General features: G+C 39.7%; 66 protein-coding genes and 1 tRNA gene (1 of these 67 running past the window's edge). 51 read left to right on the top strand and 16 right to left on the bottom strand.

Features of this window, described 5'->3' with window-relative positions; all coding sequences use genetic code 11:
• The 40 genes from AACV00_RS09115 to AACV00_RS08920 form a co-directional block, all read left to right on the top strand.
• Positions 1–344, top strand: the 3' end of a protein-coding gene (locus AACV00_RS09115; RefSeq protein WP_036895394.1) for a helix-turn-helix domain-containing protein. Its footprint begins 508 nt before the window's first position; only the last 344 of its 852 coding nucleotides appear in the window; its start codon lies off the left edge, out of view; the stop codon is at positions 342–344.
• Complete coding sequence (locus AACV00_RS09110; protein ID WP_006533543.1) at positions 337–930, top strand: ATP-binding protein; 594 nt, start codon at positions 337–339, stop codon at positions 928–930. The genes AACV00_RS09115 and AACV00_RS09110 overlap by 8 nt, the downstream gene beginning before the upstream one ends.
• A complete protein-coding gene (locus AACV00_RS09105) occupies positions 923–2,296 on the top strand; it encodes a replicative DNA helicase (RefSeq protein ID WP_004250539.1) in 1,374 nt (457 codons plus the stop codon). The genes AACV00_RS09110 and AACV00_RS09105 overlap by 8 nt, the downstream gene beginning before the upstream one ends.
• Positions 2,297–2,315: 19 nt before the next feature.
• Positions 2,316–2,492 carry a hypothetical protein gene (locus tag AACV00_RS09100; RefSeq protein ID WP_049213710.1) on the top strand — a complete coding sequence of 59 codons (177 nt, stop codon included), beginning with the start codon at positions 2,316–2,318 and terminating at the stop codon, positions 2,490–2,492.
• Positions 2,493–2,494: 2 nt separating this feature from the next.
• A complete protein-coding gene (locus AACV00_RS09095; RefSeq protein WP_134736508.1) occupies positions 2,495–2,728 on the top strand; it encodes a hypothetical protein in 234 nt (77 codons plus the stop codon).
• 3 nt (positions 2,729–2,731) lie between these two features.
• Complete coding sequence (locus AACV00_RS09090) at positions 2,732–3,070, top strand: hypothetical protein (protein ID WP_087726625.1); 339 nt, start codon at positions 2,732–2,734, stop codon at positions 3,068–3,070.
• A gap of 115 nt (positions 3,071–3,185) precedes the next feature.
• Entirely contained in the window at positions 3,186–3,821 is a 636-nt protein-coding gene (locus AACV00_RS09085) for a hypothetical protein (protein WP_087726624.1), read from the top strand.
• Positions 3,808–4,911 (top strand): ImmA/IrrE family metallo-endopeptidase, encoded by a 1,104-nt coding sequence (locus AACV00_RS09080; protein ID WP_161680257.1) that lies wholly within the window; start codon positions 3,808–3,810, stop codon positions 4,909–4,911. The genes AACV00_RS09085 and AACV00_RS09080 overlap by 14 nt, the downstream gene beginning before the upstream one ends.
• Positions 4,912–4,982: 71 nt before the next feature.
• The gene (locus tag AACV00_RS09075) at positions 4,983–5,576 is read left to right on the top strand and encodes a DUF1367 family protein (RefSeq protein WP_087726622.1); all 594 of its coding nucleotides are present in this window, start codon (positions 4,983–4,985) and stop codon (positions 5,574–5,576) included.
• Positions 5,577–5,587: 11 nt separating this feature from the next.
• Positions 5,588–5,899 (top strand): Ref family recombination enhancement nuclease, encoded by a 312-nt coding sequence (locus AACV00_RS09070; RefSeq protein ID WP_087726621.1) that lies wholly within the window; start codon positions 5,588–5,590, stop codon positions 5,897–5,899.
• Positions 5,887–6,420 (top strand): antiterminator Q family protein, encoded by a 534-nt coding sequence (locus tag AACV00_RS09065; protein WP_087726620.1) that lies wholly within the window; start codon positions 5,887–5,889, stop codon positions 6,418–6,420. Before AACV00_RS09070 ends, AACV00_RS09065 begins: the two co-directional genes overlap by 13 nt.
• Before the next feature lie 162 nt (positions 6,421–6,582).
• The gene (locus tag AACV00_RS09060) at positions 6,583–6,780 is read left to right on the top strand and encodes a TrmB family transcriptional regulator (protein ID WP_087726619.1); all 198 of its coding nucleotides are present in this window, start codon (positions 6,583–6,585) and stop codon (positions 6,778–6,780) included.
• 142 nt (positions 6,781–6,922) lie between these two features.
• On the top strand, positions 6,923–7,969 hold the full coding sequence (locus tag AACV00_RS09055) for a DNA-methyltransferase (protein ID WP_184865627.1): 1,047 nt from the start codon (positions 6,923–6,925) through the stop codon (positions 7,967–7,969).
• 270 nt (positions 7,970–8,239) lie between these two features.
• Entirely contained in the window at positions 8,240–8,509 is a 270-nt protein-coding gene (locus AACV00_RS09050; protein ID WP_004250558.1) for a hypothetical protein, read from the top strand.
• The gene (locus AACV00_RS09045; RefSeq protein ID WP_004250560.1) at positions 8,509–8,979 is read left to right on the top strand and encodes a lysozyme; all 471 of its coding nucleotides are present in this window, start codon (positions 8,509–8,511) and stop codon (positions 8,977–8,979) included. The genes AACV00_RS09050 and AACV00_RS09045 overlap by 1 nt, the downstream gene beginning before the upstream one ends.
• A 142-nt stretch (positions 8,980–9,121) precedes the next feature.
• Complete coding sequence (locus AACV00_RS09040) at positions 9,122–9,583, top strand: lysis protein (protein WP_004250565.1); 462 nt, start codon at positions 9,122–9,124, stop codon at positions 9,581–9,583.
• A gap of 489 nt (positions 9,584–10,072) precedes the next feature.
• Positions 10,073–11,092, top strand: coding sequence for a terminase small subunit (locus AACV00_RS09035; RefSeq protein WP_110144465.1), 1,020 nt, complete (start codon positions 10,073–10,075; stop codon positions 11,090–11,092).
• Between the two features lie 198 nt (positions 11,093–11,290).
• Complete coding sequence (gene terL / locus AACV00_RS09030) at positions 11,291–12,688, top strand: phage terminase large subunit (RefSeq protein WP_109023904.1); 1,398 nt, start codon at positions 11,291–11,293, stop codon at positions 12,686–12,688.
• 3 nt (positions 12,689–12,691) lie between these two features.
• Positions 12,692–14,194, top strand: a complete 1,503-nt coding sequence (locus tag AACV00_RS09025) for a phage portal protein (RefSeq protein WP_088206688.1) — start codon at positions 12,692–12,694, stop codon at positions 14,192–14,194.
• A 37-nt stretch (positions 14,195–14,231) separates the two neighbouring features.
• Positions 14,232–14,945 (top strand): phage head morphogenesis protein, encoded by a 714-nt coding sequence (locus AACV00_RS09020; RefSeq protein WP_049197370.1) that lies wholly within the window; start codon positions 14,232–14,234, stop codon positions 14,943–14,945.
• Positions 14,942–16,201 (top strand): DUF2213 domain-containing protein, encoded by a 1,260-nt coding sequence (locus tag AACV00_RS09015; RefSeq protein WP_087726615.1) that lies wholly within the window; start codon positions 14,942–14,944, stop codon positions 16,199–16,201. The genes AACV00_RS09020 and AACV00_RS09015 overlap by 4 nt, the downstream gene beginning before the upstream one ends.
• A complete protein-coding gene (locus tag AACV00_RS09010) occupies positions 16,201–16,698 on the top strand; it encodes a structural cement protein Gp24 (RefSeq protein ID WP_049209851.1) in 498 nt (165 codons plus the stop codon). Before AACV00_RS09015 ends, AACV00_RS09010 begins: the two co-directional genes overlap by 1 nt.
• Positions 16,698–17,765, top strand: a complete 1,068-nt coding sequence (locus AACV00_RS09005) for a major capsid family protein (RefSeq protein WP_004250578.1) — start codon at positions 16,698–16,700, stop codon at positions 17,763–17,765. Before AACV00_RS09010 ends, AACV00_RS09005 begins: the two co-directional genes overlap by 1 nt.
• Positions 17,766–17,834: 69 nt before the next feature.
• Entirely contained in the window at positions 17,835–18,176 is a 342-nt protein-coding gene (locus tag AACV00_RS09000) for a hypothetical protein (protein WP_109023906.1), read from the top strand.
• Between the two features lie 2 nt (positions 18,177–18,178).
• Positions 18,179–18,610 (top strand): DUF4054 domain-containing protein, encoded by a 432-nt coding sequence (locus tag AACV00_RS08995; protein WP_082151820.1) that lies wholly within the window; start codon positions 18,179–18,181, stop codon positions 18,608–18,610.
• A complete protein-coding gene (locus AACV00_RS08990; protein WP_049256452.1) occupies positions 18,610–19,068 on the top strand; it encodes a hypothetical protein in 459 nt (152 codons plus the stop codon). Before AACV00_RS08995 ends, AACV00_RS08990 begins: the two co-directional genes overlap by 1 nt.
• Positions 19,068–19,439: a phage collar protein gene (locus AACV00_RS08985; RefSeq protein WP_020945484.1), complete on the top strand. Its 372-nt coding sequence runs from the start codon at positions 19,068–19,070 to the stop codon at positions 19,437–19,439. Before AACV00_RS08990 ends, AACV00_RS08985 begins: the two co-directional genes overlap by 1 nt.
• Entirely contained in the window at positions 19,426–19,941 is a 516-nt protein-coding gene (locus AACV00_RS08980) for a phage gateway protein (RefSeq protein ID WP_109910684.1), read from the top strand. The genes AACV00_RS08985 and AACV00_RS08980 overlap by 14 nt, the downstream gene beginning before the upstream one ends.
• An 8-nt stretch (positions 19,942–19,949) precedes the next feature.
• Positions 19,950–21,437 carry a DUF3383 domain-containing protein gene (locus AACV00_RS08975; RefSeq protein ID WP_109927582.1) on the top strand — a complete coding sequence of 496 codons (1,488 nt, stop codon included), beginning with the start codon at positions 19,950–19,952 and terminating at the stop codon, positions 21,435–21,437.
• Between the two features lie 10 nt (positions 21,438–21,447).
• A complete protein-coding gene (locus AACV00_RS08970; protein WP_004250586.1) occupies positions 21,448–21,900 on the top strand; it encodes a phage tail fiber protein in 453 nt (150 codons plus the stop codon).
• 40 nt (positions 21,901–21,940) lie between these two features.
• The gene (locus AACV00_RS08965) at positions 21,941–22,399 is read left to right on the top strand and encodes a hypothetical protein (RefSeq protein ID WP_004250588.1); all 459 of its coding nucleotides are present in this window, start codon (positions 21,941–21,943) and stop codon (positions 22,397–22,399) included.
• An 83-nt stretch (positions 22,400–22,482) separates the two neighbouring features.
• On the top strand, positions 22,483–24,834 hold the full coding sequence (locus AACV00_RS08960) for a hypothetical protein (RefSeq protein ID WP_109880716.1): 2,352 nt from the start codon (positions 22,483–22,485) through the stop codon (positions 24,832–24,834).
• Complete coding sequence (locus tag AACV00_RS08955) at positions 24,831–25,358, top strand: phage baseplate protein (RefSeq protein ID WP_020945488.1); 528 nt, start codon at positions 24,831–24,833, stop codon at positions 25,356–25,358. Before AACV00_RS08960 ends, AACV00_RS08955 begins: the two co-directional genes overlap by 4 nt.
• Complete coding sequence (locus AACV00_RS08950) at positions 25,358–25,675, top strand: phage baseplate plug family protein (protein ID WP_004250595.1); 318 nt, start codon at positions 25,358–25,360, stop codon at positions 25,673–25,675. The genes AACV00_RS08955 and AACV00_RS08950 overlap by 1 nt, the downstream gene beginning before the upstream one ends.
• A complete protein-coding gene (locus AACV00_RS08945) occupies positions 25,641–26,456 on the top strand; it encodes a baseplate hub protein (RefSeq protein ID WP_161680255.1) in 816 nt (271 codons plus the stop codon). Before AACV00_RS08950 ends, AACV00_RS08945 begins: the two co-directional genes overlap by 35 nt.
• 2 nt (positions 26,457–26,458) lie before the next feature.
• Positions 26,459–27,151 (top strand): Gp138 family membrane-puncturing spike protein, encoded by a 693-nt coding sequence (locus AACV00_RS08940; protein WP_161680253.1) that lies wholly within the window; start codon positions 26,459–26,461, stop codon positions 27,149–27,151.
• Positions 27,148–27,492, top strand: a complete 345-nt coding sequence (locus AACV00_RS08935) for a hypothetical protein (RefSeq protein WP_004250600.1) — start codon at positions 27,148–27,150, stop codon at positions 27,490–27,492. Before AACV00_RS08940 ends, AACV00_RS08935 begins: the two co-directional genes overlap by 4 nt.
• On the top strand, positions 27,485–28,672 hold the full coding sequence (locus AACV00_RS08930) for a baseplate J/gp47 family protein (RefSeq protein ID WP_109023912.1): 1,188 nt from the start codon (positions 27,485–27,487) through the stop codon (positions 28,670–28,672). The genes AACV00_RS08935 and AACV00_RS08930 overlap by 8 nt, the downstream gene beginning before the upstream one ends.
• On the top strand, positions 28,669–29,325 hold the full coding sequence (locus tag AACV00_RS08925; RefSeq protein ID WP_004250603.1) for a DUF2612 domain-containing protein: 657 nt from the start codon (positions 28,669–28,671) through the stop codon (positions 29,323–29,325). Before AACV00_RS08930 ends, AACV00_RS08925 begins: the two co-directional genes overlap by 4 nt.
• Positions 29,326–29,330: 5 nt before the next feature.
• Positions 29,331–30,722: a hypothetical protein gene (locus AACV00_RS08920; RefSeq protein WP_237584921.1), complete on the top strand. Its 1,392-nt coding sequence runs from the start codon at positions 29,331–29,333 to the stop codon at positions 30,720–30,722.
• 22 nt (positions 30,723–30,744) lie between these two features.
• On the opposite strand, the gene AACV00_RS08915 is transcribed toward AACV00_RS08920, so the two are convergent.
• The 6 genes from AACV00_RS08915 to AACV00_RS08890 all read right to left on the bottom strand — a co-directional run bounded on the left by AACV00_RS08915 (position 30,745) and on the right by AACV00_RS08890 (position 34,887).
• The gene (locus tag AACV00_RS08915; protein WP_080047859.1) at positions 30,745–31,536 is read right to left on the bottom strand and encodes a glycosyltransferase family 32 protein; all 792 of its coding nucleotides are present in this window, start codon (positions 31,534–31,536) and stop codon (positions 30,745–30,747) included.
• A 70-nt stretch (positions 31,537–31,606) separates the two neighbouring features.
• Entirely contained in the window at positions 31,607–32,176 is a 570-nt protein-coding gene (locus AACV00_RS08910) for a serine acetyltransferase (RefSeq protein ID WP_080047858.1), read from the bottom strand.
• 58 nt (positions 32,177–32,234) lie between these two features.
• Positions 32,235–32,486 (bottom strand): hypothetical protein, encoded by a 252-nt coding sequence (locus tag AACV00_RS08905; RefSeq protein WP_161680251.1) that lies wholly within the window; start codon positions 32,484–32,486, stop codon positions 32,235–32,237.
• Positions 32,487–32,700: 214 nt separating this feature from the next.
• A tRNA-Pro gene (locus AACV00_RS08900) sits at positions 32,701–32,777 on the bottom strand.
• Between the two features lie 125 nt (positions 32,778–32,902).
• A complete protein-coding gene (gene yejM, locus AACV00_RS08895) occupies positions 32,903–34,636 on the bottom strand; it encodes an LPS biosynthesis-modulating metalloenzyme YejM (RefSeq protein WP_017628394.1) in 1,734 nt (577 codons plus the stop codon).
• 23 nt (positions 34,637–34,659) lie between these two features.
• Positions 34,660–34,887: a YejL family protein gene (locus tag AACV00_RS08890; RefSeq protein WP_004247042.1), complete on the bottom strand. Its 228-nt coding sequence runs from the start codon at positions 34,885–34,887 to the stop codon at positions 34,660–34,662.
• Positions 34,888–35,050: 163 nt separating this feature from the next.
• Between AACV00_RS08890 and yejK the strand changes: the two genes are divergently transcribed.
• The gene (yejK, locus tag AACV00_RS08885) at positions 35,051–36,055 is read left to right on the top strand and encodes a nucleoid-associated protein YejK (RefSeq protein ID WP_017628393.1); all 1,005 of its coding nucleotides are present in this window, start codon (positions 35,051–35,053) and stop codon (positions 36,053–36,055) included.
• Positions 36,056–36,138: 83 nt separating this feature from the next.
• Here the strand turns inward: yejK and rplY are convergent, their stop codons facing one another.
• Together rplY and AACV00_RS08875 are read right to left on the bottom strand one after the other, a co-directional pair.
• A complete protein-coding gene (gene rplY / locus AACV00_RS08880) occupies positions 36,139–36,423 on the bottom strand; it encodes a 50S ribosomal protein L25 (RefSeq protein ID WP_004247799.1) in 285 nt (94 codons plus the stop codon).
• A 140-nt stretch (positions 36,424–36,563) separates the two neighbouring features.
• Positions 36,564–38,327 (bottom strand): DEAD/DEAH box helicase, encoded by a 1,764-nt coding sequence (locus AACV00_RS08875; protein WP_004251887.1) that lies wholly within the window; start codon positions 38,325–38,327, stop codon positions 36,564–36,566.
• Positions 38,328–38,521: 194 nt separating this feature from the next.
• Here AACV00_RS08875 and rsuA point away from each other — a divergent pair, with 194 nt between their 5' ends.
• The 3 genes from rsuA (at position 38,522) to AACV00_RS08860 (ending at position 41,309) form a co-directional block, all read left to right on the top strand.
• Positions 38,522–39,226, top strand: a complete 705-nt coding sequence (rsuA, locus tag AACV00_RS08870; protein ID WP_161680249.1) for a 16S rRNA pseudouridine(516) synthase RsuA — start codon at positions 38,522–38,524, stop codon at positions 39,224–39,226.
• Between the two features lie 35 nt (positions 39,227–39,261).
• Entirely contained in the window at positions 39,262–40,446 is a 1,185-nt protein-coding gene (locus AACV00_RS08865) for a Bcr/CflA family multidrug efflux MFS transporter (RefSeq protein WP_004247802.1), read from the top strand.
• A gap of 515 nt (positions 40,447–40,961) precedes the next feature.
• Entirely contained in the window at positions 40,962–41,309 is a 348-nt protein-coding gene (locus AACV00_RS08860) for a YejG family protein (RefSeq protein WP_004247049.1), read from the top strand.
• A gap of 185 nt (positions 41,310–41,494) precedes the next feature.
• Here the strand turns inward: AACV00_RS08860 and mepS are convergent, their stop codons facing one another.
• Positions 41,495–42,109, bottom strand: a complete 615-nt coding sequence (gene mepS / locus AACV00_RS08855) for a bifunctional murein DD-endopeptidase/murein LD-carboxypeptidase (RefSeq protein WP_004247050.1) — start codon at positions 42,107–42,109, stop codon at positions 41,495–41,497.
• Between the two features lie 348 nt (positions 42,110–42,457).
• Positions 42,458–43,180: a phosphatase PAP2 family protein gene (locus AACV00_RS08850; RefSeq protein ID WP_017827322.1), complete on the bottom strand. Its 723-nt coding sequence runs from the start codon at positions 43,178–43,180 to the stop codon at positions 42,458–42,460.
• A gap of 346 nt (positions 43,181–43,526) precedes the next feature.
• Between AACV00_RS08850 and AACV00_RS08845 the strand changes: the two genes are divergently transcribed.
• Together AACV00_RS08845 and AACV00_RS08840 are read left to right on the top strand one after the other, a co-directional pair.
• Positions 43,527–43,838, top strand: coding sequence for a hypothetical protein (locus AACV00_RS08845; RefSeq protein WP_004247804.1), 312 nt, complete (start codon positions 43,527–43,529; stop codon positions 43,836–43,838).
• Positions 43,839–44,102: 264 nt separating this feature from the next.
• Positions 44,103–44,429: a hypothetical protein gene (locus tag AACV00_RS08840; protein ID WP_004247806.1), complete on the top strand. Its 327-nt coding sequence runs from the start codon at positions 44,103–44,105 to the stop codon at positions 44,427–44,429.
• Positions 44,430–44,563: 134 nt separating this feature from the next.
• Here the strand turns inward: AACV00_RS08840 and yeiP are convergent, their stop codons facing one another.
• The 5 genes from yeiP to AACV00_RS08815 all read right to left on the bottom strand — a co-directional run bounded on the left by yeiP (position 44,564) and on the right by AACV00_RS08815 (position 49,388).
• Positions 44,564–45,136 carry an elongation factor P-like protein YeiP gene (yeiP, locus tag AACV00_RS08835; RefSeq protein WP_004247807.1) on the bottom strand — a complete coding sequence of 191 codons (573 nt, stop codon included), beginning with the start codon at positions 45,134–45,136 and terminating at the stop codon, positions 44,564–44,566.
• A gap of 134 nt (positions 45,137–45,270) precedes the next feature.
• The gene (gene mtr / locus AACV00_RS08830; RefSeq protein WP_036971495.1) at positions 45,271–46,512 is read right to left on the bottom strand and encodes a tryptophan permease; all 1,242 of its coding nucleotides are present in this window, start codon (positions 46,510–46,512) and stop codon (positions 45,271–45,273) included.
• A 297-nt stretch (positions 46,513–46,809) separates the two neighbouring features.
• Entirely contained in the window at positions 46,810–47,226 is a 417-nt protein-coding gene (locus AACV00_RS08825) for a nucleotide triphosphate diphosphatase NUDT15 (protein ID WP_004247058.1), read from the bottom strand.
• An 84-nt stretch (positions 47,227–47,310) separates the two neighbouring features.
• A complete protein-coding gene (nfo, locus tag AACV00_RS08820; protein WP_004251877.1) occupies positions 47,311–48,156 on the bottom strand; it encodes a deoxyribonuclease IV in 846 nt (281 codons plus the stop codon).
• A 146-nt stretch (positions 48,157–48,302) separates the two neighbouring features.
• Complete coding sequence (locus tag AACV00_RS08815; protein WP_202608920.1) at positions 48,303–49,388, bottom strand: YeiH family protein; 1,086 nt, start codon at positions 49,386–49,388, stop codon at positions 48,303–48,305.
• 184 nt (positions 49,389–49,572) lie between these two features.
• Between AACV00_RS08815 and yieE the strand changes: the two genes are divergently transcribed.
• From yieE to AACV00_RS08790, 5 genes are all read left to right on the top strand, one after another.
• Entirely contained in the window at positions 49,573–50,463 is an 891-nt protein-coding gene (gene yieE, locus AACV00_RS08810) for a DNA-binding transcriptional regulator YeiE (protein ID WP_004247811.1), read from the top strand.
• A gap of 122 nt (positions 50,464–50,585) precedes the next feature.
• Positions 50,586–52,073: an amino acid permease gene (locus AACV00_RS08805; RefSeq protein WP_004247812.1), complete on the top strand. Its 1,488-nt coding sequence runs from the start codon at positions 50,586–50,588 to the stop codon at positions 52,071–52,073.
• Positions 52,074–52,853: 780 nt separating this feature from the next.
• Positions 52,854–54,860: a ligand-gated channel protein gene (locus tag AACV00_RS08800; protein ID WP_004247813.1), complete on the top strand. Its 2,007-nt coding sequence runs from the start codon at positions 52,854–52,856 to the stop codon at positions 54,858–54,860.
• A gap of 751 nt (positions 54,861–55,611) precedes the next feature.
• Positions 55,612–55,821, top strand: a complete 210-nt coding sequence (locus tag AACV00_RS08795; RefSeq protein WP_017628390.1) for a hypothetical protein — start codon at positions 55,612–55,614, stop codon at positions 55,819–55,821.
• A complete protein-coding gene (locus AACV00_RS08790) occupies positions 55,811–57,190 on the top strand; it encodes an APC family permease (protein WP_004247065.1) in 1,380 nt (459 codons plus the stop codon). Before AACV00_RS08795 ends, AACV00_RS08790 begins: the two co-directional genes overlap by 11 nt.
• Before the next feature lie 120 nt (positions 57,191–57,310).
• Here the strand turns inward: AACV00_RS08790 and tnpA are convergent.
• Positions 57,311–57,671 (bottom strand): IS200/IS605 family transposase (tnpA, locus tag AACV00_RS08785; RefSeq protein WP_161737335.1); only part of this gene is annotated, 361 nt, incomplete at its 5' end.

The following is a 57,671-nucleotide window of genomic DNA, read 5'->3' as shown; positions in this document are numbered from 1 at the left end:
ATCCACAAGAATTACTCGAGGGGAAAAAATCGAAAAATAAATTCGATCCGAAATTGGCTAAACCGTCAAATGTGAGTGATGAGGTTTGGCAGGATTGGATTAACTTCAGGAAAGAAATTAAAAAACCGCTGACAGAAACCATGTGCAAGCAACAAGCAAAAAAATTATCGCTTTGCACCGATGCCAACGCTGTGATTTGTAATTCAATTGCCAATGGTTGGCAGGGGCTCTTTCCTGAAAGATCCGTAGTACAAACTCAAAAAGTAAATTCTCACACTGGGTTTAGCGAAAAAGATTACCAGTCTCAAGATCCGCATTGGTTTGTGGGAGGTGGAAATGTCTGAACAAAATTTACTAACTGCGGTGAATATTCCACCTCGCTTTGCTAATGCGACATTTGAATCATTTGTAGCCTCAACGCCAACAGCAAAACATAATTTAAAAATTTGTCAGCAGTACGTTGAAACTTGGGGTGACCGAAAAAACGCAGGAGAGGGGCTTGTACTGTGTGGAACACCCGGAACTGGTAAAACACACCTTGCAGTATCAATCGCCCGTCAGATTGCCGGAGAATTGCAAGAAACGGTATTCATTACCACAGCCTCACGTATCATTCGCGCTTTTCGAAGAACATGGGCTGGAAATTCAGAATTCAGTGAACTTGATGTACTTGAAAAATATTGCACGCCTGATTTGTTAATTATTGATGAAATTGGTGTCCAGTATGGCACTGATTCTGAACGTAATATCCTATTTGAGGTGATTAATGATCGCTACGAAGATTTGTTACCTACGATTTTGGTAAGCAACCTACCTGTTGTTGACTTACAAAAAATGCTCGGTGAACGAGTTGTGGACAGATTATTACAGGGGGGAACGGTATTAACGTTTAACTGGCCAACATATCGTAGAGGTAATCATCATGCATGAAAAAGAATTAGAACATGCGGTGATTAGTGGTTTGTTAGCTGGTGGTGCTAGTCAAGATGCATATGAGGTATTAGCCACATTACCTGAAGAAGCCTTTAGTTCTAGATATTTTCGTAATGTCTACAAAGAAATTAAAAAACAAGCGCTAGCAAGTTCTTTAATAGATCCCTTTTTTATTGCTGATGCGCTAGGTGAAAAAGGCGATTTAGCAAATTTACTTGAGCTATCTAAAACACCTATTTGGACAGCAAATTTAAAAGGCTATGCCTCAAAAGTTTATAGTTATTATCGTGTTAGAGAAGTAATTCAATTAATTTCCAAGTATCAAAATGATATTACTACTGCAAATAATCATGAACAAGCTGAAGAATTTATTCATCAATTTGCAACCCAAATTGGCCAGCTGACAATTGGTAATCAGAACCTACTTCCTGTGCATTTAAATACACTACTTGAAGGATATGTAGATGTTTTAGAACGCAGAAACAAAGGGGAAGATGCTGTTGGGATGATAAAAAGTGGTATTGAAGCTTTAGATGACAAAATTGGAGGCTTTAATCCAACAGACTTAGTTTTTATTGGCGGTCGTCCGGGGATGGGAAAAACAGAGCTTGCACTAACGATGACTGAGGGAATGACCAGAGATGGAGGCGGTGCATTATTCTTCTCGATGGAAATGTCCAATCAGCAAATTACTGAGCGTCTAGTTGCAGGTTCTGCTCAACTACCAATATCAACATTGAGACATCGTGGGCGATTGGATGATGAAGGATGGGGGCGTTTAAGTTCAGCACTAGGCCATTTAATGGATAGAGATATTCATATCATCGATGCGAGTAATCTAACTATTGAACAAATATGTGCAATCAGTGAAAACCACAAACGTAAATATCCAAATTTGAAAGGAATTTTTGTTGATTATTTAGGGTTAATTAAAAAACCTAAAGCAGAACGTAATGATTTAGCAATTGCGAAAATATCTGCATCTTTAAAAGGATTAGCAAAGAGGTTACACACGCCAACTATTGCGTTAAGCCAGCTATCTCGTGATGTTGATAAAAGACCTATTAATCAACGCCGTCCTGTTTCTGCTGATTTACGCGATTCTGGTAGCTTAGAGCAAGACGCTGACTTAATTTTATTTACCTATAGGGAGGCCGTATATAACCCCAATAGCCCTGCGAAAAATTATGCCGAGATCATTATTGATAAATTTAGACACGGAGAAACCGGCACAGTCTATCAAGAATTTAAGAATGGCCACTATCTGCCTACCGACCAAATTACAGCGTCAGAAGTGTCCAAAATGCAACAACAATCACAGCAAAACGATAAAAGACGTCGTTACGCAGAAAAAGCATTTTAGTTAAAACAGAGGCAAGACCATGACAATTAAAGACTCTCTTACTCACGAATCTCTCGTTCGTGATAATCACCCTATATTACCCGACGATGGGTTAGACCATACACAGTGTCATATTGACCGTCTCCATGCGTCAGCAAGAGCGAGAACAAAAGCACCTTATCAACCTAAGGTTAAACCACAAAAAACGACGAGGTAATTATGTCTAGGCGTTCTTATTTGCCTGATGATTTACCTCACAACCGAGCTTTGTGGCCAGAAGAATATCGCGAGTTAGAACAGCTTGATTTATTAGCTAGTCGATTAATTAGACAGCTTAACAATCAAAAAATACATAGAACGCGAGTGCTGGTGGAAATTGAAAAGTCGCCTGAGGTACATCGGGAGTTTTTTAGAGATAGGTTGAATTATTGGCGTGAGGTAATGAGGGTATAAGTAATGGCAAAAACAGTAGCAGAACGTAAAGCAGAACAACGTAAACGGCAGAAAGAATTAGGTGTAACCAAAATTGAATTACTTGTAGATAATCAAGAATTGGAAATGTTAAAGCGTAATTGTGTATTACGCATGCCTGGTCGAGAACCGTATGACGTTGTTGAATACTTACAAATGCTTATTCGTAAAGATGATGCTGAGTATAAAAGGCAAGCCGAGAAGTTATCTAAGCAAAAGTGTAAACGATGTGGTGAGCAATTACCTGTTCAACAATGCTGTTTGTCTGGTGATTCACAATGTTGGGTAACCAAAGGATATCATGAGGTAAAATTGAGTATATAAATACATTAAGAATACTGGTTGTCAAATGTTAATATACCCGAAGTTTTTTGGTTGACAAAAACACGAAAATGCGAAAATATATATCTGACATTTCACAATATAGGATTTAATACGAATGGAAGATAGAAGTCTTGCCCCTTGTTGGGATATTCAACCCTCTTTAGAAGAAAAACCAGTTACTTATTTATTGAAATCTATTGCTGGTGTACTAACTGAATTGCCTAAACATGAACATAAATTAGATTGTAATTGGATCAATGGTGTTCGTGCTTATGGGTGGGTCAAAAATCATATTCAAGATACTGCAGAAGAAGGCATTATACCAGAATTAAAAATGGTATATGACAAACTGGATTTTGTCTTTGCAATTAATAATATACCGATTCAGTTTTCAAAGGATTGTATTAGTGAACCAAAGAAAAAACATCGTTTAGTTCGAAATAAAGCAGAATTTAAACAATTAACATTATTTGGTGGTGATGATTCAGAAGCTGAAGAAGATCTCATTTGGCGTGTTCTTGCTGAGCCATTTTATATTGAAGATACGGATGATTATCCTCAGTGGGATGTAGCTTTAGTTGGGATTAATCAATATGGCGCATGTATTAGTGAGATTAGATACCATGAGGCAGTTTCTGTTCCATTAATGGATAATTCAGAAGCGAGACCTGAAGCGACTGACATTAGTGATGCACCACTTAAACGTCGTAACGCACCAGATGAAACTGTGAAAAAAGATGGAACTGTTTGATTTTAAATCAGGCTATAGAGGGGATAAGTTACGTCTTGCTAGGATGGCGAGGGGGTTGTCGTGTGAAGAGTTAGCGACAGCTTTAGGTAAAAGTAAACAATATATTAGTAAATTAGAGAAAGGATTTAAACCATCAGAAGAGCTAACTGATGAGATTGCAAGGCATTTGAATATATTGCCTAATTTTCTATTTAGTGAGCGTAGCTACCCAATAGAAGATGAACAATGTCATTTTAGAAGTAAAAAATCGAGAACTAAAACTTTAACTAATAGCATATTAGCTAGGGCTGAAATCTTGAGTTCTTTATTATCTGCTCTTGAAGATGAAATTGAATATCCTGAACTAAATATTCCGGATATTTCAGATCGAGCAATGAGTACATTAGATGATATTGAACGAATAGCTGAGAGTTGTCGTCGTTATTGGGGGATTGGTTTAGGACCAATAACATCTATGGTTAAATTCGTTGAGAATTTAGGCATTATTATCGCACATGTGTCCGATGTTGATGACAGAGTTGATGCTTTTACTGTAAATAGTAAGAGGCCAATAATAATTCGTAACGATGCTAAAAGTTCTGTATGTCGATTTAGATCCGATGTTGGACATGAATTGGGTCATATTGTTTTACACGATGGAATTATTACTGGAGATAACTTAACTGAGAGTCAAGCAAATCAGTTTTCTAGTGCTTTTATGGTTCCAAGAGTTTCTTTCATGAAAGAATTTCCTAAAATGAAAGGGCGTTATTTAGATTGGAGTGCTTTAGTTGAGTTTAAATTACGCTGGAGAGTAAGCCTAAGAATGATAATTTATAGAGCTTCAGCTTTAGGGTTAATTACAAAAGACCAAGCAAGACAAGGATATATGTATCTTAATACAAAAGGATATACTGCAATTGAGCCTGGAGATAATTCTATCCAAGTTGAAGAACCAACATTACTTACTAGAAGTATTGAAATGTTAGACGACCTATCATGGAATAACATTCTTGTTAAAACAGGGATTACAAGAGAGTTAGTACGAGAATTGTTTTGTGTTAATAAACCAATTAGCGATAAAACTTCTTTTATTTATTCGGTTAGCTAATTCCTATATAATCATACCATTGGTCTGAACACCCAATCCTAAATATTTGCTGTGTCAACTGAGAGTCAAGTATGGCACAGCATAGCTTTATCAAAATGTCTAACGATACTCTTGTACCAGCTAACCCTGTTACGAGAGATTTTCTGCATTCAAAAATCAAGTGTGGCGATGTGCTTTCAGCGAATTTTAAGAAAGCTCGTAACCCTCGATTTCATCGTAAATACTTCGCATTACTCAACTTAGGCTATGAATATTGGGAACCAGTTGGCGGTACCATTTCACCTGAAGAAAAAGAGCTTGTGCGTGGTTACATCACATTCCTTTCATATTACACGGATAATGCTGACGCGCTCTTATCCGCATCCGATATCTATCTAGAAGACGTTGCACAAAAACGTGCGCAAAATATCTCAGCAACAAAGTCATTTGATGCTTTTCGCTATTGGGTTGTAGAACAAGCCGGTTATTACGACACGTTTGAAATGCCAGACGGTAGTTTACGTCGTGTCGCTAAATCAATTAGTTTTGCAAATATGGATGACCTAGCATTTAGCGAACTCTACAAAGCCACACTCGATGTGCTTTGGAATTTTATCCTTCGTAAGCAATTCCCCACTCAAAAAGCTGTAGAAAATACAGTATCTCAATTATTAAGTTTCACATAGAGGCAAGACCAATGATCAAATCAAAGACCAAAGAAGAAAGACAGTGGCTATCAGATGTAGCCGAGCTGGGTTGTATTTGTTGTCGCAATATGGGGTTTGGAGCCAGTTTAGCGGAAATTCATCATGTTAGAACGGGGCAGGGAATGGCACAACGGGCTAGTCATACAGATGTTTTACCACTATGCCCTCCACATCATAGGGCATGTTATGAAACCGGCTTTCATGCATCACCTAAATCATGGCAAGAAATTCATGGTAGCGAGATTGAGTTATTAGAACAGACTAAGCAAGAAGTAATGGAGTTACGAGCATGTCGAGTATAAAGAGTATATCTGATGGGTTAAAACTTGATGATGATCAGGTTGCATGGATCCAGCCTTGGTTATCAAAATTTGGAGCATGGGTATATTCAGGGAGGATAGAAAAAAGGCAAAGCAGTATTATTGCTGAATTTATGGCGACAGTAGAAAGGCGTGATTATCCTGAGCGAGAAATGTGTAATGACGATGACGGGATGTTGATCGCTAAAGTGGTCGATAAAATTTATCACATAGACAGAATAGCGTTTACGCTCTTATTACTGCGTTATGCCTTTGGTAGCTCAGATCGCGCTATTGCTCGTTATTACCACAATATAGCGAAACCGCGCCAAATGATTAGACGCAATAGAACGATAGAATATAGAAAACCTTCTATGTCTACATGTAGAAGAGAAATTGAGGACATAATTAGTTCAGCTGAATATTTAATTTACCCACATTTAAAAGATGCATTTAAAAAACGAGAAAAAGAGTGGAAAAGTAAAAATAATAGTAAGAACGTGTTGACTTCTTTGAGCCAATGATCCACTATTTAAGTATAAGTTGCCGTTTTTATACAGTGACCAACTAACCCAGCCTAAGCGCTGGGTTTTTTTGTATCTAAAACAGATAAGAGTTGCTGTTTCCTTTGTTCAGAGTTACATGTGTGTTCACGACCAATAACTGACCAAAGGTATTAAAATATCATGTTAAAACATAGTGATATGACAGAAGAGGCAAGACTTGTTTTTGAAGTTGTTCCGCACACGATGGAAGTTACAGCTGGCGAAGTTGCACAATTTACTTATTTAACTGAGCCACGTTGTCAATTGATATTAACGCAGTTGGCGATGGCGGGACTAATCAAAGAAAACATCAAAGAAAACACATTTCAAAATATCTAATACTGTGAAAATGGGCGACTGTAAAAGTGTTGGTAGCACCTTTACAGTCATTCACCCGTTCTGGTAGATCACGGACAAACTAAAGCCCACTGCTTATGTGCACAAAGCATAGTGAGCTTATCAAAAAAGGTTCTCCTGATCTATGAAAAATACTGTGAATTTAAACAGTGTGAATTTAGTCAATGATGACTCACTCAGCTATATAAAAACACTTCCCGATAATTGTATTGACTTAATCGCAACTGACCCGCCTTACTTTCAGGTGAAGTCTTGTAGTTGGGATAATCAGTGGGGAAACGTAACATCATATTTATCTTGGCTTGATGAAATGCTTGCGGAATTTTGGCGAGTATTAAAGCCTAACGGTAGCCTTTATATCTTTTGCGGTTCGAAACTAGCGTCAGATACAGAATTACTCGTTCGTGAAAGATTTAATATTCTAAGTCACATTATATGGGCTAAACCATCAGGACCTTGGCGCAGGGCATGTAAAGCTGATTTACGTAGTTTCTTTCCAAGCACTGAAAGAATTTTATTTGCTGAACATTATCAAAGTCCATACAAGGGCAAAAGTAGTGCTTATCTTCAGCAATGCAAAGCGCTTAAAGAAAATGTATTTAAGCCTTTAATTGAGTATTTTAAATCTGCACGTGAATCGTTAGGAATAACAGCAAAAGAAATAAAACAGGCCACAGGTAAACAAATGGCTTCACACTGGTTTAGTTACAGCCAATGGCAACTACCGAGTGAGTCTGACTACAAAAAACTGCAGGAGCTGTTTCATCGCGTAGCAAGTGAAAAGTTTAGTAGTAATCCTTTAAATCGTGATCATACTGATTTGATAGAGGTGCAGGCTTCTCTTAGTCGAGAGTACCAAGAGCTTGCTGAACAATATCAATTATTGCGCCGTCCTTTTTCTGTCACCGTTGATGTTCCTTACACCGATGTGTGGACGTATCCACCTGTGCAATATTACGCAGGTAAACATCCTTGTGAAAAACCAGCTGAAATGATGGAACACATTATTCGCTCAAGCAGTCGCGAAGGTGATCTGGTTGCTGATTTTTTTATGGGGTCGGGTGCAACACTAAAGTCCGCATTAAAGTTAAATCGTCGAGTTCTTGGAGTTGAACTTGAGAAAGAGCGATTTGAACAAACAAGAGAGGAAATAAATAACATGAAGTCATAAAGCGGATTAGCCGTATTTTACATGCTGATGTCATGATTCAGCCCCGAGTGTCTCCTAGTAAAGAGCCAGCTTTGCATCTGGTAAGGGTTAATAAGAAAAGAAGCACCGGTAACGAAGCATGAAAGCCAATCGTGCACTGGTTAGATCCCTCAGGGAGCAGAGCCGAACTGGGGTTATAAACTCAAGGGCATGAGCGTGGCCACTACGAGAGTGTGGTGAAATTTCATTTCCCATAACACAAACAACTCGGACACTCCGTAGGGGGTGTATATGCGCATGGACAAATTAACCAATGCTACCTACGGAACGGCTGGCTTAACTGCCTTTTTTGCAAGTCTCTCATTGTATGAATGGGGCTTTGTAATAGGGATGGGATTTAGCATGCTTCTTGGATTAGCAACTTATCTGATGACACGGAGAGAACAGCGAAAACGAACAGCATTATTTGCTGAATTGGTTCATCGAAATTGTTCTAGTGATCCGCGAGAAATCGAAAAAATAGTCGGTGAGATGCTGACTAAAGCTAAAAAGGACATCTAATGAACCTAAAACAAAAAGTGACAGCTGTTGCGAGTGCTGGCGCTGTAAGTATTGCACTAACAGTGATTGGCTATTTTGAGGGCGTGCGTTATGAACCTTACCGTGATGTTGCTGGAGTTCTGACGGTTTGTTATGGCCATACTGGAAACGACATCATTCAAGGTAAGACCTATACACAACAAGAGTGTGATGAATTACTGCAGAAAGACTTTATCAGGACGCAACAGCAAGTTGATATCCTGGTTAAAGTACCAGTCGATGATAAAACAAAAGCTTCTCTATATTCCTTTGCTTTTAATGTCGGTACCACGGCTTTTGCACGTTCTACATTGCTTAAGAAATTAAATGCTGGTGATCAGAATGGCGCTTGTGAAGAAATGAAAAGCTGGGTTTATGCTGGTGGAAAGGTGTGGCGAGGGTTGGTCAGTCGTAGAGAGGCGGAGTCAGCGTTATGCAATGGAAGTCTTTAATCATCATCGTCGGTTTTATTCTTACATTACTCATCTCGGTCGCTAGTGGCATTTATCTCTCAATTGATAATTCATGTATTAACGATAAAGCAAGCTTAGACAAACGCTGTCAGATTGCTCTCTCACATCATCGGTACTAATTATGAAACACTGGAAACTTTACATTGTCGTTGTGATGGTGGGGATTGTTGCTGGTGGTTGTGCGCTGATTAATGCACAAGCGAAAAGAATTAACACACTGACAGAAAACAACAAAGAACTGACTACCGCACTCGAAGAGCAGAAGGATATCAATATTGACTATCAAGCACGCATAGAGCGACTAAATCAACTTGATACAAGGCACACACAGGAGCTTGTTAATGCAAAGAATGAAATTAGTCGCTTGCGTGATATTAGTGAGCGTAATCCTGAACGGGTGTACATCCGAGCCAGTTGTCCGAAAGACGAAACCAATTCAACCTCCGGCATGGATGATGCAACCACCGCCAGACCTACTGACTCCGCTGTCAGAAATTATTGGCTACTCAGAGAGCGAATTGCAGAGTCAGAACAGATGATTAAAGGGTTGCAGGATTATATCAAACAAGAATGCATGGAATAAAAAAAGCCCAGCATGGGGGCTGGGCAATACTAGCAAGATATCAATTAAAGTGTAGCGATAGCTACTTAGTATAGCTTAAGTAGGTATATATACCAGATTGATTATTCCTATTTATCTCCCACTTAAATAAACAGCACAATATAAAAATAACCCTGTGAGTTTGATTTCACAGGGTGGCTGAATTTAAGCAAAAAATAAATACTCATTAATCATACTGCTATTTTTATTTCGTGCCAATAGAAGAAGGCGTAGCGTTGTCGCCGTCTCTTATGTTAGCCATGACCTGTTTTATTCTCAGCAGATAGCGCATAGTGAGAGTCAAAAACAATGAATACCGCCATTTTGTTATTTTTCGGTCATTATCAGCAACGTCAGCTGTAGGTAGAAGAAAGGGCGTGACAACCGGAGAGACGAGTACAATTCATAAGAGTCAATCACAAAGCCTATTTTAACGAATGGGCTTTTTAATAGGCTAAGGAGATAAACACAATGGCAAAACCGGATTGGGGGATGCTACAACAACAGTTCCTCGCCGAACATGCTATAACAGGAATATCCCCTAAAGAGTGGTGTGAATCGCAAGGACTGAAATACTCAACAGCACGACGATATATCAAAATATCCCGTGCGCAGAATGCGCAAAAAACTGCGCACAAGAAATTGCGCACTGCGCAGAAAAAAGAATGCGCAAAAGAGCCAATGTGCAAGAGTGATATACCCACTGCGCAGAGTAATGGATCAAGTAATGCGCATGATGATGAAAACACCTTTAGTCTGCGCAATTACGGGCTAACTGAACAACAGATTAAATTTGTTAGTGAATACCTTATCGACTTAAATCGAACAGGAGCATATAAGCGAGCCGGTTATAAAGGCGAAGGAAATACAGCTTATGTCAATGCTACTCGTATGCTAAGAAATGCTAAGGTTTCACGAGCAATCACTGACGCATTAGCAGAACGGGAACGCAGAACAGAGATAACCCAAGATGCCGTATTAAAAATATGGTGGGATATCGCAACGGCAGACGTTAACGAGCTGACCGAATATCGACGCTTATGTTGCCGTCATTGCTGGGGCTTTGGTTTCAATTACCAGTGGCGTGATTCAATAGAGTTTGAAGATGCTACTAAAAAAGCGCTCACAGCCAATAAACCGCCTCCACAAGATGTGGGTGGTTACGGTTACGATGAAACATTAGATCCAAATCCTGATTGCCCGCGCTGTAACGGTGCTGGTATTGGTCGTGCGTATTTTCATGATACACGTGATTTAACAGGGCCAGCTCGTCGAGTGTTTGCTGGTGTGAAAGAAGGGAAGTTTGGTGTTGAGGTGATTACTCGTAATCAAGATGAAGCGCTTAAGATGGTTGCACAGCATTTAGGTATGCTAAAGAACAAGACGGAATTAACGGGTGTCGATGGTGGTCCTATTCAAACAACAGGAATAGATTTAAGTCACTTAAGCTTCGAGCAACTTCTTCAATTGAGAAAAAAGGGTGAAAAGTAGTTCTATTTAACATAATGGTTCTAATGCGCCCTTTCACTTTTGCACTCAACTAAAAACACAACCAAAACCGCTAAAAGTAACAATCTTCTTTCTGTTTTAATGCTGTTTTATTGTTAATCAATTGTTATCAAAAACATGAAGATCATTTCGTGCCAATTACGGCATGAAAGGGTTATTTTTGTCACTTTAGGTATCTCTATGGATGTCAATTTCGACTTGTTTGATGAAGAAGTCAGGAGAGAGATAGCTAGACGTAGTTTGCACGAATTTATTCAGTATATAAACCCTGAATACATCACAAGCCATTTTTCTCAGACGGTATGTGATGCGCTCGACCAGTTCTTGATTGATATGATGGCAGGTAAGCGCCCTAAATTAATATTAGGGGCACCGCCACAACACGGTAAGTCTGATATTGTTTCTCGCTATCTTCCCGCTTATTTCTTTGGAAAATACCCTAACATGCGTGTGGGTGCGCTGTCTTATTCCTCAGATTTAGCCGGTGATATGAATACCGATGTTCAGCGCATTATGATGTCCGATGAATATCGCGTGCTATTTCCTAAAAGTTGGTTAGGCAATAAGCCTGAAAACGGCATTGCAGTTAAACGTAATTCTGACGAGTTCGGTATCGCTAATCACAAAGGCAGTTATGTTTGTGCCGGGGTAGGTGGCCCATTAACGGGTAAGAAAGTTGACCTCGGCATTATTGATGACCCGATAAAGAACTCGAAAGAGGCACTTAGCCCAACTGTTAAAAAATCAATTTGGAACTGGTACGTTTCGACCTTTAAGACCCGTTTATCAAAAAATAGCGGTGAAATTATCATGGCCACTCGATGGGCAACTGATGATTTGTCTGGTCAATTAAAAGAAAAAGCGCCTGAAACCAAGGTGCTTGCATTCCCTGCCATTAATGAGAAAGGAGAAGCGTTGGTACCAGAGTTACACCCAATCGACAAACTCCTTGAGACAAAAGCAATCCTCGGTGATTACTTTTGGTCTGCCATGTACCAACAATCACCTAAGCCCGGTGATGGTCAAATCTTCCACGAAGAATTTGCTCAGTACTATCTACCGAAAGACCTACCTGAAAAATTCGATAAGGTTATCCATAGTTGGGATATGACCTTTAAAGACAGTGACGGTACTGACTATGTGGTGGGGCAGGTATGGGGCAAGAAAGACGCAAACGCTTATCTACTGTATCAAATTCGAAAACGCATGAGTTTTACTGAAACCTTAAAGTCAGTGAAATGGTTAGCCGAAAAATTCCCTGAAGGACGACGTAAGCTGGTGGAAGACAAAGCCAATGGCCCTGCTGTTATTGATTCTCTCAAATCAACCGTATCAGGGCTAACACCTGTTGAGCCAGATGGTAGCAAAGTTGCTCGTGCTCATGCGTGTACTGCTGAGTGGGAAGCTGGCAACGTGTGGCTACCACACAAAAGCATTGCACCTTGGATTGTTGAAACAGTAGAAGAGATCACTACATTTCCGTTCTCTAGCAATGACGACACAGTAGATGCCATGACGCAAGCATTACGCGATTTATATCAGAAGAAAAAAGGTAGTTTCTTCACAACTAGGAGATGAACTATGTGGTGGCCGTTTAAGAGGCGAAAAACAGAACCACTCGCACCGGTTAAACGGTCAGCATTTACAACTGACTTATATCCTGCACTGGCGCGAGAACAGGGCTTTTATGGGATTAATTTACCCCAACCCACAATTGCAGGTGTTGCGATGGATAGCATTGATAGCTATGTGCCCTCATTTAAAGGTGAGCAGGTTTACGGTGTGCCTGAGTCACAGGCTTCATGGTATGCCTCACAAATGTTTATCGGCAACAATATGTGTGCGGTTATCGCTAAACACTGGCTGGTGGATAAAGCCTGCAATATGCCAGCTCGTGATGCGATACGTCAGGGATATGATATTGATTGTGATAACGATGATGATCGCGCTATCAGTAAAAAGCTCCGTAAACGTGATAAAAAATACCGTATTACACACCAACTGAAAGAGCTGGTTCATTTTGGGAGAGTATACGGCGGTCGCTTAGCATTATTCGTTGTGGAGACATCAAACCCGAAAGAGTGGTACGAAAACCCGTTTAATATCGATGGTGTGACTAAAGGGATGTATAAAGGTATTAAACAGATTGATCCACAATGGGTAACGGCCGATTTAACGGATTCCAATGTTCAAGATCCTGCCAGCATGGATTTCTACGAGCCGACCTATTATGTGATTGGTGGGCGTAAGTATCACAAGTCTCACTTTATTAAGTTTGTGCCGTTTCCTGTACCTAACGTGCTTAAGCCAATGTACAACTACTTTGGCGTATCAGTGCCAGAACGTATTTATGAGCGTGTCTACGCTTCAGAACGTACCGCCAATGAAGCACCACAACTGGCAATGACTAAGCGTTTGCTTACGATGGGGATTGCAGATCCAGAAAGCGCTGATAAGGATATTATTCGCGAAAATATGCTTTATTTTATGGAGATGCGCGATAACTATGGTGTGCAAATGACGGGCAGTGAAGATACGGTTCAACAGTTCGACACCTCATTAGCGGATTTAGACGCCACGATTATGACGCAATATCAGCTGGTGGCATCGGCTTCCAATGTACCGGCAACAAAGCTATTAGGCACTACACCGAAAGGCTTTAACTCAACGGGGGAATACGAAGAAGCCAATTACCGCGAAGAGCTTGAAAGTATCCAATCAAACGACCTTGAAGAGCTATTGCAGCGCCATTACGACATGCTAATGCGTAGCGATGGTTTACCTGTGACAGAAATCTCTATCACATGGGCGCCACTTGATAGCCCGACGGCTGTTGAGAGTGCGGATATTGAACTGAAAGAAGCGCAGACCGATGTGGCACTGGCTTCGACGGGTGCGATAGATGGGTTAGATATCCGTAAAAAACTGGCCAGCAATAAAGAGTCCAGCTATTACGGCATTGAAGTGAACGAGGCAGATTATGTCGAGGCGAATACGAGTACGAACGAAGCGAGCGCAATGGGCAATTTCGCGTCAAGCGGTCATGAAGGGGAAACCTCTGCAGTATTCAGTCGCCCCAGCTAGTCGTTATCAAGGTGACATGTCACGACTCATTAATGCAATGATTAAAGACTATGAAAAAGTGTTTAGTGAATTAAATGACGACTTTGAAGGTTTTACGATGGATGCCAGCTTTGCCAGTCAAACACGCATCTGGCTTAACCGGCTAAAACGCAAATGGGATAAGATTTTTAAACAAAAATCCACAGAGATTGCGGATAAATTTGTATCCCAAGTCGATATAGGCGCAAAGCGTAATTTAGATGATTCTCTCAAACAGTTGTCAGGGGGGATCACCATCAAAACCCCAGCCATGCCCGAAGCCCTGAAAGATAAAATTATTGCCTCTACAGCTGAAAACGTATCGTTAATTAAATCTATTCCACTGCAATTTCATCAACGTATTGAAAGTGTTGCATTACGTTCTATTAGCCAAGGTGGTGAAGGTGCAAAGACGCTATTAGAGGAAATTAGGCATACAGGCAGTGTGACTGAAAAAAGGGCGAATTTTATCGCTGTTGATCAAACACGAAAAATCACGACTGCAGTGAATTATGAGCGTATGAAATCTGCCGGTATTCGTAAGGCAGTTTGGCATCACTCGGCAGGTAGTGCCGAACCGCGTGAATTACATCTGCGTCTGGATGGTGAAGTGTTTGATTTAGATAACCCACCTGTGATTGATGAACGGACAGGTGAGCGTGGCTTGCCCGGACAATTACCAAACTGTAAGTGCTTCTGGACACCCGTAATAGATTTCGGTGAGGAGACATGACCAAACGACAATATGATTTAAACGGCTGGCTGGAAGTGAAAGATAACCCCATCTCTAAAGTTGGGGTTTTTGATTATTTAGGGTTTGAAATTGGCGCACCGATACCCGAAAAAATTTACAAGGTGTATCGCCCACAAGAAGAATTGGCCAGCACAGAGACAATTAATTCTTTCAAATTAATGCCCTTTGTTGATGAGCATGAAATGTTAGGGAAAGACGGTACACCCGCGGAGACAAAGGGGATACAAGGGGTCATCGGGGAGCGAGTCTATTTTGAATATCCCTACCTCAGAGGCAATATCAAAATCCTGTCTAATTCAGCGCTTAACCAAATTGAAGGAGGAAAAATTGAATTATCTCCGGGTTATCGCTGTGTTTACGATTTCACACCAGGCGAATTTAACGGTGAACGTTATGACGCCATACAACGGCATATTAGAGCCAACCATCTTGCGTTAGTTGATGAAGGTCGCACTGGCGCTGATGTTGCTGTGCAAGACCATTCCGTTATTACCATAGACACAAAGGAACTTATTCGCATGAACGAAGAAGAAAACAAAGAGAAGCAAACCACTGATGAAGGTGCCTTTACGCCCGAGCAATTGGAAGCGTTAAAAGCCATTATCAAGGAAGTCATCACCAGCACTCAACCTGCAACAGATAATGATCCAGAAGAAGAGAAAAAACCTTCAACTGATTCTGATCCTGACGAAGAGCAGAAAGCAGAAGAAGCAGTGGAAAAAGCCGAAATTGCCACAGAAGAGGCTGAATCTGGCGAACCTGAAGCAGTCGAGAAAGCCGAAGTCGCCATTGAAGAAGCTGTTGAAGCGATTGAAGAAGCCAAAGAGCATCTTGACCAAGCCACTACCGATGGACTTCATCGTCGTTTAAAACGCCTAAATCGTAGCATGACCGCCATGGACGAAATGGCATCGCTAAAACGTAAAATTAAGCGATTAGAAAAAGCCAAACCCGCAATGGATACGGGGGAGTTACTCAAACAAATCGGTGCGCGTGATTCGTTAGCGCATAAATTAACGCCATTTATTGGTGTGTTTGACCACTCAGCCATGACTCGACAACAAGTTGCCGAGTACGGTGTTGAAAAACTGGGTATTCAATGCAGTAAAGGTACAGAAGCCATTGCTCTTGATGCTTGGATGCAAGGGCGTGTGCCTGATTCTCAAAAGACCAGCTCAACAATGGACTCTGCAGTGAGCAATAAATCAATTATGGATAAATGGGGAGCTAAATAATGGCAATTCCTAAATCAGTAGCAAACGGCTTAATTTCTGGTGTTGTCGGTGAAATTAGTCATGCAGGTCCTATTCGCGCTGTTTCCGCCATTCTCAGTTCAGCAGATGAAAAGCTGAATATTTTCGGTCGCGCCTATACCTACAAAGATGATTCCGTGGAATCTGTTCAAGTTGGGGGAAAAGGGGCATTTGCGGGGATCATGATTAACCCTAAAGCCTATCGTATCGAAGAAGCATTCGCTCGTAACGGTACGCAAGGTGAATTCCTGACAATGGGGGAAGTTTTCGTTGAACTAAAAGAAGTGGCAGGAAAAATCAACGCACCGGTTGTTTTTGATGAAGCAGACGGTTCGCTATCTTCGAAAGCCACCATTAGTGCCGGTGATCGTGTTATTGGTTTTATCAGCCGACACCTTGAGTCAACAGAAAGTGCTCACTTGGGCATTATTCGTTTAACAGAAATCCCATATCCAGCATCTCCAAAGGAAGGTGAATAATGCCAGTCAGTAAAATTAAGTTTCACATGTCTGGTCGTGATGTCAAAAAACATGGCCAACTAAATATTAACCCTGATCAGAAATGGACATACGGGGAATTAGCGCAAATCGGCTTTGGTGGTTTTTCTGCGATGGACTCCGCGATCAGTGGTGGTGCAATGCAGGGGGGCTTAATTCAACGCGAAATGTTGCAACACGTTTTACCGGGTGTCATTCGTACTGCTACGCGCGTGCGTGTGTTAGATGAAATCACGGGTATCGTCAATGCGGGCGAATGGCATGATGAAGAGATCATTCTGAATGTGGCGACACCAACCGGTAAAGCCGAACTTTATGGTGATCATACCAATGTGCCATTAGCATCTTATGCGCAAGACCAAGAGCGCCGTGGTCTCGTCCGTTTCGAATTAGGTTTCCAAGTGGGGAAATTAGAAGAAGCGCGCCAATCGTCAGCAGGCTTTGTTGCGATGGAAGAAAAGCGCAATTCAGTGACTGAATCATTAGAGCAAGGGCGTGAGCGAGTGGGTTACTACGGGTTTAATAGCCCTGAAACGCGCGTCTTTGGTTTGATGAATGAGCCTAACTTACCCGCCTATGAAACCGCAAAAGGCAAATGGAAAGGCGGAACCTTTGCGGATATCACTGCCGATATTACTGATATGTTCTCGCGTATTGAAACGAGCTCTGGCGGTATTATTAAAGATGACACGCCAATCACCTTAACATTGCCGTTAGGTTTTCGTTCTGCACTGAATGTGGCTAATCCTGTCGCACGCGGTGAAACAGTCAAACAATGGATAAATGAAAACTATCCTAATATGCGTCTGGTTTTCTCTCCTGAATTTGTTGGCGCAAACGGTGGGGCTGATGTGGCCTATATGTTCGCAGATAGCATTGATGATGGTTCAACGGCAACCAGTGCGGTGATCCTTCAGGTGGTGCCTGTGAAATACCAGTTATTAGGTTCACTCAACCAAATTAAAGGGTATATGGAAGATGCAACCAATGCGACTGCAGGTGTATTTGTGACCCGTCCGTGGGCGGTGACACGCTTAACCGGCATTTAATCTTACCACTTCTCTTTTTGCGCCCTCATTTGAGGGCTTTTTTATATCTAAACAATAGGAGAGCACTCCATGCCTCTTTACGCATATTGCACCTTATCAAATGACCAGAACTATACCGTGAGAGACGGGAAAGTGTTTATTGCCGGTCAAGCGAACGTGATGACCAAACACATGTACACACCGCGTGGTCGTGTGACGGAAATTTCTGACGAGCAATACAAACAACTCAAAGAAAATCACGTTTTCAATCTTCATTGTGACAATGGGTATATTACCGTTGAAGAACGCAAAGAAGATCCCGAAAAAGTTGCTACCAATATGGAAGCGAGCGACCAATCAGCTCCTGACACACCAGAATCGTTAGAAGCTGAAAAGTTAGACGTTCCTAAAACCAACAAAAAAGGTAAGTGATCATGGAGACGAGCACATTTCCTTTAACGTCATTCCGTGTGCTCTATCCGCAGTTTAACGGTGTGGGTGATGATGAAATATTTATCATTGCTCAGTCTGCGTTGAACTATTTCTCTGCCTGTAAGGGTGTTTGCACTAATGAGCTGTGGATGCTCGTGGTTGCACACATGCTAACACTCAGAAAAATGATTGCTGATGATGAGTCGCCCACAGGTGTGGTGACGAGTGTGACTATAGATAAGGTAAGTGTGTCATTTACGGCACCGCCTGCTGGTTCGGACTGGTCGCACTGGTTTAAAATGACCACCTTTGGCCAGCAGTTTCTAGCACTGATCAAACGTTGTAGCGTCCCTCAATATTTTGGTGGTGGTGGCGAACGTTCAGCTTTTCGGGGTGTGGGAGGGCGATTTACACGAGGAGGGCGATTACGTTAATGACTAAATTAGCGCAATTAAAAGCGGTTTACGATGAATTGGCTAAAAAGCGATTAAGTGTTGGTTTCTTTGAACACGCAAAATATCCCGATGGAACACCGATTGCTTATGTTGCCTCTATTCAAGAGTTGGGCTATCCGGCTGGTGGCATTCCTCCTCGCCCATTTTTACGTCCGACCATGAATGACAAAAAGCAGGATTATAGTCAGTTAATTTTTCGAGCAGTGAAAGCGTCTGTTAAAGGCAATATCACGCTGGATAATGGGCTGACACAAATTGGTGCGACGGTAGCGGGGGATGTGAAAATGGCAATTAAAGCAGTCACCACCCCAGCGCTGGAAGAGTCAACGGTCAAAGCAAGAGCACGTCGCCATAGCAAAGGTAAAGCCACGGATAAGCCGTTAGTTGATACTGGTCAAATGCTTCAAGCGGTTAGTTTCGCAGTGGAGGATAAATAATGTTTGGTAACTTAAATCGTATTGCTTCACGTTATATTCCCCAGCAAAAGGTGCTCTGGTTTCGATTTAAAGAACGGGCACCCGATGAGCGAGGGAATGACCAAAATTATTATTATGATCCGATAGAAGTTCGTGGCAGTTGGCAAGCGGTCGATACTCAAGATGTTCAATCCATGGGATTAGATACGAGCCAAGTGTACCGACGCTTATATACCTCTCATGATATTAAAGCTGTGCAACGAGGAACATCTCCTGATTTCCTTGTATTTAATGGTCGAAAATATGATGTGGTGGGTGATGCAGACTGGTACGAACAAGATGGCTGGAAATCGGTGATCTGTATCGAGGCGGGTACTTATGACGGATTATGAAGTTGATGTTGCCATTCGCAAACAACTCTTGTTGCAGTTAAAAGTGGTCGGTATTGATATCTCCGTTAAAGCTGGTTTTCAATCTACTAAGCAAGGCCGTGAAGATAATATGGTGATGTTCTTTCCCATTAATGAAAACGGCTACGGTTGGCAAGGGCGTAAATATAACGTTCAAGGCAATAAAGCCAATCACCAAGAAAACCAGTTATCTGAAAAAACGTACCAAGTTCAGGCTTTCGTTACCCAGTTAGGCCATTATTCAGCGAGTGATATTACCGCTATTGTCAGAATGATCGCCAATTCATTACCGTTTGTTGAAGCACTTCGGAAACAAGGTATTGGCATTCAACGTGCAACTGGTATTCGAACGCCTTATTTTCTGAATGACCAAGGCAACTACGAACAAAATCCCTCATTTGATTTCAATGTGACATTTAATCGCACACTTCATCCCGATACTGACGCCGTGAGTGCGTTGTATCCCGATATCTATCGTATTTAAGGAACGTTATGTCTATCAAACAAACTCGCTATGTCGATATCGCGAGTGCGGTGATTGGCGCGTCTGCTGTACCGATGCGCAAGCTCACGGCTCGTGTTTTTTCAACAAACCCTAAAATTCCTGCTGGTAAAGTGCTTGAGTTTGCCAGTGGCCAAGTGGATGACTTATTAGGTACTGACTCCCCCGAGGCACATTTTGCGCGTCAGTATTTCAGCTATGTCAGTCCAGCACCGGCAAGTAAGCCGAAAGAACTGCAAATTGCCTCTTATGAGCCTGTTGGTCGAGCGCCTACCTTGTTTGGCGAAAAGACAGGCGATTTAGCTGATTTAAAACTGATTAATGAGGGTGAACTCAATATCACTATCGGCAAGGTGACCAAAAAAATCACTGGAATTGATCTCTCTGAAAGTACGTCATACGCGGATGTTGCAACAGCTGTGCAAGCGAAATTAAATGCAGAAAGCGAGCCTCAATTTGCTAGTGCGTATGTCACATTTAATTCGCTGGATAGTGCCTTTGTCATTAGCGGTGGCGTACAAGAGCGTGCAGATATTAGTGTACGTCAATCGGTACTTGCTGATGCAATGAATATTAGCCACGGCACATCATCAGCCGGTAATCCAGCGCAAACCCCGTTACAAGCCTTTATTGCTTCTGAGGCTGTTTCTGACTCTTTTGGTAGTGCAACGTTTTTAACGGAACTCTCATTAGAGCATGCCGTAGAGCTGGCGCAGTACGTGGCAGGCGAAAACGTGAAGTATCAATTGCACCTGTCTGTGACCAATCAAAATGCAGAAGATTTTAGCGGGGCGTTGGTGGGTACGGCTTCAACGGGCTTAAACCTAAAAACAGCAGATAACTTCTTTGTTCAAGCGTTACCTATGGCCATTATGTCCGCCACGGATTATGACCGAACCAATGCGACAACAAACTATATGTATCGTCAATTTGGTGTCACGTTCCCATCGCAAATCACGACCGATATCGATGCGGATCGCTTAGATAAATTACGGGTGAATTATTACGGAGAAACGGCCGTATCGGGTTCAAATATCAGTTTCTATCAACGGGGCTTCTTATGTGGTGGGGTTACCAACCCATTAGATATGAGTGTCCATGCTAATGAGCAATGGTTAAAAGCCTACATCGCGCAACAGTGGTTTAGTTTACTTATGGCCACACGCGGAGTACCCGCCAATAAAGACGGTGAAGCACGGGCGATGATGGTGATTGCAGGGGCGGTGACCAAGGCGATTAATAACGGCACGATCCTAGCGGGAAAAACCTTAACCGATGTGCAAAAAATTGCAGTGACAGACGCTTCTGGTGATGATTTAGCGTGGCACGATGTACAAAACAAAGGCTATTGGTACAACGCTCAGATTGTCGAAAACACAGGACCCTCTGATTTACCCGAGTACGTGATGAAATACGTATTGATTTACGGTAAAGGCGACTGGGTTCGTAAAGTCGAAGGCTCTCACAACTTAGTGTAAGGAACACAATATGCATGATGTATCAGCAACCGGCTTGAGTATTGTTATTCAAGCTCATAAAACCTTTCCCGCCGGTATTCAAATTACCGCCTTCGCAGATGATGCCGATCCGTTAGATTTGCCTGCCGTGGACATTGCGCAAACAGGAATGGATATCAACGGTAATTTGGTGACATGGTCAACGCCAACACCTCAAACGGTCACCATTAACGTCCTAGCAGGCAGTGAAGAAGACGAAAACCTCGCTATCTTACTGGAATCGAACACTGCACGACGTGGACAACGGCATGCAGGGGATATTATCACCATGGTCGCTTCGTATGGTGATGGCTCAACAACCACGGCACGCAACGGCAAAATTACCAATGGTAGTCGTGGTAGCTCTGTTGCCAGTGCAGGACGACACAAATCCAAAGCGTATACCTTCGTATTTCAAGACTTCGATCGCACTCGCGCACGTTAATTCTAGGCGGTTATTCCGCCTTTTTTTATGGATATTAATCATGTTAATTAAACCGAAAGAAATTACGATCACCGATGCTGATCGTGAAGAGCACACTTTTATTATTAGCCGATTACCGGCAACGATTGGACGTGAAATTCTGGCAAAATACCCTTTATCCAATGCACCTAAAATTGGCGACTATGAAGTCAGCAAAGAAGCCATGTTAAAGATGATGGCGTATGTTGCTGTCGAAAAAGAGGGGCAAGAGATTTATCTGAAGACCAGCACCTTAATTGATAACCATGTGCCCGATGGTGAAGCCCTTATTCGTCTAGAACTGGAAATGTTGAAGTATAACACCAGTTTTTTCGGCAAAGACGGGAGCCAAGGTTTCCTCCAATTCCTGCTCAACAAAATCACCGGTTCACTCCCGTCGATTATAAAAACGCTGATGGCTTCTTTGCCGTCATCATCTCAGCCGGTTTCGCCACGCTCACCGAACTCAAAACGTCAATAGATTTAGAAGAGGCGTTTGATTTATGGGAGATCGCCATTACCAATCGTTATAACGAAGCGCTGGCTTCATCGAAAGGATAGCTTATGGCTTTGCTAGATACCTTTGTTCAAGTATTCGAATTTGATACCCGCCAAGCCGATGATGCGTTTAATCGGGTGAGTAAATCGACCGATGACATTATCGCTGAGATGAAAAAGGCGCAACAATCGGCAACGATGGGAGCTGATGGGTTTACGCAATTTATTCAAAATCTATCCGCACAATTGACAGAGTTATCATCAAACTCAGTCGATATTCATGTTAATAGTGACACATCCGGAGTTGCCGATAACCTGATTGCGGAGATAGATCGCATTAAAGAAAGTGCGACGGACAATTCGCAATCGGTGAATGACTTTATTCAAAGTGTGATTGCCAGTATTGAACAGTTGTCCGCAGGGGAGGCAATAAATATCGAGGTTGAGGCAGATGGTACACAAGAAAAAATAGCCTCAGTCACTGCTAAAATTGATGAACTAAAATCATCAATAAACTTGCTTGATATCCAACGTAACGAACTGTCACAAGGCGTAAATGAAAGCAGTGTTTCATCTGAAACGCTCAATGCCCAATATCAACAGATGCAAGATGAGTTATCCCTTCTCAATAATGAATTGGTGTCGCTCACTGATGCAGAGAAAAAGAACCGTGAAGGTAAAGAGGTCATTGATGCCATTGTTACCGCATTAAATGCCGATTATACGCAATTTATTGAAACGATGCGGACAAAAGGTATAAAGACAGCGATTGATGAAGCTAAAGCCCAAGAGCATCTACAAAAAGAACTTTCAGAAACCGGCTCTAAATATCAAGAGGCCGGAAGTTCTGTTGCAGGATTTGCGAAAAAAGCACTTGGCGCTGTCGGTATTGTGATGAGTATTGGCACTATTTTTGCTGAATCTGTTTCTCGTTCTCAAGAAATTGAAACGCTGGACAAGCTGGGTAAACAAATCGGCGTTGCGACTGCAGACGTTGATGCGTTTTCTGGTGCGATCGCTGAGTTAGGTGGTTCTAGAGAGTCTGCACAAGCCGATTTATCCGCGATGGCGAAATCGTTCGGTAATACGAAAGACTCAATGGAAAAGGTACTTCAAACCGCGGATAAAGTTCAAGGCATGAGCTTTGATAAAGCGAAGAAAACACTGGAAGGCATGGGGGTATCGGACGAAAAAACCATTGAGTTAATGATGAAAGGGCGCAAAGAACTAGAGCGCACAATGGGTATTCAAAAAGAGTATTCAGGCATTAGCAAGGAGAGTATTGAAAGCTCAATTAAATTTAATAGTGCTATGGGTAAATTTAAGCAGTCATCAGGAATGCTTAAAAATAGCTTTTTAGAAATGGTCATTCCTGCACTTGCAAAAGGACTGGATTGGCTAACTAAATTTATTTCTTTTTGCAAAGAAAATAAAAATTTATTAATAGGTTTTTTCTCAGCCATTGGTTTGGCCGTAGCACTTTATTACGTTCCCCCTATGTTAGCTGCTGCATCAGCAACACTTGCAGCAACATGGCCGATTATCGCTATTATTGCCATTATTGCGCTTTTAGCTATGGCATTTGCGATTGTTTATGACGATATCATGAACTTTATCGACGGCAATGATTCAATGATTGGGCGTATTCTCGACAAATATCCACAGCTAAAAGTCGTTATTCTTGCACTATGGGAAACATTCAAAAAGCTCTTTGAATATCTAAAAGCTATCGTTGGTGTTGTGGCAGATATTGTTGTCGCTGGTTGGGATCTAATGGCATCAGGCTTAAAAGCTTATGTTAAGTATTTGCTGAGTTGTATTTCAGTCATTGCAGGTTGGGCTAAATCCTTTGCGGGTGTATTTAATACAGTCAGTGATGCCGTTGTGAGTGCGTTTGAATGGATGTGGGAGCAAGTCGAAAAAATTATTGGTTGGGTAAATACAGGACTTAATGCGGTTAAAAATGGTTGGAAATCCGCCAAAGAGTTTTTCGGTTTTGGAGGTGATGAAGCTGAAATTAAAATTACCTCTGATGATGCGAGTAATTATTTAAGCGCCTTATCGGCAAAACGTAATCAGGTAGCAAGTGCAGGAATAGATACATCAGAAATTGATAAGGAAATTATTGAACTCAAGAAGCAATTAGACAATGGACTAGACGCATCAAAAATTATAGCGGATGTTGAGGAGGCGAATAAACGTTTAATGATGGCAAGCCATGATGCAATGAATCCTATTACCAGCCAAGCTATTAGCAATCAATCCAATGTGAAGAATGAAAGTAACGTAAGTATTGGAGAAATTAAGGTTGAAACTCAAGCCACAGATGCGCAGGGTATGGCATCGGGCGTAAAGGATGCATTGCAAGATCAACTCGCCGATTTCAATCAGCAAAACTCAACGGGGGTAGCAAAATGATCACAGAGGTCAAAATTTTTGATTTAGCGTCGTTTTCTACACTGTTTGATAGCGTGAGTCCGATTCAAATCAATGTAAGAGATGAGCATAAGGCAACACAATTTCAAGTTGAAAGTGGTGAAACTCGCAGTGATCATGTGATCATTAACCCCGTTGAGATTGGTATAGATTTGCTATTAACGGGAGAGATGAAAAACATCTTCTCATCGATGCAACAAGCTTTTGACGAACACAAACTTGTTGGTATTCAAACCCGAGTAAAAACCTATCAACCAATGTTATTAACGGGTTTTAATCATGATGAAATACCCGACATGATAGATGCGATAAAACTGTCGCTACGGTTTGTTGAGTGGCGCACCGTTGAGCCTGAATACGGAGATTTACCGCCTCGATCCACTCAAAAGCCAACGCAGTCATCAACGGTAAATCGGGGAAATGTGCAAACAAAAGACGCCGATACTGAGACTAAGAAAAAAGGTTCGGTCGCAACACGTATCGCAGATGGGGATTGGAGCTTCTAATGAAAGTCATACCCTTAAAAGCTATTCCAAACCAACGCTTATCCGTCAATTTGAAAGGTGTTAATTGGACGCTGACAATAAAAGCCGGTCGCCATGCGATGTATCTCGATATTGAACGAGAAAGTGAGGTTATCGCCGTAGGCATGCGTGCGGTGGCAAACACACCTATCATTCCTTATCGCTATCTGACTGATGGTACAAATTTAGCGTTTATAACAGAAAATGATGATCTGCCCTGGTATGAATCATTTGATAGAACCCAATCATTAATTATTTGGAGTGATGATGGACTTACGACGAATACGGGTGGGGATTGAAGTCGCAGAACGACTGCAGTGGTATGAAGGATTGCGGATTAAAGCTAACGGCACCAAGTACGCAAACCCTTTACAAAATGAATGCACAGTTAGCATTGATGGATTGAACGCCCACACTCGAGATTATCTTCTCACTGAAACTAGCCCTTATCATAAAAGCAAACAAACTCGCCGTCTTTACCTTGAAGTAGGACGCGTCAATACCGGATTATTTCGTATCTTTACCGGTGATATTGTCAGTGCAGAAATTGCCTCACCTCCTGATGTTACGTTAACCATTAAAGCCAAAACTAATAATGCCAGTTCAGGTGATATCGTTTCTTCCAGTGGTGGTGCCATGCAGAAAATGAGCGAGATCGCATCATCGGTGGCGAAGGATTGCAAGGTTAGATTGGACTTTCAAGCCACCGATAAAAATATTGCCAATTGGTATTTTTGTGGTTCAGCGTTACAGCAAGTACAACGACTGCAGGAAGCAGGAAACGTTAAAGCCTTTATTGATGATGATACGTTATTTGTAAAAGATGACGACAAAGCACTAAAAAGCCGTTTGCGTATTTTAAATATGAAATCAGGCATGGTGGGTATACCGAAAGCCACCGAAAAAGGGTTGTCTGTGACTTATTTGATTGACGGTGCCTCAGAACTAGGGGGAATGCTACGACTCGAGAGTAAATTCAATTCCGCACTTAATGGTGACTATATTATTGAGCAACTGAAATTCGATGTTGCTTCACATGATGATCCTTTCTTTTATCAGGCTACCTGTAAACGAGCATAATCATGAATAAACCCAATACTGATATTGCCAGTGATGGTTCGCTGGCAGGTGCGCTATCGTCTGCATTTCGTAACTTGATGATGAATACTGAAGATATGCTCCCTGCAACAGTAGTCAGTTATGACGATAAAACCAATCGTGCTGTTATCAAACCACTGGTGATGATGGTAACAACGGAAGGGGGAACAGTCGGGCGAGCACCATTGGCCAACATTCCCGTTTTTAGATTTGGCGGAGGCGGTTTCTTTATTCGCGCACCCATTAAGCCGGGTGATTTCGGTTGGATAAAAGCCAATGACAGAGACATTAGCCTGATATTCCAGCATGGAGGATTGGAGGATCAACCTAATACCGCACGCCTCCATTCATTCAGTGATGCGATGTTTTTTCCTGACACCATCAAAGGTTGGGTCATTAATGGAAAAAACATTGATGCTTTGGTGATCCAATCAATGGATGGCTCAGTCTGTTTCTCGCTACATAGCGATAAAGTGGTGCTAGAAACCCCTAAGTATGAAATCAACGCCCCAGAAACCATATTTACTGGCAATGTCACGGTAAATGGTAATTACGCTGTAAATGGTAATAGTGACTCTAACGGTGGCACGATGAAACACAATGGAAAAGATATCGGTTCTACGCATCAACACAGTGGTGTTGAAACCGGTCATGGAAATACAGGAGCGCCTCTATGAGAACATTTTCAATCGATAAAAATAATGATCTCTTTATCGGCCCTGATGGAAACCTCCAATTCAGCGAAAAAGACGATGCGGTTAAAAACCTTTGTCAGCATTTTGCTAAAGCGGTTCGTGGTGAAATGTTACATAAAAAAGATAAAGGCATTCCTTTCTGGCCAACAACTTTTGGTCGTCAAGCTGATATTCCCATGTTTGAAACAGCATTTAGACAACGTATGAGTGAAATTGAAGAGGTGGTTGAAGTGACGCATTTTAGCGCCACAGTGGAAAACGGCGAATTGAAGTATCAGGCGACAATTCGCACGATATACGGAGGGTTTACACTGAATGGCTGATTATCGTTATATCAATAATAAAGGCGTGATTCTTCCCGACACGGCCACAATACGTGATGAAGTCGAAAGCGAGTTTCGTGCGGTGTTTGGTCAATCGATTAACCTTGCCCCTGAAACACCACAAGGGGCATTAGCGACGATGGAAGTTGAAAACCGTGATGCAATGGTGAGAAACAATGCCGAGTTAGCAAATCAAATCAATCCCGATATTGCGGGTGGTGTTTTTCTTGATGCAATATGGGCGCTAATGGGTGGCCAACGCATTAATGCCACTCACTCTTATCTTTCCAGCGTTGAATTTAGTGGCGTACCCGGCACCATTATTCCTAAAGGCTCATTAGCGTCTAGTGTTGCCGGTGCCATGTTCGAAACAGTTTCACCCTTGATTATTGATAATACTGGCAAAGTAACAGGGGATATGAGGGCGGTTGAATATGGTCCTGTTGAATGCGGTGCTGGCCAACTTAATTCTGTGGCTAGCTCAGTATTAGGTTGGGAGAAAGTCAATAATCCCACTCATGCGGTTGTTGGCCGTTATGCTGAATCTGATATCAAAGCAAGGCGACGACGTAAGCAAACTCTGGCTAAAAATACCGTTAGTGTTGCAGAAGCGATCACCTCTTCACTGTATGAATTAGAGGGCGTTAATTCACTGTCTTTTCGAGAGAACTACACCGATGCGGTGCTCACTATTGATGGAGTTTCTCTATTGCCTCACAGCATTTACGTTTGTGTTGAAGGGGGCGATAGTAACGAAATTGCTAAATCATTGCTGAGAACCAAAACCATTGGATCCGCTTTTAATGGCGAGATTGAAATCGGTGTTGTAGAGCCAGTGAGTGGACAAGAATATAAAGTGAAATTTTCACGCCCTAAAGAGATCACTGTTTTTTGTCGAGTGACAGTTAAAAAATCAGCCGTTGATGCGCAAACTATTATCCCCAGTGCCATAGAACAATGGACGCGTGGAGAGTTGGACGGCGATAACGGTTTGATTGTTGGACGTGAAGTATCGCCTTTTGAGATAGCGTCTGCAGTGAATACTGTTGAACCTCGTCTGTTCGTGACTAAGGTTGAATTGTCGCTAGATGGGAAAGTGTGGAATGTTGCATTAATTCCGATTGCCATTAATCAAATCGCACGCTTGCAACGGGGTGCTGTGCAAGTGGTGATTGTATGAACGTTCAACAATTTGAGTTTCATTCAGACCTATTAAAAGCGATCCTCTGGCAGTATGAAGATGCAGAGAATTTAAAGAAACTCGCCAGTTTTAAGGCCTCTCATTTTGAAAAGTCGATGGTGTCATTTTGGCAAAACTGGTACCGAGATGTGTTTAATATCGATACGGCGAATGACTTTGGGTTGTCGATTTGGTCACGCATTCTGGATGTACCTTTAGGTATTGATATTCCACCGAGCGATAAAAATAAAATTGGGTTTGGTTTTGGCAAAAAGAAAGCCAATTTTAAATCTAACTTCCGACGTAATGCGGATTACACCTTGTCACTGACTGTTGATCAAAAACGCATGTTAGTACGAATGCGCTATTTTAATCTGACACAAAGTCCTACGGTCACCAATATTAATGAATTTTTAAAACGTTTCTTTTGGCGTGATGACAGTAAAGTTTTTGTCCTGGATCCGCTAGATATGACTTATATGTATTACGTCTTTAACTTTAACCCTGACGAACGTCTACGGGTTCTTCTCGAAAACTTTGACTTAATGCCACGCCCTTCGGGTGTTGGCGTCAAATATCGCATTGTGACCAAAAAAGCCTTTGGTGTTGGTCAGCATCGTAAAAACTTCTTAGGCAGTAACTTCGGAGCATAATTCCTATGACAACTATTTTTAAAACCCCCTTTGCAACACAAGGGGATAAGGCTTCTATACCTGTAGAAATCCAACCAGACGGCTCAGTGTCTTATACACAAGGTTATGGTTACGACTATGAGCGTGACCAAGTCACAGATCCTGCTGCGAAAGATATTGAACGTGAAAAAATGAACGGGATATTTCACGATATCACGGAAGCGATTGGCGAAATTCAGCGATTTGGTTTTCCCAAATGGGATGAAGCCGGTAAGCCGTACGCGATACGCACTATTGTGTATCATAAAAATAAAGTCTGGCAGTCTAAAGTTGAGAATAACAATATTGAGCCAGTTGCCGGTAATGCATGGGCTGAGCTAAAAGCTGATATCACCGCGAATGAAGTGGGTGCTTATAACAAAGCCGAGGCTGATAAACGTTTTCAACCATTAGGTAATTACACACCATCTGGTTATAGTTACTCAAAGGCAGAAACCGACACCAAATATCAGCCAAAGGGTAATTATGCGCCAGCAGGGAACTATGCCAATAAAGGGGATAGTTACACTAAAACGGAAAGTGACGGACGTTATCAAGCGAAAGGGAGTTACCAGCCATCAGGTGATTATGCGACTAACTCAGCGCTCAATAGTGGACTGAATAATAAATTTGATAAAGGTAATGTAACTCAAAGTACGGGAACGTCAACGGTTCATGTGATGAGCCAGAAAGCTTCTACAGATGCTTTTCAACCTAAGGGAAATTATCAGCCTAAAGGTAATTATGCGTTAGTGGGTGCTTCATATACGAAGACTGAGTCGGATGGCCGATATCAAGCTAAAGGAAGTTATGCAACAGCTGGAAGTAGCTACACAAAAGCGGAAAGTGACGGACGTTATCAAGGTAAGGGAAATTACCAACCAGCTGGCAATTATGCGCTAGTAGGAGCATCGTATACTAAGGCAGAGTCTGACGGTAAATACCAACCCAAAGGCAGTTATCAAGCTTCTGGTTACAGCTATTCAAAATCAGAATCAGATGGTAAGTATCAGCCTAAAGGAAATTATGCAACTGCGGGGAGTAGTTATACAAAAGCGGAAAGTGATGGTCGTTACCAGAAAAAAATAGCAACAGACGTTGGCTCACTTACTGGTGATTGGGATGTAGGGAAAACTATTACCATACCAGTAAATCTGAAAGGAAAAACTATAACTTTAAAACGAGGGAGCGAAAATACTTCTGGTGGAATTGATACTATAGTAGTGCCTCTCCCTTTAGAAAACGGAGGAATTGAGATGGCGAATATGAAAGATGATGGTTTTATATGGCTTGCTGTTGCATTTAATAATAATTCAACTATATTAAAAATAACTAACGGTAAATTTTCAAAAATCGTTAAGGTACTATACGAAAAATAATTATTTTTCGTATAGTAATATATTATTTTCTTAGGAGTAAGATATAAGATTTATTATTTTTTTCTTTTGTACTAAATAATTTTCTTTCATTATGTAAAATTGGTTCATCTCCTTTGTTTCTGATTCTGATAAGCCTAGTTAGAATTAGTTTATCAAAAATATTCAATTTATCTTTTCTTGAATGTGATGGAAGCCATGAACCAGAAAAGTGGTGAATAGCATAATTTTTGTTATTTTGCTCTGGATAGCAGAAGTAGAAATATGGATAAATTTTACTATTTCTAGATAATTCAATAGTATTGTTTTTATTATAAGGAGGTTGAATATTAAATTTAAATTTAAAATAGTTTGTGATTCTTGCCGTGTTTGGAGTGAGATCTAAATTATTGCCATTTTGGAACTTAATATTCATATATATATCTAAGAGATCTTTGACTATATTACCATTTTTTTTACTTCCAATTACTGCCGAAGTAATTGGAAGTACTTCATTATCATATAGTTCATGGCATGTAAAAAAATCAAGTTCTAAAAACTCATTGAATGAGTTTGTAACTTCAATATCAGTGTCTAAATATATTCCTCCTTCATTGTAAAGAGCGTGAAGTCTTATATAGTCAGAAGCAAAAGCCCACTTTTTATTTTTTATAGCTTCTTCCATATAATTGTTTTTAATCTCTTTTATGCTTTCGTTATTCCATTCAATTATCTGATAGTCAGGAAGGTATTTTTTCCAAGTATCAATGCATTCTAGAACAAATTTAGGTTTAGGTTTATCACCTATCCAAACATAGTGTATTTTTTTAGGTATCATCTTTTTATCCTATAGAATTTAATTCTATTAGAAAATTCATTATTTAGTTATTAGTTAGAGTAAATATTATTTACCATATACGTCTATTATTTATTGTCGAGTGTTTTATGTGATTTTCAGATTTTGGCGTATGAACAATACAGTTATCAGGAATATTTTTGTTTATAAAGCTCATAGCACCGATCATTACATTATTTCCAATTTTTATATTATCTCCAATGATACAAGAATTAGCACCTATGGTTACATTATTACCAATATAAATATGCCCTTTTTGGGATGATGATACGATCCCTATAGTTGTATTTTGTCTGGCATGAAAATTATTGCCAATAATTGCTTCATAAGCAATTACTAATCCGACATAATGGCTAATTGATAAACCAGCACCAATTTTTGCACCTAAACCAATGTCACACCCATATTTGGCTTGTAACCTTCTATGTATAAAATTAGCTATCTCTAGGTGTTTATTTGATTGATAAAGATAACTAGCGATACGCCACCAAAAATAGAATCTACGATCTGGATATCTCCATGCTCTACGAACAGCTCTTACCCATGAAAATTTTTTCGTGTCAGATTTTATAACTTCTTTTTGTAAACAAAGTTTTAAAAATTCTATTTGTGAATGATTCATATAAATACGCTTATAAAATAAATTTTTTATATGATAGTTTATCAGCAATCGATAATCATTAACTTTTTATAATTGATTTACCATAAAAATACCTCTCCAACTTCTCAAACAAATCCCTCGCCACAGCCTCCGTCATATACGTCCTCATCGGTTCCCTACGAACATTCTTCATTTCAAACGTATTCTTATCAAACCTTGGATCAGAAAAGACAATATCCATAAACAGATAGCCACGAGGGTTATCTGCAGATAAACGAGCCTCTTCTAACTGAGCAATATATTCCGCATTATTGATTTCAAGCTTAATCATAGTATCACCTATTTAACTGTGTTTTTATACAGTAATTTATATAAGGCAATGAATAGAATAGCAAGGAGAAAAGGGTAATTTTATGAGCTAAAGAAAGGGAGATTTTGAGAGATGATCTGTCGTCGTTTTACCAGAGTTTTACCAGAGTTTTACCAGTGGCAAATTCCAGACATAAAAAAACCAACCGTAAGTAGTTGGTTTTCTTAAATAAAAATGGTCGGCATGATAGGATTTGAACCTACGACCCCTGACACCCCATGACAGTGCGCTACCAGGCTGCGCTACATGCCGATTGTGCTTAGTATATTACTGTTTTTTACTGCTAAAGCAACCCCTTAGATACTTAACTGCTGTATTTTTATTCATTATAGTGACGTCAGTTGTTATTAACTTTTTACTTATAGTCTTTTTTAATACTAACGCTCAATAAATCGTTTTTGCTCAGCCAGTACTTGCAATAATAGGCGTAAATCAGGTTTGGCGGATTGGATCTCTTTGCCTGATTTATCAAACAAAGCATATCTGCCATGTTTATCTATCATTAACGTATTATCTTGTAAAAAGACCACTAGAGTTTCATTATCACCAGTAAAAATCCAAGGGTGATTACGCGTATTAGCAAATAGATCTTCGCCTTGAGAATAGTTATCTGCAGGGCTAATAACACCTAATACATGTTGCATTAGCGTTGTCATTATATCTTGGTGGCTGGTTAGTTTATCTAGTTTTTGTGGTGTAACATTAGGCCAATGTATTACCAGCGGAACCTGCGATTGACTTAAGTTAAAAGTGTCTTTGTTAACAAGCCATTGGCTATCTTGTTTATCATTGTTCTGATGATAATTTGACGTTACCACTACAACGGTATTATCAAGTATGTTGCTTTCTTTTAAAGTAGTAAAAATGGTCTCTAATTGACTATTTAACTGTGCTTGAGAAGCTGATGTATGCTTATCACCGTTGATTTGTAAGAAAGAGAACCAAGGTGTGCTTTGTTTATTTTTTAACAACCATGAACGCCAACTATTAATCGTTGTGTCGTTATCCTCACTACGTGAAGTAGGTAGTGAGTAATCAGCCAGCACCGCTTGTGTAAATAATGGCGATTTAAATCCGTTAGTTGAAAATAGTGCTAATTGATAGTGACGATAATTTAAAGCGTCAAAGAGCGCTGAGTTTTTGCGGCTACTTAACACACTATCTAAGTAAGACGGTGAAATGCCATAAAATAATCCAAACAGCGCCGTTTCGTTATTTATGCCTGCTGAATAGTGTTGAGAGAAAGAGAGGTTATTATCAGCAAATTGTTGCAAGCTCGGTAGTTTGGCAACGTCTTCATTACCTAATCCATCAACCACAATCATAAGTAAGTTATATGAGCTTTCATCTTTAGAATAATCAAGAGGTGCAAGCGGGTAGGTGATACTTTGTGCCGCAGGATTACCCTCGCTCATTAAGCGCTGTTCATACTCAGATTGATTAATAAAACCATGCCGTTCAAGGAATTTACGTGCAGTCATTGGATAAGACAGTGGTAAGTTTGCACGTTGCATAGTAATAGGGCGATAAAAATTAGCATCTGCCCAAATAGACATAGAGTGGGATAAAATAAAGCAACTAATAAATACACAGGCTAATGGTTTTCCCCATCGCTGGCGGTTTAAGCTGCGCAGCTTTTGCCAACTCCATGTAGCAAATAGCATTTCGATAAGAAAGATAATGGGGATACCAATAAAAATAAGTTGCCATTCTCGCGCCATTTCACCTTCATCTGGATTGATAACCAAATCCCAAACCAACTGGGTCAAATGAAGTTGAAATTGCTGGTAAACAGCTATATCAAAAATAAGTAATGTCAATCCTGCGCTAGCTAAGGCGCAGGATATCACCCTAAGTAATCGTTGCGAAACTACCACAAAGGTCAACGGAAAAAGAATAAGGATATAAATGGCAAACACGATAAAACTAAAATGGCCCATCCAACTGACAATAGCGTAAAGACGACCTGCAAAGGTACTTGGCCAATCAGCAATAAACAGGTAACGGCTCCCAAGCAAAAGACTTAGAATAATATTAAACAGCGCAAACCAGTGACCCCAACTGATCATTTGGGATACTTTTTCACGATAGGACTGATTTCTCGTTACCATGTCTATAAATATTTCTGTGTTTATTAGTGAATATTGCCTTCATCAATTGAAGCACGTAAAGCGTGAACAAAAGAGTCTGCAATCAGCATTCGTTGAGCAGGGGCAATACTTGTATTGATTAAGTTTGTCACCATGTTCCCCAACACCATCAAAGAAAGATCTGTAGGAGTATGATGTTTTTCAAGAACGCTGACAAGTTCTGCAAGTAATTGCTCAACTTGTTCATCACTATAACGGGATTTTTGTGGCATAAAATCTGAATTCCTACTAAATGGATAAAACGCTATATGTTACCGCAAGGCGTGTTATTTTTCTGCTATTAAATTAATTATTTTGCGGTTATACCCCTTGATAGTAAAAGTAGGGGATGTTTGAATACGCGCACAAAAAGAATCGGGATAAAGGAGGGCGCCCATGAGTCTAGATATTAACCAGTTAGTCTTGCACCAACTTATTAAGCGTGATGAGCAGACATTAGAAGTGGTACTTCGTGATTCACTCTTAGACATTGAGCCGGTTGTTCAAGAGATGGTCGAAGAGTTACATCGTGTTTATAGTGCAAAAAGTAAAGCCTATGGTTTATTTAATGAAGAGAGCGAATTAGCTCAAGCATTACGTTTACAACGTCAAGGTGAAGAAGAATTTTTAGGTTTTTCTCGTGCAGCGACGGTTAGACTTAAAGATGAGTTAGCGAAATACCCTTTTGCTGAAGGGGGAACGGTTCTTTTTTGTCATTATCGTTATCTCGCGGTGGAATATTTATTAATCGCTGTATTGAATAGCTGTAATAGCATGTGGGTCAATGACAGTCTTGATGTATCTTCAACGCGCTATTTAGATATTCCTCATGCAGATATTATCGCTCGTATTGATTTAACTGAATGGGAAACTTCACCCGATTCTTTACGTTATTTAACCTTCTTAAAAGGGCGTGTAGGACGCAAAGTTTCAGATTTCTTTATGGACTTTTTAGGGGCGCAAGAAGGTTTAAATACTAAAGTACAAAATAAAGGCTTATTACAAGCGGTTGATGACTTTTGCGAAGCATCAGACATGAATAAACAAGAGCGCCAAACTTGTCGTGAACAAGTCTACAGCTATTGTAATGAGCAATTGCAATCGGGTGAAGAGATTGCATTAACTGAACTAGCACAAGAGTTACCGCCATTAGGTGATCAAAACTTTGCACAGTTTACAGAAGAAAAAGGGTATGAATTAGCGGAAACTTTTCCCGCAGATCGCAGTACATTACGCCAATTAATGAAGTATTCAGGAAGTGGTGGGGGGATAACGGTTAATTTTGATGCGAAACTGTTGGGGGAAAGAATTTTTTGGGATCCCGCTACCGATACACTGACGATAAAAGGAACTCCACCTAATTTACGCGACCAGTTACAGCGTAGAGTTTCAGAAAAATAGGCAATAGATAGAAACAAATAACGCCACATTAAGTGGCGTTACATGCTCGGCGTCCCGAAAAATAAAGCTCGAAGGTTGGCTTATTAAGCGCGCAGGAAGTCAATATGAGTAATTTTTGGCTTATACTCGTGACGTTGCACTGCTTTAACTTTAACTTTAGTTGCTTTACCATCGATAACGAGGTTAACGAAATCAGCGTAGAACTCAGATTTGTGTTCTTGGTTGATAACTTCGTTGTGATCTAAATCGATAGCGATTGGCTCTTCATTTCCGCCATAAACGATAGCTGGAAAACGGTTAGCCACACGCAGGCGGCGGCTCGCACCCTTACCCTGCTCTTTACGTACTGTTGCATTAATAGTTAACATCTTTTTTCTCTTATGAAAAAGAAAATACATACTTGTTACAGGCGACCCAGCAACAAGCTCGAGATTTGGTTTATCTAAAAACAGATAAAGCGGGGCGCATTTTAACGAAAAAGCACTCTAACAGCAAATATAAATCGACTTTAATATAAGGTATCTGCTTTACGAAAGCGTCCATGATAGTCAAATAACTTATTACGAATTTGCCAAAAGCCATCTTTTTTATTTTTTTGTGCCACAATAAAATCAGGATAACGTAATAAATCAAACTGATTAATAATATCTTGAGCGTTATGCCATACAAAAGGAACGCCAGGGGCGCGCTGGTGTTCGCGTAAAAACTTGAGTTCAAATACTTTACGTTGGGCAGGCGTTTTTAAACGAAATCGTTCTGAAACAGAAGTACCTTCTTCATCATAATAGTTGATTTTAAGCCACTCACCTTTTTCATCTTGACCACTGAGTAATTGCATTCCTCCACAGCGAAGGATAAGGGCGCCTTTTAGCTTTAAAGCAGCTTTGAGCATATCATCAGGATCAACTAGGATTTCATTACAGTGCACACAACGCCGTGCGGCGATATCATTTTCTTCATTACAGTGTGGGCATAATTTAAAACGAAAGCGATAATCACACTGTTTTTTTTGTCCTTGCTCATCAAGCTCCCAACCTTGGCAACGTCGCCCATAGTGCTCAATAATATCGCCATCTGCATCAACTATGCCCCAGAAAGTGTTAGCGAATTGACAGAGAGGACAAAACACTTGTACCGGTTTGCTATTTGGATTGGGCTTTTTACTACCCACTTCAGGAAGATAAAGGTCGTGAGGGTTACCTGCATAATCTAAGATTAAACATTCTGTTTTTCCTGCAAATAACCTTAATCCTCGTCCTACTATCTGTTGATATAAACTGACGGACTCCGTTGGACGTAAAATAGCAATTAAATCAACATGGGGCGCATCAAAGCCTGTGGTTAATACAGCAACATTAACCATATAACGTAGCTGTTGCTGTTTAAACTGTGAAATTAATGCGTCACGCTCAGAAGAGGGGGTTTCAGCACTGACTAACGCGGCTTGTCCTTGGGGTAATAATGTGAAGATTTCTGTCGCATGTTCGACTGTTGCCGCAAATATCATCACACCACGGCGTTGTTCACCGTATTCAATTATCTGTGACACAATATGGGGTGTAATACGCTGTTGTTTTTTTACTTCGCGATTGAGATCTTCTTGATTAAAAATACCATTTTGGCTAGTTCTAACTTGGCTAAAGTCATATTGCAAAATAGGCATATCTAAACGTGTTGGTGGGACTAAGAAATGGTGACTTATCATGTAGCGTAAAGGTAATTCATAAATACAGTCACGAAAAAAACAATTGTCATCTCCTTTTACCATACCGTGATAGTGATATTGGTAAATCCAACCAGTCGGTAAACGATAAGGAGTAGCCGTTAATCCTAAGATGCGTAGTTGGGGGTTAATGGTTTGAAGTTGTTTGATCACTTGTTGGTATTGGCTATCTTCAGACAGACTAATACGGTGACATTCATCAATAATTAATAGAGAAAAAGCATGCTCAAACTGCGATAAGTTACGTGCTACCGATTGTACACTGCCGAAAACAACCTTGCCTCGACTCTCTTTTTGCTGTAATCCGGCGGCATAAATATCCGCAGATAGACCATAGGCTTCATATTTGCTATGGTTCTGCTCTACTAATTCCTTTACATGTGCTAGAACCAATACCCGCCCACGTGCTCTTTTAGCAAGTTCGGCAATGACTAAGCTTTTTCCAGCACCGGTAGGTAATACAATAAGTGCTGGTGTTTTATGTTGGCGAAAATAAGTGATTGTCGCGTTAACCGCGTCAAGCTGATAAGGTCTAAGTGTAAAAGCCATAACCATACATCAAAAGCAAAACAGAGCACCAGCGTAGCACTTTTTAGCGATGAGTGCGAACAGAAAGACTGTAATTAAATACAGTGAAAGGCTAAATGATTTAAGGGTAAATTAATTAGTTGTTTTATTGTTAATATTCATTTTTAATAGATGCCTCATATCAGATGGTACTCTTCCATTTTTCAGAGAAATTCATGCGATTAGATAAATTTTTATCCCAGCAATTGGGGATTAGCCGTAATTTAGTAGCTCGTGAACTTAGAGCAGGGCTTGTGACTATAGATGGTGAAATGGTAAAAACAGGTGCGACTAAAATCACACCTGAACAAGAAGTTGCTTATGATGGCAATGTGTTGACACAAATTTTAGGCCCGCGTTATTTTATGTTGAACAAACCTATTGGTTATGTGTGTTCAACGGATGATCCTGTTAACCCCACCATTCTTTATTTTATTGATGAGCCACTAGCACATAAATTACATGCTGCGGGGCGTTTAGATATAGATACTACAGGGTTAGTGTTATTAACCGATAATGGTCAATGGTCTCATCGTATAACGGCACCTAAACATCACTGTGAAAAAACGTATGTCGTAACGTTGGAACAGCCTATTGCTACGGATGTCACTGAGAAATTTAAAACAGGTGTCCAGTTAAATGGCGAAAAAGAATTGACTAAGCCTGCGACATTGGAAGTAATAACACCGACAGAGGTAAAACTGACCATCAGTGAAGGGAAGTACCATCAAGTTAAACGTATGTTTGCTGCGGTGAGTAATCATGTTGTCGCGTTACATCGAGAGCGTATCGGTGATATCACATTAGATGATGCTTTAGCGCCAGGAGAATACCGACCGCTAACAGAAGAAGAAATCAATAGCATTCATCTACCTAAATAATAATTATATTTTGTCGTTTTTTGGAGTTTAACTGCGTGCAAGAGCAACGTCCGTCGTACTTTAGCCTCATTTTAATATTGGGGCTTATTTCCATGCTTATGCCACTGGCTATCGATATGTATCTGCCAAGTTTACCTACTATAGCACGGGATTTTGGCGTGCCTGGTGGCCAAGTTCAGATGACATTAAGTAGCTATATCTTTGGTTTTGCTATTGGACAAATGGTCTATGGGCCGATGGCAGATAGTCTAGGGCGTAAACCGGTTATTCTAGGTGGTGTGATTGTTTTTGCATTAGCATCGAGCGCTTGTGCATTATCTGACTCGATCGATATGCTAATTGGTATGCGTTTTCTACATGGATTTGCTGCCGCCGCTGCAAGTGTTGTCATTAATGCTTTAATGCGGGATATGTTTTCAAGAGATGAGTTCTCAAGAAGCATGTCATTTGTTGCATTAGTCATGACGATTGCTCCATTATTAGCGCCATTACTTGGTGCTTGGGTGATGAACTGGTTCTCATGGCATGCTATTTTTTGGAGTATTGCTATTGCGGCGATCATTGCTGCTGCATTAATTGCGCTCTATATACCGGAAACTTTGCCCAAACAGCACCGCCAACGCTTTAGCCTACGAGTGACATTTAGTCAATTTATTAGCTTATTTAGAGCACGTCGAGTACTTTGCTATATCCTGGCATCGGGATTTTCTTTTGCAGGGATGTTTTCATTTTTAAGTGCAGGGCCTTTTGTTTATATCGAACTACATGGTATTCCATTCGACCAATTTGGCTTGTACTTTGGTTTTAATATTATTTTCTTGATTGTCATGACCAGTATCAATGGGCGCTATGTGCGCCGATTTGGTGCACTGAATATGTTACGTTTTGGGTTAACTGTGCAGTTTTTAATGGGCATATTCTTAATATTGGTGGTTGCCCTTAATTTACATTTTTACTTCCTTGTTGTGGGGGTGGCTATGTATGTTGGTGGAATAGCCATGATAACCTCAAATGCGATGGCCGTTATTCTTGAAGACTATCCACATATGGCGGGTACGGTATCTTCTTTAGCCGGTACTATCCGTTTTGGTGTGGGGGCTTTAGTTGGAACCGCTATTGCAATGTTACCCGCTAAAACTGAGTGGCCGATGGTGAGTTCGATGGCATTTTGTGTTATCTGTGCCATGAGTTTCTTGTTACTTGCTCGTCGTTATAAATAAGAATATCACGCTATAAATACACTATATTTATAGCGTTTTCCTTTCTATTTATCTTTAAAATGTCATTATCGCCACGTTTTTCACTAAATATTTCTCTAAATTCTTTCCCTTCAATGTAACTTATTTGATTTGTATCAACACTTAATGTTGTGTTTTTGTTAAATTAACTAGGGTTTATTTTAATAATCATCTATTATTGTTTTAGTAATATGAAATATCATGATAAAAATTGATAGATTGTTTTACTTAAATGCGTAAAATTTTATGCAATTATTTTATATAGTTGATAAAATGTTAAATAAATGAAAGAATAATTGAAAAGAGTAATCAGGGCTGATAGGAAGGTTGATAAAGGTTAAGCGAAATAAACAGCTTAAAATACCTCTCTTTTTGTAAGATTATTGTAACGTTCATGCTTTATTTTTAACAATATTTTAATATGTGTGTGAGCAAGTCAGTTCAAACTCGTATTGATGATGTATTAAATTAACGTGTTGATGAAACAGGATTGATTTGTGGAAAATGTACAACTTTCGGTGGTTCATAAGCTGCCGCTGAGTTATCGGTGGCTAGCAGGCTTTACAGGAACAAGGGTAGAAATTCTCCCTGAGAATGATGCTAGTAGACAAAATACCTTGATTGGCTTAAAACTGCTAAGTCATGATGGTATGACTTTAGATGAGGCAATACAGAACTTACAAAAGTATCTGAATAATCTCAATATTGAAAATGTGATTATTGAGTGGGATGGCGTACCTTGTTTATTTTTACATAGTGATGATGAGTGCGCAGCACTTTGTTGCTTAAAAAATGCTGGGGTTGCAATTGCTGAGCCATTTCCAACAGACTACTCTTATCTGTAGTTCTTTTTTGTTCTTAATGGGTATTTCTCTACGACATATGCACAATCTATTGCTATGTACTTAGATAAAAATACTCACTAACGATGGCTATATGGCTCTGTTATGCAAGAAAAAACAACATAAAAAAGCCCCATACTCAATAAGTATTGGGGCTTTTTTATTGCGATAAGATATAAGGGAAAATTTTATCTTAATGACGCTTGAGAATAGTTATCAGCAAGACTTGTTGTTGTATTATTATCAATGATCCGACGTGCTGTATAGAAACGGTTTTTCCAATAGACATTGGACATTTCAGAAACGATAACACCACTGCTGGTTGACGCGTGAACAAACTTATCATTACCGATATAAATACCAATATGGCGCATAGTGCGACCAGTCTTAAACAGTACTAAGTCACCCGCTTTTAAGGTTGAACGATTAACTTTGGTACCAGCAAATTGCTGATCGGAGGTTGAACGAGGTAATTCGACACCAAATTGATCACGAAAAGTTCTTTGGACAAAAGCGGAACAATCAATACCACTTTTTGTATTGCCACCTAAGCGGTATGCAACACCTTTCCAGTCTGCATATTGGTCAAGTATCTTAGATTTTATATCGAGATTCTTCACCAATGATTCAAATTCATCTTGAGATGCTTGGGAAATAGATGTGCTTGAAGATTTATTAAGTGGGGCAGTTGTTGAATTAGCTAAGCGTGAAGACGCGTTTTGTGAACTACAGGCTGATAACGTAGCTACGACAATAAACGCCGGTATGAGCTTAAGCATTCTCATAAACGGTTTATTTCTCATTGTGACAGATTTCCCTTACATCCTTATGTGCGAGATGAGCACATGAATATTCACCAAATAACCAGAGAATATAGTGTAATTTAACTCTGGCAACCCTATTTCGCGAAAAACGTGCTCTAAAGCACGTAAATATCCACATTAAACAATAAATAATGTGGAAACGTAAAAAGTTTACATAAAGAAAAGTCAAATGGCGAGAGGAAAGAGGCTTAATTTACAAAACATTAGATAATAAAGAACACATACTAAAAATGATTATCTTTTTGTTATAAAACTATCCTTTTACAGATAAAAAATAAGCGCTCAGTAGGGCGCTTATTTTTACTTTTACTTATTTTTTATACTTAATTAGCTAAATACTTTTTTGCCTTTAAAAGGGAGATGCTCATCTAGCCAATGAATGATGATATCGGATGCAGGGGTTATTAATAACCAGCTTGTTGTGACTAAAGTGAGCGAGATAGAGCCAACTAAGATATCAGAAGCCCAATGTGCGCCAGCCATAACACGAGGTAATGAAAAAATTACCGTAATCAAAAGGGCACATAAAAAAGAGCGAAATGAAAGATAACGTAATATAAAGCTACAAAAGATCAGTAGCATCAAACCATGATCGCCAGGAAAGCTATCACCTGATGCATCTTTAGTCGGTATTCCTGTCACTACACCTACGCGGTGCACATCGTGAAAATGAAGTGTTGGGCTAGGTCTTTCGATAGGAATATTTTGTCCAATCTGATTAATTACGATTGCACTTAGCACCATAACTATTCCCACAATAATGAGATGGCGTTTGCCCTGATAATCTTTCTGACGAAAGGTATGGTAATACAACCCTCCCATCGCCAGCAGAATAATCACATCGAATGCTCGATTATTGACATAAGCCACAAACATAGCAAAAGAAGAGTCTGGCAATAGTTGCCGATTAAAAAAATAAAAGATATGTGTATCTATTGAAAGCCAAAAGCCATGTTGTGCGGGAAGATACCAAGATAAAAAAAGAGTCAATCCAACCAAATTTAACAGCAAGATAAGAGACAATTTTTGTTTAGCAGTAGAAAGTTTCATAAGGATAATTAAAAAATTCGTTGATTAATTGTGATCTAAATCACAAATACTCTAAGTTTATGGCAGGGACTATAGCCAAAATAAAAAAAAATATCTTTGCAATTAATTGCTAAGGTAAATGTTATCTTTTTGTTTCAGGCTTGTTAGCTTCTCTTATCTTGATATAAGTCAAATATAGAATATTTTTTATTGATAGTCTTAATTTGAGTATTTTATAATTTCTTTCTAAACTTTAATCAAAGATAAAAGTTAAATAAATAAAGTTACTAGCCGATATTAGTTATTAGTTTAATAGCATATTGGCTCGTGGACATTCTGTACTTAAATAAATGAGAGGAGGTTTATTTTGAAAAAGATACCGATAGTTTTAGCATGTCTAGGTCTATTATTAACGGCACCTAGTTTAGCACGTGAAAGTAAAGTGTTAGGCTCAACAACAATTACTTTTGTTGGTGCTATTGTCGAAGGCGGATGTTATGCATCATCAGAAGAAAATACTGTTAAAACAAGTTGTTGGAATGGTAAGGAGATGAAAGACTTCCAATATAAACTAGATGCTAATCAGCAATTTAACTCGCAATTAATTAATAATAAAGGTTTTATGGATATCGAATGGATTAACGATCATCTAGCAGTAATGAATATTGTTTATAATTAGTTAATTAATACTAATAATAAAATAAATTGTGTTAATTAAATAGAAAGTTGATGTTTAAATAATTAGGTTATTAAAGTTATGAATATTTGACTTAAGCTTAAATCAACGTTGATTTTTTATTTATAAATAAAAACCACTCATATTTGATAGACATCAAACATTCTTATTGTGTCTATATGAATGTCATATTTTATTGCTATGATAAAAGTATGTCGAGTAGGCGTGATCCTCATACCTACTGCGCAAACAAGAAGTGAGGTCGTTATGAAAAAATATCTGACCATTTTATGCAGTCTTCTCGTTTCCAGTTCGATATCATTTGCTTGGGCGTCAACAGCACAGCAAACCACAGGACAGATTTATGTACGAGGAGCGATTGTTGATCCAGCTTGTGAAATTAATTTCACACTCGATCAAGCTGAGTACCAATGTTACAAAAATAACAAAGTCTTTACATCAACCCAGTCTATTTTCCCTACCTCTTTTGAACAATCATCATCAATTATACTGCCTCAAAATATGGGGAAAGCTGAAATCCGTTGGATGGATGGCGCTGAAAAAAATGGATTGATTAATGTGCAATATTTTTAATTGTGTATTGACAGGGAATGATTAGGTAAACAAGTCAAATAATCGTTGTCACAGTGGGTTTCTTACGATTATCTGACCTATTTAGCATCACATCAGTAAAATATTACTTTGTGAGGGAGGTTTTTGGCGGTTAATTAATCAGCACGCCCCATATAGCGACGTTCAGCAATATGAATACGGATTTTATCCCCTGTAGAAAGATATTCAGGGACTTGAATGACTAATCCAGTAGGTAGAGTCGCAGGCTTAGTACGAGCGCTCGCTGACGCGCCTTTAATGCCCGGTACTGTTTCGATAATTTCCATATCAACAGTTTGCGGTAACTCTAAAGCTAAAACTTGTCCATCCATAGTTAAGACCTGCATTCCAGCTAAGCCTTCTTCTGGAATAAACAGCAGCTCTTCTTCAATCTGATCTTTTTTGAAGGTGTAAGGTGTATAATCTTCATTGTCCATAAAGACATATTCATCACCATCGATATACGAGAAACTGACTGCACGGCGTGTTAAGTTGATAGTATCGAGGATATCATCCCCTTTAAAACGTTCTTCTACTTTTTGGCCTGTACGAATATCAGTAAAGCGCATTTTATACAAAGTACTTGCACCGCGAGCACTTGGCGCTTGGATGTCGATATCTTTTACCAATAATAATTTATTGTTATAACTGATAGCCATACCGCGCTTAATTTCATTAGCTTTTGCCATAGGTAACCTTCTATAAATAGCATTGACGATAATGGCGACAAAATTACTCGTAGTACTGAAACTTGGCAAGTATTTCGCAATATTTTTTTGGCAGAAGAAGGTTCAAGCCAGCATATTGCTGGCTTGACGGAAGATCAGCGGTAAATAGGTAGGAGATTAAAGTTTGCTAATATGTGTGCAATCGCATTAATTGCACCAAATAAGATCACAAAGATAATCATAAAGGTGCCACCAGGTGCTTTAAAGCTTTGTTGCTGATGACGTTGACGACTGGCTTTTGCCATTAATGCTGGAATTATCGCCGCCCAAATTGTGGCTGCAAGTCCTGCAAAGCCAATAGCATACAAGAAGCCATCAGGAAAAATAATCGCTAAAATAGTAGGTGGTACAAAAGTTACGATGGCCGATTTTAAACGTCCTGTCCCTGTATTTGAGAATTTAAAGAAATCAGCTAAATAATCAAATAACCCTAAAGACACGCCTAAAAATGAACTCGCTAATGCCATATATGAGAACAAGTCTAATAAGAATGAAACGGAAGTATTTGCTGTATTGATACGCATTTGTGCCAGTAAGTTACCAATATTTCCGCCTTCAGCAATGACTTGTTTAAAGCCTTCACGAGGAATATTACCTTGTACAACAAACTGCCATAAAATGTAGATAGCCAGCGAAATCAAGGTACCAATTAATAGACTTTTCATCACGGCTTTACCGTCTTTACGGTAGTAGGTGACTAATCCAGGAATATTGCCGTGATAACCAAAGGAGGTTAATAAATAAGGTAATGCGGCTAGTGCATAAGGTAAATAACTGGCATGGCTTTCTGTTGTATTAAATAATACTGGCATTTTCACTTCGGTAAATAATCCACCGATAGCAAATACAAAAGCCACAATCATACCGCCAATTAATATGGTACTTAAGCGATCAACGGCTCGGGTTGATAACCAAACGAAGAAAGCAACAACAAGGGCAAATACTAAGCCTGCAACGGCTTGTGGCAAGCTAACCACATTAGCAAAATTTTGCACAATGATGGAGCTACCTGCAGAAATATAGGCATAAGTTAAAATATAGAGAACAAAAGCAATAGAAAGACCATTAATGGTACTCCATCCCTTACCTAATAAATCTTTGGTAATAGTATGAAAGCTTGATCCTAGGGGGTAGTGAAGATTAACTTCTAAGATCATTAAGCCAGACATAAATAGGCAAAACCAAGTATAAATGAGTAAAAAGATAGAGCCGGTAAACCACACACCGGAAGTCACAATAGGGATGGAGAACATACCGGCGCCTACCGCCGTACCGGCAATAATCATCGCACCACCGAGTATAGATGGGCGTTTAGCAATGGATGTGACTTCTGGCATAACATGTCCTTATAAAAAATGACTCAATGTACTAGCTTGATAGTGTAGAGAATACACGCTTGATCTGAGGGTGTAAATAGAGCACTTCCTTGTTTATTAAATAAAAAAATGAATAAAAATAGTACAATAAGTTTTTATCTTTATATAAATCAATGGGTTAAATCATTTGTGCTCAAAAATAAGCCAAATATAATAAAGGACATTAAACAGAAAAAAGATCACGTTGAATAATAACTAAGTAGGGGAAAAACATTATTCTGAATAAAGAATATTCAGAATAATGATGAAGAGTGTTAATTAAGGTTGATAGAAACGTTTACTTTTCCATAAAGCAATAGAATTACGGCTCGCTTCAAAATGGGGTTCAGGTAAATCATCAGGTGAGCACCAGCGTAGTTCAGAACATTTATCTGGCTCCATTAACTTAGGCTCGCCACCTTGATATTGCGCTATCATACAGATAGATACGGTATGTTTACCTTCTAATTGATAAGTTTGTAGATTGTTGCTGATCCCAATCACTTCAGGAGTAGGGATGGTAATGCCAATCTCTTCTTCAATTTCACGAATAGCACATTGCTCAAAGGTTTCCCCCGGATCGACATGGCCACCAAAAATTGACCAATAAGGGGCGTGTTTGCCACAGCGTTTACCTAATAATACTTCACCTTTTTCATTGACGATGATCACTCCAACACCAACGACTACAGACATGAGAGACTCCAAAATAGCATACGGATAAAAAAATAGAGGCTTGCGATTTTAGTACATCAAATCGCAAGTAAAAAAGAAATAAGGTTATTGAGTTTGTTGTGATTTTAACCAAGCTATTTCTTCTGGCCAAATATCAGGATTAATTGTTTCTAAGATAAGTGGGATCCCATCAAAACGGGTATCTTGCATAATATAAGTAAAGGGTACTTTGCCAATATTGCCTTGCCCTAAACTATGATGGCGATCGACACGACTAGCCAATTCGCTTTTAGCATCATTTAAGTGCATGGCTTTTAAATATTGAAAGCCGACAATATTATCAAATTCAGCAAAGGTCTTTTCGCAGTCTTCAACGGTACGTAGATCATAACCTGCAGCAAAAGTGTGACAAGTATCAATACAAACGCCCACTCGAGATTTATCTTCCACACCATCGATAATGGCGGCGAGATGTTCAAAACGATAGCCTAAGTTAGTGCCTTGTCCAGCGGTATTTTCAATCACTGCGGTCACATTTTGGGTTTTATCTAAGGTGATATTAATTGATTCAGCGATGCGTTGCAGACATTTATCAACATCGATTTTTTTTAAATGGCTACCTGGGTGAAAATTAAGTAATTCAATGCCTAATTGCTCACAGCGTTGCATCTCATCGAGAAAAGCGGCTCTTGATTTTTCAAGGGCTTCTTCTTCTGGATGCCCTAAATTAATCAGATAGCTGTCGTGTGGTAAAATTTGTGCAGGACCATAGCCATAGATTTCACAATTTTTTTTAAATTTATCAATCGATTCAGTTGATAAAGGGGCTGCTTTCCATTGGCGCTGATTTTTAGTAAAAAGAGCAAATGCCGTTGCTTTGATCTCATGAGCTCGTAATACAGCCTGATCAACACCACCTGCAGCACTGACATGTGCGCCAACAAATTTCATCATAGTTCTCCTCTAATCTCATTTCACACTACGATAACAAATCGTGGGCTTATTGACATCTGAATATGAGGAAAATAAAAAGGCGCAACTTAAACTAGAATAAGTTGCGCAATACGGAGGTACATACTCAAGGATAGATTAAACAATCACATCAACACAGATTGGATAAAGATATTAATAGCAGCACCACCTAACGTTAGCCAGAAAAAGAGAAATAAAGCTAGCAGTAGTGGTTTTACACCCGCTTGACGTATCGCACTAATATGCGTTGTTAAACCTAGTGCTACCATCGCCATTGCCAATAAAATAGTATCAATAGTAACGATATAGCTCACAATAGCGGCAGGAATTAAATTAAATGAATTAAAACCAGCCATTAAGATAAAGAACACAGCAAACCAAGGAATAGTTATCGGACGTTTTTCTGTTGTCGCACCTACTGTTTTACGGCCCTTTTTACTAATATAAGTAGAAAGGATAATTAAGAAAGGTGCCAGCATCATCACGCGGATCATTTTACTAATTACGGCTGCATTTTCTGCATCTGGACTAATTGAATGACCCACCGCAACAACTTGAGCGACTTCATGTATGGTTGAACCAGCGAAGATACCAAAAGTTTCTTCACTAAAAGGTAACCAACCCGCAAAAGCGTTAAGATGGAAAAACCATGGGTAGAGGAAAATACCGATAGTTCCAAAAATTACGACAGTGGATACAGCCACCGCAACTTGGCTCGCCTGAGCTTTTACAACAGGCTCTGTTGCCATGACCGCAGCCGCACCACAAATACTACTACCCGCACCAATTAACATGACGGTTTGATCATCAAGACCAAAATATTTTTTCCCCACCCACATTGCAATGAGAAAAGTTGAGGTCAACATAATAGCGTCAATAATTAATCCTGTTGCACCTACATCTGCAATTTGCTGAAAAGTTAGTCTAAAACCGTATAGGATGATCCCCGCACGTAGTAAATAGTGTTTGGCAAACTTAACGCCTTCATCACTATAAGGTTTAGCGATGGGATAAACCGTATTACCCGCAATAATGCCAAATAAGATAGCCAGTGTAAGAGCACCTAACCCCATACTGGAAAACCATGGAATATCACCTACGTAAATAGCGAGGGCGGTTAATATACCTGTTAGCAGCAAGCCGGGGAGCCAGCGATAAACAGGAATAAAACATTTTTTAGCCAATGTGGTTGTTTGACTTTGCTCTGACATAGAAAAACCTTGCTTATGTAAATTTTGCATAAGCATATAACAGATACTATTATTTATTAAATTCATTATTTTTATAATAATAACCACTAAAACTAATATAGATATATTTTCACAATTGTTCTTGGTATGTTATTGGTTTGTGGATAGTATGTTATTACTATGACAGCTAAAAGGTGGGATGGACATGCGTATTACATTGCGACAACTGGAAGTATTTACTGAAGTACTTAAAAGTGGTTCTACAACACAGGCTTCACAACAGTTGGCATTATCTCAATCCGCTGTGAGTGCTTCTTTAACTGATCTAGAAAATCAGTTAGGAGTACAACTTTTCGATAGAGTGGGGAAGCGCTTAGTGACTAATGAACACGGGCGATTATTATATCCAAGGGCACTCTCTTTACTTGAGCGTGCTACTGAAGTAGAGCAGTTATTTCAAGCCGGAAATGGTGCTTTACGTATTGCTGCAAGCACCACTATTGGTAATTATATTTTGCCACAAATGTTGGGTAATTTTCATCGTAACTACCCCGATATTCCACTTGAAATGAGTATTGGCAATACGGAAGAAGTCGTCAAATCAGTCAGTGAATTCCGTGTTGATTTAGGCCTTATTGAAGGGGCTTGCCAAAGCTCTGAATTGATCAGCCAAAAATGGCTACTGGATGAAATGGTCATATTTTGTTCCCCTGAACATCCTTTAGCTAAGGCGAAAACAGTGACATTAGCCGATCTTCAATCCGCGCCGTGGATCCTACGTGAAAACGGTTCTGGGACGCGAGATGTACTCAATCATCTGCTGTTTGCTTCATTACCCGGATATCGAATCGAAATGGAATTAGGTAATTCAGAAGCGATAAAACATGCTGTAATGTATGAAATGGGGATTAGTTGTTTATCTCGCCGAGTGATCCAAGATCAAATAGAGAGTGGCTCTTTAAAAGAGATAAAGGTCGAAGGTCTAAAATTACAACGTACTTTATATTTGGTCTATCATCGCCAAAAACATGTCTCTGATGCCCTCAAAAAATTACTTTCATATTGTAATGCTGAACATTTAATCGACAACGCTTGATAAGTTACTAATAATTGAAGCCCGATTATGAAGGTATCTTATAATCCTAGATCCTTGCTATTCACCACAGCCAGATTTGTTACAATTGATGCTAGGAATATGAATATAACCGTGGAATGATAATGTCAGAACAACAAACAGATACCGCAAAATCGGGTGCGGTACGCACTTTGCGTCGAGAATTAAAGGCGCGACATTTAGCGATGATCGCTATTGGTGGTTCAATTGGTACAGGGCTTTTTGTCGCATCAGGTGCAACTGTTGCTCAAGCAGGGCCTGGGGGCGCATTACTCTCTTACGCATTAATAGGACTTATGGTCTATTTCCTTATGACCAGCCTTGGAGAGTTAGCGGCATTTATGCCTGTTTCCGGATCTTTTTCAACTTATGGCTCTAAATATGTTGATGAAGGATTTGGTTTCGCACTAGGCTGGAACTACTGGTACAACTGGGCTGTGACGATTGCAGTTGACTTAGTCGCCGCGCAGCTCGTGATGCTGTATTGGTTCCCTGATGTGGATGGTTGGATTTGGAGTGCGTTATTTTTAGCCGTTATTTTCTTGCTTAACTATATTTCTGTAAAGGGATTTGGTGAAGCTGAATATTGGTTTTCATTAATTAAAGTATCGACCGTGATTATTTTTATTGCGGTGGGTATTGCGATGATCACCGGTATTATGAAAGGTGCTGAAAATGCAGGTTGGCACAACTGGGAAATCGGTGATGCGCCTTTTGCTGGTGGTTTTGCCGCCATGATAGGGGTAGCGATGATTGTTGGGTTCTCTTTCCAAGGAACTGAACTTATCGGTATCGCAGCGGGGGAGTCGAAAGATCCTGCGAAAAATATTCCTAAAGCAGTACGTAAAGTTTTTTGGCGTATTTTACTGTTTTATATCCTAGCTATCTTAATTATCAGTTTAATCATTCCTTATACCGATCCTAACTTGCTACGTAATGATGTGGGTGACATCAGTGTGAGTCCGTTTACACTGGTATTTAAAAATGCAGGGTTACTTTCAGCTGCCGCTATCATGAACGCAGTTATTTTAACGGCGGTGCTTTCGGCAGGGAACTCCGGTATGTATGCATCTACGCGTATGTTATTTACCTTAGCAAGAGAAGGTAAAGCGCCGAAATTTTTTGGTAAATTATCCAAAAACGGTGTTCCACGTAATGCACTTTATGCAACAACAGTGGTTGCGGGTTTATGCTTTTTAAGCTCAATGTATGGTAACCAAACGGTTTATTTATGGTTATTAAATACATCTGGTATGACAGGATTTATTGCTTGGTTAGGTATTGCAATCAGTCATTACCGTTTTCGTCGAGGTTATGTAGCACAAGGTCGTGATCTGAATGAATTGCCATATCGTTCAGGCTTCTTCCCTGTAGGACCTATTTTTGCCTTTATTCTCTGTTTAATTATTACATTAGGTCAAAACTATCAGGCATTTTTAGAAGATACTATTGACTGGTATGGTGTTGTGGCAACCTATATTGGGATCCCATTATTCCTGCTGATTTGGTTTACCTATAAAATAGTGAAGAAAACACGTTTTATTCGTTACAGTGAAATGCAGTTTCCTGAGCATATTGAAAACAAAAAATAGTTAGTTTTATCACTAAATAGAGAGCCGGCTAATTTGTGAACTTTATCACAATTTAGCCGGCTCTTTTTCTATTCTATGACTAATAATTACACAAATAAGAGAAAATTCTAATTTATATTCGCAATCGCATTGATAAGTATTCTTATTTGCTTTATTGTTAGCAAACAATTTATTGCATAATAATGTGACGACAGTGTTATTGGTTATAGAAAATAGATCTGATGTATGTAAAGCGTCATCATCCACTCTCTAGAGCGATTTTTAGCTCATCTAATAACGCATCGTTGTATAAGAAGTCATATATTGAATATCGCGTATTATATCAATTAAGCGAATTTTCTTCTTATTTGTCACATTATTCTCAATTAATCAATTTTAATGCAAAAAAGTGATGAATAAATTATCAAGTTAAACTTTGGCATATTTATCTGTTAATGAAACAGCTGGATAGAAAATCAATAGCAATATGCAAATAGGTGTAGGTATATATTTGTTTGATTAATCTACAGACAAGCCTGATAAATATATTGTCACTATTAATAGGATTTTATTAACACATTGTTTTAAAAGAAAATTCATATGTCAAATTACTTGAATGATAAAAATCTTATAGAAGCATAAAACAATAACAGCAGAAGTATAGGAATTTAGTCAATAGGGATATAAAAATAATATCAAAATAACTAAGGGTAATTAAATTAATTACCTTCATTGTTGAGCAACTGTCGATCTGTCCATCTATATAAAACTTAAAGAATATATATTCTTGGAGAATCGGGAATGGTAGTGTTAAAGAAAAATAAAATTGCGCTTGGCGTTGTTGCTGCTCTTGCATCAAGTTTTGTGATGACAGCTTCCGCAGAAGATCCTGAAAGGTTACTGGTGACAACCGCTTCGGGATTTAAACAGACTGTTGAAGATGCTCCAGCTTCTGTTTCAGTTGTAACTCGTGAACAATTAGAAACAAAATCATATCGTGATGTAACTGATGCGCTAAAAGATGTTCCGGGGGTGCTAGTGACGGGGGGCGGTAGCAGCTCTGATATTAGTATTCGTGGTATGGATCCTAAGTATACCATGATCTTAGTCGATGGTAAGCGTGTTGCATCTCGTGAAACGCGTCCTAATAGTGATAACTCAGGTATTGAACAAGGCTGGTTACCTCCTTTACCCGCGATTGAGCGTATTGAGGTAGTAAGAGGCCCAATGTCTTCTTTATATGGCTCTGATGCCATGGGAGGCGTTATCAATATTATTACGCGTAAAGCGCAAAAAGAATGGAACTTTAGTTTACGTGGTGACACAACGTTGACTGAGCGTAAAAATGAAGGAAATACAGGACAAGGTAGTTTCTATGCTGCAGGTCCATTGATTGATAATGTGTTAGGTCTAAAGCTGCAAGGGCAATATTCTCACCGTGGTGAAGATAGACGTGTTGATGGCTATAACCGTCAGATCACGGCAAGTGGTGGCGGTACATTAAGCTGGACACCAGATGAGAAAAATACCGTTGAATTTGAATTTAAAAAAGATAATCAACATCGTGATTCACGTGTTGGCTATTCAAAATCAGCTGAACTTGTTAAAGGAAAGGCACCACAAAGTAGCTTTACTGATTATGAGTTAACGCATTATGCCTTAACCCATGATGGTGTTTATGATTTTGGTACTATGAATACCTATGTTCAGCGCGATGAAAGCCGCAATCCATCACGTAAAATGGATTATGATGATACAACTGTTCGTAACCAAACCGTCTTTATGTTTGGTGATCATATGTTAAGTGTCGGCGGTCAATATCGCTATGAAGAGCTGAAAGATGAAGGCAATAAGCTTAAAGGTAATAATAAGCTAGATCGCTATAGTTGGGCGCTGTTTGCTGAAGATGAGTGGACATTGACAAACGACTTCGCTTTAACCGCCGGTTTACGGATGGATAAAGATGAAAACTTTGGTACTCACTGGACACCGCGAGTTTATGGTGTTTGGCATTTAGCTGATGAATGGACATTAAAAGGTGGGGTATCTACTGGATATCGTTCACCGGATTTACGTCAAGCGACAGCTACTTGGGGACAAGGGACTGGCGGTGGTCGTTATGATGCAGTTATTTACGGTAATCCTGACTTAAAACCAGAAAAATCGGTGACAGAGGAAATTGGTATTATTTGGGATAATCGTGATAACTTAACGGCAAGTTTAACGATTTATAATACTGATTTTAAAGATAAAATAACAGAAGTTCGTCGTTGCGATAGTCGTTCAGACAAAGCACCGGGTATGCGCGATTGTACATTAGCTGATGGTGTTGGTAATAGTGGCGACCCTTATGATTTTGTAAGTGATAGAACTAACGTTGATAAAGCCAATATGCGTGGTGTTGAAGTTACTGCTAACTGGATTATTTCCCCAGAATGGAATTTAGCAGCAAACTACACGTTCACAGATACGGAACAAAAGAGTGGCGATTTCAAAGGTAAGCCTTTGAATAAGCAACCGCGCCATATGGCAAACGCGACCTTAAATTGGGAAACCACCCCTGAAATGGAAACTTGGGCACGCATTAATTTCCGTGGTAAGACATCAGAATATTTATCACGTACTTCAATGTCTAAGAGCACTCCTTCATATGCCTTTGTTGATGTAGGTACTAGCTATAGTCTAACGAAGCAACTAAATCTGATCGGTGGCGTCTATAATGTTTTTGATCGTCGCATCGAAAGAGATAATTACGGTTCAACCTTAGAAGGCCGTCGTTATAACATCGGATTAAACTACAACTTCTAGTTTTATCCCTCAGTGTGTGTCAATCTAGCTCCACATTATGTGGAGCTTTTTTTGTTATTTAATTAAAGCCAATACTGGCAAAATGCATAATAGGCATTTATATTTAGTTTAATGAATCACCTAAAAATAAGGTTCATTTGTTTTAACCACTGACTATCTTTACTGAATACTTAATCTTTTTTTCTTATTACTGAAAATCGTTTTTGATTACTCTATATGGCTTGTTGAAAAATAATGGTATTTCAGTTGTCTGTATCTTTTTTAGTCTTTATAGCGTGAAAGAAGCAATTAATTTTCATTAGATTTGTTTATGTATCATTGATGCTTTATTTTGGTTGGTATTGTTGTATATAACATGCAAAATTAATTAACTTTTTGATTGTTAATGTATTAATGATTTTTGTTGTTTAATACCAAACGACAATAGGCTATATCTCAAAGTTAGGCTTTGTGATAAAAACGCAAATATTGTCAATGAAATGTGACAGTAAAGGCTAACTTAGTTTGCTATTTAAAAAGATCGTAAAAAAAGGTGGTTTTTTGATGAAAATCTATTGCTATTTAAGTCTGAGACGTGCAAAATGCGCCCACTAAAAATATGACTGATGCGTTTTAACTGCATCGGTTTTTTTTTGCTTTTTACTTATTACTACACCAAGAGGTCAGACTTATTTTAGTCTGAATAGATAACATAATTTGATTAGCAGCCAGCCCCTTAGAGAAAGGGTTGTCGTGATAGAGGAATGCTAATATGGTACAATTATTCTCTTTCGCAGTCGGGCCTAACGGCACCTGCGGTAATGATGACTACGGAGCACGGCGTCTCCTAAACTCACTCCTGTCCTCAAAAACTTCTTTCTATTCTGTTTATAGACAGATGCGAAGTCTTCCCAGTAACTGTCGGTTGAGTTTATCAAGTACTCAGTTCGAAGTTATGGGAGGGTTCGCTCATGTCAGATAATGTCATCTCCTCTATCGGCACCAATCAAACTGGTGTTAATAACCGTGTTCAATTACGCAAAACATTGACGCTAATGCAAGTCGTCATGATGGGGTTGGCATTTTTACAACCTATGACGATTTTTGATACTTTCGGTATTGTATCAGGCATAACCAATGGTCATGTGGCAACATCATATGCTATTGCGTTAACCGCTATTTTATTTACCGCAGTGAGCTACGGGAAATTAGTCAAGCGTTTCCCTTCAGCAGGCTCTGCTTATACTTATGCACAAAAATCCATGAGCCCACATGTTGGTTTTATGGTTGGGTGGTCTTCATTATTAGACTACTTATTTATGCCAATGATAAATATCTTATTGGCTAAAATTTATTTACAAGCCATATTCCCAGGCGTTGATCCGTGGATCTTTGTTGTTGCGTTAGTCGCGTTAATGACATTTTTTAATCTACGCGGAATTAACGTTGTGGCTAACTTAAATACCGTTATTGTTGTTATTCAAGTAGCTGTAATGGTGGTATTTGTTGGTTTATTAATTCATGGCGTATATAACGGCGAAGGTACAGGGGAGTTATGGACTTTCCGCCCATTTGCGTCAGTGGATGCTGAATTAATCCCAATGATAACCGGCGCGACAATTTTGTGCTTCTCGTTCTTAGGGTTTGATGGCATTAGTACCTTATCTGAAGAAACACCTAATGCCGGTAATGTGATACCAAAAGCGATTTTCTTAACTGCGTTAATCGGTGGTTTAATTTTTATCGCTGTTTCTTATTTTTTACAATTATATTTCCCAGATATTTCACGTTTTAAAAATCCAGAAGAGTCACAACCTGAGATTATGCTGTATGTAGCAGGGGCCTTGTTCCAGTCTATTATCTTAGTGTTTTCTTGTGTGACGGTATTAGCATCGGGTATGGCGGCTCACGCAGGTGTTGCGCGTCTGCTGTATGTGATGGGACGTGATGGTGTATTCCCTGAGAAAGCGTTTGGTTATGTTCATCCTAAATGGCGTACACCGGCATTTAACGTACTGTTAGTTGGCTTTTTAGCGCTAGGGGCGATCTTTTTTGATTTAGTCACTGCTACAGCGTTAATTAACTTTGGTGCGTTAGTGGCATTTACCTTTGTCAATTTATCTGTTATTTCGCAGTTCTACATTCGTGAGCGTCGTAATAAAGGGTTAATGGATCATATTAACTATCTTATATTACCGATTATTGGTGCCGCGACAATGGGGGTACTGTGGGTAAACCTTGAACCAGGCTCTATGGAATTAGGACTGATTTGGGGGGCAATTGGTATACTTTATATGGTGTGGATCACTCGTCGATTCCGTCGACCTATGCCTCAAATGCCAGAGAAATAACATTGTATTTAGTATGTTGATTATTTAAAAATGGCCTCATTAGTGAGGCCATTTTTTGTTTATCCAAAGCACCGTAAAACTCCGTCCTTCAGGTCGGGGATATAAGGCGCGGTTTTTTAACTAACTAGGTGTTTCCTGTTGCTCAATGTACTGGCGGATAATGGATATTGCTGCGCCACCACAACTCCCCGCGAAATAACTTGGCGACCAAAGAACCCCCTTGTAGTAATCACGTTGGGCAATATCAGGACGATCACGTCGAAGTAATCGACTCGATACCCCTTTAAGGCTGTTAACCAGATTAGATATCGCCAGTTTTGGCGGGTAATTAATCAGTAAATGAACGTGATCCCGTTCTCCATCCATTTCAACCAGTTCAACATCAAAATCAGCACAAACACTGGCAAAGTAGCCTCGCAATTTTTCAATGGCATCCTGATCAAATATTTTTCGCCGGTATTTTGTGACAAAGACCAAATGG

Source organism: Proteus sp. G3927 (genome assembly GCF_963894685.1).
Taxonomy (GTDB): Bacteria; Pseudomonadota; Gammaproteobacteria; order Enterobacterales; family Enterobacteriaceae; genus Proteus; species Proteus mirabilis.
This window is presented reverse-complemented; position numbering and strand designations above follow the sequence as displayed.

Coding starts and splice junctions, on each gene's coding strand:
- AACV00_RS09110 (WP_006533543.1), top strand. CDS start 337: ATGTCTGAACAAAATTTACTAACTGCGGTGAATATTCCACCTCGCTTT.
- AACV00_RS09105 (WP_004250539.1), top strand. CDS start 923: ATGCATGAAAAAGAATTAGAACATGCGGTGATTAGTGGTTTGTTAGCT.
- AACV00_RS09100 (WP_049213710.1), top strand. CDS start 2,316: ATGACAATTAAAGACTCTCTTACTCACGAATCTCTCGTTCGTGATAAT.
- AACV00_RS09095 (WP_134736508.1), top strand. CDS start 2,495: ATGTCTAGGCGTTCTTATTTGCCTGATGATTTACCTCACAACCGAGCT.
- AACV00_RS09090 (WP_087726625.1), top strand. CDS start 2,732: ATGGCAAAAACAGTAGCAGAACGTAAAGCAGAACAACGTAAACGGCAG.
- AACV00_RS09085 (WP_087726624.1), top strand. CDS start 3,186: ATGGAAGATAGAAGTCTTGCCCCTTGTTGGGATATTCAACCCTCTTTA.
- AACV00_RS09080 (WP_161680257.1), top strand. CDS start 3,808: ATGGAACTGTTTGATTTTAAATCAGGCTATAGAGGGGATAAGTTACGT.
- AACV00_RS09075 (WP_087726622.1), top strand. CDS start 4,983: ATGGCACAGCATAGCTTTATCAAAATGTCTAACGATACTCTTGTACCA.
- AACV00_RS09070 (WP_087726621.1), top strand. CDS start 5,588: ATGATCAAATCAAAGACCAAAGAAGAAAGACAGTGGCTATCAGATGTA.
- AACV00_RS09065 (WP_087726620.1), top strand. CDS start 5,887: ATGTCGAGTATAAAGAGTATATCTGATGGGTTAAAACTTGATGATGAT.
- AACV00_RS09060 (WP_087726619.1), top strand. CDS start 6,583: ATGTTAAAACATAGTGATATGACAGAAGAGGCAAGACTTGTTTTTGAA.
- AACV00_RS09055 (WP_184865627.1), top strand. CDS start 6,923: ATGAAAAATACTGTGAATTTAAACAGTGTGAATTTAGTCAATGATGAC.
- AACV00_RS09050 (WP_004250558.1), top strand. CDS start 8,240: ATGCGCATGGACAAATTAACCAATGCTACCTACGGAACGGCTGGCTTA.
- AACV00_RS09045 (WP_004250560.1), top strand. CDS start 8,509: ATGAACCTAAAACAAAAAGTGACAGCTGTTGCGAGTGCTGGCGCTGTA.
- AACV00_RS09040 (WP_004250565.1), top strand. CDS start 9,122: ATGAAACACTGGAAACTTTACATTGTCGTTGTGATGGTGGGGATTGTT.
- AACV00_RS09035 (WP_110144465.1), top strand. CDS start 10,073: ATGGCAAAACCGGATTGGGGGATGCTACAACAACAGTTCCTCGCCGAA.
- terL (WP_109023904.1), top strand. CDS start 11,291: ATGGATGTCAATTTCGACTTGTTTGATGAAGAAGTCAGGAGAGAGATA.
- AACV00_RS09025 (WP_088206688.1), top strand. CDS start 12,692: ATGTGGTGGCCGTTTAAGAGGCGAAAAACAGAACCACTCGCACCGGTT.
- AACV00_RS09020 (WP_049197370.1), top strand. CDS start 14,232: ATGATTAAAGACTATGAAAAAGTGTTTAGTGAATTAAATGACGACTTT.
- AACV00_RS09015 (WP_087726615.1), top strand. CDS start 14,942: ATGACCAAACGACAATATGATTTAAACGGCTGGCTGGAAGTGAAAGAT.
- AACV00_RS09010 (WP_049209851.1), top strand. CDS start 16,201: ATGGCAATTCCTAAATCAGTAGCAAACGGCTTAATTTCTGGTGTTGTC.
- AACV00_RS09005 (WP_004250578.1), top strand. CDS start 16,698: ATGCCAGTCAGTAAAATTAAGTTTCACATGTCTGGTCGTGATGTCAAA.
- AACV00_RS09000 (WP_109023906.1), top strand. CDS start 17,835: ATGCCTCTTTACGCATATTGCACCTTATCAAATGACCAGAACTATACC.
- AACV00_RS08995 (WP_082151820.1), top strand. CDS start 18,179: ATGGAGACGAGCACATTTCCTTTAACGTCATTCCGTGTGCTCTATCCG.
- AACV00_RS08990 (WP_049256452.1), top strand. CDS start 18,610: ATGACTAAATTAGCGCAATTAAAAGCGGTTTACGATGAATTGGCTAAA.
- AACV00_RS08985 (WP_020945484.1), top strand. CDS start 19,068: ATGTTTGGTAACTTAAATCGTATTGCTTCACGTTATATTCCCCAGCAA.
- AACV00_RS08980 (WP_109910684.1), top strand. CDS start 19,426: ATGACGGATTATGAAGTTGATGTTGCCATTCGCAAACAACTCTTGTTG.
- AACV00_RS08975 (WP_109927582.1), top strand. CDS start 19,950: ATGTCTATCAAACAAACTCGCTATGTCGATATCGCGAGTGCGGTGATT.
- AACV00_RS08970 (WP_004250586.1), top strand. CDS start 21,448: ATGCATGATGTATCAGCAACCGGCTTGAGTATTGTTATTCAAGCTCAT.
- AACV00_RS08965 (WP_004250588.1), top strand. CDS start 21,941: ATGTTAATTAAACCGAAAGAAATTACGATCACCGATGCTGATCGTGAA.
- AACV00_RS08960 (WP_109880716.1), top strand. CDS start 22,483: ATGGCTTTGCTAGATACCTTTGTTCAAGTATTCGAATTTGATACCCGC.
- AACV00_RS08955 (WP_020945488.1), top strand. CDS start 24,831: ATGATCACAGAGGTCAAAATTTTTGATTTAGCGTCGTTTTCTACACTG.
- AACV00_RS08950 (WP_004250595.1), top strand. CDS start 25,358: ATGAAAGTCATACCCTTAAAAGCTATTCCAAACCAACGCTTATCCGTC.
- AACV00_RS08945 (WP_161680255.1), top strand. CDS start 25,641: ATGATGGACTTACGACGAATACGGGTGGGGATTGAAGTCGCAGAACGA.
- AACV00_RS08940 (WP_161680253.1), top strand. CDS start 26,459: ATGAATAAACCCAATACTGATATTGCCAGTGATGGTTCGCTGGCAGGT.
- AACV00_RS08935 (WP_004250600.1), top strand. CDS start 27,148: ATGAGAACATTTTCAATCGATAAAAATAATGATCTCTTTATCGGCCCT.
- AACV00_RS08930 (WP_109023912.1), top strand. CDS start 27,485: ATGGCTGATTATCGTTATATCAATAATAAAGGCGTGATTCTTCCCGAC.
- AACV00_RS08925 (WP_004250603.1), top strand. CDS start 28,669: ATGAACGTTCAACAATTTGAGTTTCATTCAGACCTATTAAAAGCGATC.
- AACV00_RS08920 (WP_237584921.1), top strand. CDS start 29,331: ATGACAACTATTTTTAAAACCCCCTTTGCAACACAAGGGGATAAGGCT.
- AACV00_RS08915 (WP_080047859.1), bottom strand. CDS start 31,536: ATGATACCTAAAAAAATACACTATGTTTGGATAGGTGATAAACCTAAA.
- AACV00_RS08910 (WP_080047858.1), bottom strand. CDS start 32,176: ATGAATCATTCACAAATAGAATTTTTAAAACTTTGTTTACAAAAAGAA.
- AACV00_RS08905 (WP_161680251.1), bottom strand. CDS start 32,486: ATGATTAAGCTTGAAATCAATAATGCGGAATATATTGCTCAGTTAGAA.
- yejM (WP_017628394.1), bottom strand. CDS start 34,636: ATGGTAACGAGAAATCAGTCCTATCGTGAAAAAGTATCCCAAATGATC.
- AACV00_RS08890 (WP_004247042.1), bottom strand. CDS start 34,887: ATGCCACAAAAATCCCGTTATAGTGATGAACAAGTTGAGCAATTACTT.
- yejK (WP_017628393.1), top strand. CDS start 35,051: ATGAGTCTAGATATTAACCAGTTAGTCTTGCACCAACTTATTAAGCGT.
- rplY (WP_004247799.1), bottom strand. CDS start 36,423: ATGTTAACTATTAATGCAACAGTACGTAAAGAGCAGGGTAAGGGTGCG.
- AACV00_RS08875 (WP_004251887.1), bottom strand. CDS start 38,327: ATGGCTTTTACACTTAGACCTTATCAGCTTGACGCGGTTAACGCGACA.
- rsuA (WP_161680249.1), top strand. CDS start 38,522: ATGCGATTAGATAAATTTTTATCCCAGCAATTGGGGATTAGCCGTAAT.
- mepS (WP_004247050.1), bottom strand. CDS start 42,109: ATGAGAAATAAACCGTTTATGAGAATGCTTAAGCTCATACCGGCGTTT.
- AACV00_RS08850 (WP_017827322.1), bottom strand. CDS start 43,180: ATGAAACTTTCTACTGCTAAACAAAAATTGTCTCTTATCTTGCTGTTA.
- AACV00_RS08840 (WP_004247806.1), top strand. CDS start 44,103: ATGAAAAAATATCTGACCATTTTATGCAGTCTTCTCGTTTCCAGTTCG.
- yeiP (WP_004247807.1), bottom strand. CDS start 45,136: ATGGCAAAAGCTAATGAAATTAAGCGCGGTATGGCTATCAGTTATAAC.
- mtr (WP_036971495.1), bottom strand. CDS start 46,512: ATGCCAGAAGTCACATCCATTGCTAAACGCCCATCTATACTCGGTGGT.
- AACV00_RS08825 (WP_004247058.1), bottom strand. CDS start 47,226: ATGTCTGTAGTCGTTGGTGTTGGAGTGATCATCGTCAATGAAAAAGGT.
- nfo (WP_004251877.1), bottom strand. CDS start 48,156: ATGAAATTTGTTGGCGCACATGTCAGTGCTGCAGGTGGTGTTGATCAG.
- AACV00_RS08815 (WP_202608920.1), bottom strand. CDS start 49,388: ATGTCAGAGCAAAGTCAAACAACCACATTGGCTAAAAAATGTTTTATT.
- yieE (WP_004247811.1), top strand. CDS start 49,573: ATGCGTATTACATTGCGACAACTGGAAGTATTTACTGAAGTACTTAAA.
- AACV00_RS08805 (WP_004247812.1), top strand. CDS start 50,586: ATGTCAGAACAACAAACAGATACCGCAAAATCGGGTGCGGTACGCACT.
- AACV00_RS08800 (WP_004247813.1), top strand. CDS start 52,854: ATGGTAGTGTTAAAGAAAAATAAAATTGCGCTTGGCGTTGTTGCTGCT.
- AACV00_RS08795 (WP_017628390.1), top strand. CDS start 55,612: ATGGTACAATTATTCTCTTTCGCAGTCGGGCCTAACGGCACCTGCGGT.
- AACV00_RS08790 (WP_004247065.1), top strand. CDS start 55,811: ATGTCAGATAATGTCATCTCCTCTATCGGCACCAATCAAACTGGTGTT.